This is a genomic window from Desulfobacterales bacterium (assembly GCA_030066985.1).
In the GTDB taxonomy this organism is placed as follows: domain Bacteria; phylum Desulfobacterota; class Desulfobacteria; order Desulfobacterales; family JAHEIW01; genus JAHEIW01.
On the sequence record JASJAN010000019.1, the window covers coordinates 1 to 57,671 of the forward strand.

At 46.4% G+C, this 57,671-nt stretch carries 51 protein-coding genes, 2 tRNA genes and 1 pseudogene (1 of these 54 running past the window's edge); 21 read left to right on the plus strand and 33 right to left on the minus strand.

Annotation, left to right across the window (positions count from 1 at the left end; genetic code table 11):
- On the minus strand, window positions 1-607 hold a 607-nt coding region (locus QNJ26_10550; protein MDJ0985976.1), incomplete at its 3' end, for an FAD-dependent oxidoreductase.
- A 114-nt stretch (window positions 608-721) separates the two neighbouring features.
- Between QNJ26_10550 and QNJ26_10555 the strand changes: the two genes are divergently transcribed.
- Window positions 722-1,840, plus strand: a complete 1,119-nt coding sequence (locus QNJ26_10555) for a site-specific DNA-methyltransferase (protein ID MDJ0985977.1) — start codon at window positions 722-724, stop codon at window positions 1,838-1,840.
- On the opposite strand, the gene QNJ26_10560 is transcribed toward QNJ26_10555, so the two are convergent.
- The 7 genes from QNJ26_10560 to QNJ26_10590 all read right to left on the minus strand — a co-directional run bounded on the left by QNJ26_10560 (window position 1,814) and on the right by QNJ26_10590 (window position 8,808).
- On the minus strand, window positions 1,814-2,728 hold the full coding sequence (locus QNJ26_10560) for a M55 family metallopeptidase (protein MDJ0985978.1): 915 nt from the start codon (window positions 2,726-2,728) through the stop codon (window positions 1,814-1,816). The genes QNJ26_10555 and QNJ26_10560 overlap by 27 nt on opposite strands.
- A 60-nt stretch (window positions 2,729-2,788) precedes the next feature.
- Window positions 2,789-4,048: a M48 family metallopeptidase gene (locus tag QNJ26_10565; protein MDJ0985979.1), complete on the minus strand. Its 1,260-nt coding sequence runs from the start codon at window positions 4,046-4,048 to the stop codon at window positions 2,789-2,791.
- Window positions 4,049-4,112: 64 nt separating this feature from the next.
- A complete protein-coding gene (locus QNJ26_10570; GenBank protein MDJ0985980.1) occupies window positions 4,113-4,667 on the minus strand; it encodes a DsbA family protein in 555 nt (184 codons plus the stop codon).
- Window positions 4,668-5,048: 381 nt separating this feature from the next.
- Window positions 5,049-5,675: a PilZ domain-containing protein gene (locus tag QNJ26_10575; GenBank protein MDJ0985981.1), complete on the minus strand. Its 627-nt coding sequence runs from the start codon at window positions 5,673-5,675 to the stop codon at window positions 5,049-5,051.
- Window positions 5,676-5,736: 61 nt separating this feature from the next.
- Window positions 5,737-5,895 carry a ribbon-helix-helix domain-containing protein gene (locus tag QNJ26_10580; GenBank protein MDJ0985982.1) on the minus strand — a complete coding sequence of 53 codons (159 nt, stop codon included), beginning with the start codon at window positions 5,893-5,895 and terminating at the stop codon, window positions 5,737-5,739.
- A gap of 82 nt (window positions 5,896-5,977) precedes the next feature.
- On the minus strand, window positions 5,978-6,259 hold the full coding sequence (locus QNJ26_10585) for a hypothetical protein (GenBank protein MDJ0985983.1): 282 nt from the start codon (window positions 6,257-6,259) through the stop codon (window positions 5,978-5,980).
- A gap of 392 nt (window positions 6,260-6,651) precedes the next feature.
- Entirely contained in the window at window positions 6,652-8,808 is a 2,157-nt protein-coding gene (locus tag QNJ26_10590; GenBank protein MDJ0985984.1) for an alpha/beta fold hydrolase, read from the minus strand.
- Window positions 8,809-9,174: 366 nt separating this feature from the next.
- Between QNJ26_10590 and mtaB the strand changes: the two genes are divergently transcribed.
- The gene (mtaB, locus tag QNJ26_10595) at window positions 9,175-10,485 is read left to right on the plus strand and encodes a tRNA (N(6)-L-threonylcarbamoyladenosine(37)-C(2))-methylthiotransferase MtaB (protein ID MDJ0985985.1); all 1,311 of its coding nucleotides are present in this window, start codon (window positions 9,175-9,177) and stop codon (window positions 10,483-10,485) included.
- Between the two features lie 107 nt (window positions 10,486-10,592).
- Window positions 10,593-11,114 carry a peptidylprolyl isomerase gene (locus QNJ26_10600; protein MDJ0985986.1) on the plus strand — a complete coding sequence of 174 codons (522 nt, stop codon included), beginning with the start codon at window positions 10,593-10,595 and terminating at the stop codon, window positions 11,112-11,114.
- Window positions 11,115-11,183: 69 nt separating this feature from the next.
- On the opposite strand, the gene QNJ26_10605 is transcribed toward QNJ26_10600, so the two are convergent.
- A tRNA-Leu gene (locus tag QNJ26_10605) sits at window positions 11,184-11,270 on the minus strand.
- Window positions 11,271-11,397: 127 nt separating this feature from the next.
- Here QNJ26_10605 and QNJ26_10610 point away from each other — a divergent pair.
- From QNJ26_10610 to rpe, 7 genes are all read left to right on the plus strand, one after another.
- Window positions 11,398-12,342, plus strand: coding sequence for a bifunctional riboflavin kinase/FAD synthetase (locus QNJ26_10610; GenBank protein MDJ0985987.1), 945 nt, complete (start codon window positions 11,398-11,400; stop codon window positions 12,340-12,342).
- Between the two features lie 49 nt (window positions 12,343-12,391).
- On the plus strand, window positions 12,392-13,471 hold the full coding sequence (locus tag QNJ26_10615) for a lysylphosphatidylglycerol synthase transmembrane domain-containing protein (protein MDJ0985988.1): 1,080 nt from the start codon (window positions 12,392-12,394) through the stop codon (window positions 13,469-13,471).
- A gap of 131 nt (window positions 13,472-13,602) precedes the next feature.
- Window positions 13,603-14,112 carry a peptide deformylase gene (def, locus tag QNJ26_10620; GenBank protein MDJ0985989.1) on the plus strand — a complete coding sequence of 170 codons (510 nt, stop codon included), beginning with the start codon at window positions 13,603-13,605 and terminating at the stop codon, window positions 14,110-14,112.
- Window positions 14,109-15,050, plus strand: coding sequence for a methionyl-tRNA formyltransferase (gene fmt, locus QNJ26_10625; protein ID MDJ0985990.1), 942 nt, complete (start codon window positions 14,109-14,111; stop codon window positions 15,048-15,050). Before def ends, fmt begins: the two co-directional genes overlap by 4 nt.
- 156 nt (window positions 15,051-15,206) lie before the next feature.
- The gene (gene rsmB, locus QNJ26_10630) at window positions 15,207-16,562 is read left to right on the plus strand and encodes a 16S rRNA (cytosine(967)-C(5))-methyltransferase RsmB (protein MDJ0985991.1); all 1,356 of its coding nucleotides are present in this window, start codon (window positions 15,207-15,209) and stop codon (window positions 16,560-16,562) included.
- Window positions 16,559-17,530, plus strand: a complete 972-nt coding sequence (locus tag QNJ26_10635) for a PASTA domain-containing protein (protein MDJ0985992.1) — start codon at window positions 16,559-16,561, stop codon at window positions 17,528-17,530. Before rsmB ends, QNJ26_10635 begins: the two co-directional genes overlap by 4 nt.
- 164 nt (window positions 17,531-17,694) lie before the next feature.
- Window positions 17,695-18,354: a ribulose-phosphate 3-epimerase gene (rpe, locus tag QNJ26_10640; GenBank protein ID MDJ0985993.1), complete on the plus strand. Its 660-nt coding sequence runs from the start codon at window positions 17,695-17,697 to the stop codon at window positions 18,352-18,354.
- A gap of 78 nt (window positions 18,355-18,432) precedes the next feature.
- Here rpe and QNJ26_10645 read toward each other — a convergent pair whose 3' ends face one another.
- On the minus strand, window positions 18,433-18,681 hold the full coding sequence (locus QNJ26_10645; protein MDJ0985994.1) for a hypothetical protein: 249 nt from the start codon (window positions 18,679-18,681) through the stop codon (window positions 18,433-18,435).
- 199 nt (window positions 18,682-18,880) lie between these two features.
- Between QNJ26_10645 and QNJ26_10650 the strand changes: the two genes are divergently transcribed.
- Window positions 18,881-19,378, plus strand: coding sequence for a PilZ domain-containing protein (locus QNJ26_10650; GenBank protein MDJ0985995.1), 498 nt, complete (start codon window positions 18,881-18,883; stop codon window positions 19,376-19,378).
- A gap of 29 nt (window positions 19,379-19,407) precedes the next feature.
- Here QNJ26_10650 and QNJ26_10655 read toward each other — a convergent pair whose 3' ends face one another.
- Window positions 19,408-19,962 (minus strand): prepilin-type N-terminal cleavage/methylation domain-containing protein, encoded by a 555-nt coding sequence (locus QNJ26_10655; GenBank protein MDJ0985996.1) that lies wholly within the window; start codon window positions 19,960-19,962, stop codon window positions 19,408-19,410.
- 732 nt (window positions 19,963-20,694) lie between these two features.
- Here QNJ26_10655 and QNJ26_10660 point away from each other — a divergent pair.
- The 6 genes from QNJ26_10660 to QNJ26_10685 are packed head-to-tail and all read left to right on the plus strand — an operon-like array spanning window position 20,695 to window position 27,505.
- Window positions 20,695-21,246 (plus strand): winged helix-turn-helix domain-containing protein, encoded by a 552-nt coding sequence (locus tag QNJ26_10660; GenBank protein ID MDJ0985997.1) that lies wholly within the window; start codon window positions 20,695-20,697, stop codon window positions 21,244-21,246.
- Window positions 21,247-21,299: 53 nt separating this feature from the next.
- Window positions 21,300-22,727 carry a flippase gene (locus tag QNJ26_10665; protein ID MDJ0985998.1) on the plus strand — a complete coding sequence of 476 codons (1,428 nt, stop codon included), beginning with the start codon at window positions 21,300-21,302 and terminating at the stop codon, window positions 22,725-22,727.
- A 2-nt stretch (window positions 22,728-22,729) separates the two neighbouring features.
- Window positions 22,730-24,118 carry a radical SAM protein gene (locus QNJ26_10670; GenBank protein MDJ0985999.1) on the plus strand — a complete coding sequence of 463 codons (1,389 nt, stop codon included), beginning with the start codon at window positions 22,730-22,732 and terminating at the stop codon, window positions 24,116-24,118.
- Window positions 24,115-24,897: an SDR family oxidoreductase gene (locus QNJ26_10675; GenBank protein MDJ0986000.1), complete on the plus strand. Its 783-nt coding sequence runs from the start codon at window positions 24,115-24,117 to the stop codon at window positions 24,895-24,897. The genes QNJ26_10670 and QNJ26_10675 overlap by 4 nt, the downstream gene beginning before the upstream one ends.
- Window positions 24,894-26,333, plus strand: coding sequence for a radical SAM protein (locus QNJ26_10680; GenBank protein MDJ0986001.1), 1,440 nt, complete (start codon window positions 24,894-24,896; stop codon window positions 26,331-26,333). Before QNJ26_10675 ends, QNJ26_10680 begins: the two co-directional genes overlap by 4 nt.
- The gene (locus QNJ26_10685; protein ID MDJ0986002.1) at window positions 26,330-27,505 is read left to right on the plus strand and encodes a glycosyltransferase family 4 protein; all 1,176 of its coding nucleotides are present in this window, start codon (window positions 26,330-26,332) and stop codon (window positions 27,503-27,505) included. The genes QNJ26_10680 and QNJ26_10685 overlap by 4 nt, the downstream gene beginning before the upstream one ends.
- Window positions 27,506-27,523: 18 nt before the next feature.
- On the opposite strand, the gene QNJ26_10690 is transcribed toward QNJ26_10685, so the two are convergent.
- From QNJ26_10690 to larC, 14 genes and pseudogenes are all read right to left on the minus strand, one after another.
- On the minus strand, window positions 27,524-28,624 hold the full coding sequence (locus QNJ26_10690; GenBank protein MDJ0986003.1) for a glycosyltransferase family 1 protein: 1,101 nt from the start codon (window positions 28,622-28,624) through the stop codon (window positions 27,524-27,526).
- 88 nt (window positions 28,625-28,712) lie between these two features.
- Complete coding sequence (locus tag QNJ26_10695; protein ID MDJ0986004.1) at window positions 28,713-29,687, minus strand: GDP-mannose 4,6-dehydratase; 975 nt, start codon at window positions 29,685-29,687, stop codon at window positions 28,713-28,715.
- Between the two features lie 44 nt (window positions 29,688-29,731).
- Window positions 29,732-30,820 (minus strand): glycosyltransferase family 4 protein, encoded by a 1,089-nt coding sequence (locus tag QNJ26_10700; GenBank protein ID MDJ0986005.1) that lies wholly within the window; start codon window positions 30,818-30,820, stop codon window positions 29,732-29,734.
- A 98-nt stretch (window positions 30,821-30,918) separates the two neighbouring features.
- A complete protein-coding gene (locus tag QNJ26_10705; protein MDJ0986006.1) occupies window positions 30,919-31,974 on the minus strand; it encodes a glycosyltransferase family 4 protein in 1,056 nt (351 codons plus the stop codon).
- Window positions 31,975-32,092: 118 nt separating this feature from the next.
- Entirely contained in the window at window positions 32,093-32,989 is an 897-nt protein-coding gene (locus tag QNJ26_10710; GenBank protein ID MDJ0986007.1) for a glycosyltransferase family 2 protein, read from the minus strand.
- A gap of 284 nt (window positions 32,990-33,273) precedes the next feature.
- Window positions 33,274-35,043 carry a phospholipid carrier-dependent glycosyltransferase gene (locus QNJ26_10715; protein ID MDJ0986008.1) on the minus strand — a complete coding sequence of 590 codons (1,770 nt, stop codon included), beginning with the start codon at window positions 35,041-35,043 and terminating at the stop codon, window positions 33,274-33,276.
- A gap of 9 nt (window positions 35,044-35,052) precedes the next feature.
- A complete protein-coding gene (locus QNJ26_10720) occupies window positions 35,053-36,216 on the minus strand; it encodes a vitamin K epoxide reductase family protein (GenBank protein ID MDJ0986009.1) in 1,164 nt (387 codons plus the stop codon).
- Entirely contained in the window at window positions 36,213-38,306 is a 2,094-nt protein-coding gene (locus tag QNJ26_10725; GenBank protein ID MDJ0986010.1) for a tetratricopeptide repeat protein, read from the minus strand. Before QNJ26_10725 ends, QNJ26_10720 begins: the two co-directional genes overlap by 4 nt.
- A 390-nt stretch (window positions 38,307-38,696) precedes the next feature.
- Window positions 38,697-38,804: pseudogene (locus QNJ26_10730) on the minus strand (prepilin-type N-terminal cleavage/methylation domain-containing protein).
- 435 nt (window positions 38,805-39,239) lie between these two features.
- Window positions 39,240-40,634 carry a sigma-54 dependent transcriptional regulator gene (locus QNJ26_10735; GenBank protein MDJ0986011.1) on the minus strand — a complete coding sequence of 465 codons (1,395 nt, stop codon included), beginning with the start codon at window positions 40,632-40,634 and terminating at the stop codon, window positions 39,240-39,242.
- 49 nt (window positions 40,635-40,683) lie between these two features.
- On the minus strand, window positions 40,684-42,003 hold the full coding sequence (locus tag QNJ26_10740) for a dihydroorotase (GenBank protein ID MDJ0986012.1): 1,320 nt from the start codon (window positions 42,001-42,003) through the stop codon (window positions 40,684-40,686).
- Between the two features lie 49 nt (window positions 42,004-42,052).
- Window positions 42,053-42,697, minus strand: a complete 645-nt coding sequence (gene lepB / locus QNJ26_10745) for a signal peptidase I (GenBank protein ID MDJ0986013.1) — start codon at window positions 42,695-42,697, stop codon at window positions 42,053-42,055.
- A 64-nt stretch (window positions 42,698-42,761) separates the two neighbouring features.
- Window positions 42,762-43,211, minus strand: a complete 450-nt coding sequence (locus QNJ26_10750) for a phosphatidylglycerophosphatase A (protein ID MDJ0986014.1) — start codon at window positions 43,209-43,211, stop codon at window positions 42,762-42,764.
- A gap of 184 nt (window positions 43,212-43,395) precedes the next feature.
- Window positions 43,396-44,586: a nickel pincer cofactor biosynthesis protein LarC gene (gene larC, locus QNJ26_10755; GenBank protein ID MDJ0986015.1), complete on the minus strand. Its 1,191-nt coding sequence runs from the start codon at window positions 44,584-44,586 to the stop codon at window positions 43,396-43,398.
- A gap of 228 nt (window positions 44,587-44,814) precedes the next feature.
- Here larC and QNJ26_10760 point away from each other — a divergent pair.
- Window positions 44,815-44,912: transfer RNA gene (locus QNJ26_10760), tRNA-Sec, on the plus strand.
- 289 nt (window positions 44,913-45,201) lie between these two features.
- Here QNJ26_10760 and QNJ26_10765 read toward each other — a convergent pair.
- The 7 genes from QNJ26_10765 to rlmD all read right to left on the minus strand — a co-directional run bounded on the left by QNJ26_10765 (window position 45,202) and on the right by rlmD (window position 54,379).
- Entirely contained in the window at window positions 45,202-46,557 is a 1,356-nt protein-coding gene (locus QNJ26_10765; GenBank protein ID MDJ0986016.1) for a (Fe-S)-binding protein, read from the minus strand.
- A gap of 41 nt (window positions 46,558-46,598) precedes the next feature.
- On the minus strand, window positions 46,599-47,015 hold the full coding sequence (locus tag QNJ26_10770; protein MDJ0986017.1) for a cytochrome c3 family protein: 417 nt from the start codon (window positions 47,013-47,015) through the stop codon (window positions 46,599-46,601).
- Window positions 47,016-47,043: 28 nt separating this feature from the next.
- Complete coding sequence (locus QNJ26_10775) at window positions 47,044-47,697, minus strand: nitrate reductase (protein MDJ0986018.1); 654 nt, start codon at window positions 47,695-47,697, stop codon at window positions 47,044-47,046.
- A 388-nt stretch (window positions 47,698-48,085) separates the two neighbouring features.
- Entirely contained in the window at window positions 48,086-50,386 is a 2,301-nt protein-coding gene (locus QNJ26_10780) for a tetratricopeptide repeat protein (GenBank protein ID MDJ0986019.1), read from the minus strand.
- Window positions 50,387-50,449: 63 nt separating this feature from the next.
- Window positions 50,450-51,292 carry an FkbM family methyltransferase gene (locus QNJ26_10785; GenBank protein MDJ0986020.1) on the minus strand — a complete coding sequence of 281 codons (843 nt, stop codon included), beginning with the start codon at window positions 51,290-51,292 and terminating at the stop codon, window positions 50,450-50,452.
- Window positions 51,293-51,412: 120 nt separating this feature from the next.
- Window positions 51,413-52,813 carry a bifunctional class I SAM-dependent methyltransferase/glycosyltransferase family 2 protein gene (locus QNJ26_10790; protein MDJ0986021.1) on the minus strand — a complete coding sequence of 467 codons (1,401 nt, stop codon included), beginning with the start codon at window positions 52,811-52,813 and terminating at the stop codon, window positions 51,413-51,415.
- A 171-nt stretch (window positions 52,814-52,984) separates the two neighbouring features.
- A complete protein-coding gene (gene rlmD, locus QNJ26_10795) occupies window positions 52,985-54,379 on the minus strand; it encodes a 23S rRNA (uracil(1939)-C(5))-methyltransferase RlmD (GenBank protein MDJ0986022.1) in 1,395 nt (464 codons plus the stop codon).
- Between the two features lie 141 nt (window positions 54,380-54,520).
- On the opposite strand from rlmD, the gene QNJ26_10800 reads away from it, so the two are divergent.
- Complete coding sequence (locus tag QNJ26_10800) at window positions 54,521-55,255, plus strand: alpha/beta hydrolase (protein MDJ0986023.1); 735 nt, start codon at window positions 54,521-54,523, stop codon at window positions 55,253-55,255.
- Between the two features lie 31 nt (window positions 55,256-55,286).
- On the opposite strand, the gene QNJ26_10805 is transcribed toward QNJ26_10800, so the two are convergent.
- Entirely contained in the window at window positions 55,287-56,456 is a 1,170-nt protein-coding gene (locus QNJ26_10805) for an amidohydrolase family protein (GenBank protein ID MDJ0986024.1), read from the minus strand.
- A gap of 293 nt (window positions 56,457-56,749) precedes the next feature.
- On the opposite strand from QNJ26_10805, the gene QNJ26_10810 reads away from it, so the two are divergent.
- Together QNJ26_10810 and QNJ26_10815 are read left to right on the plus strand one after the other, a co-directional pair.
- Complete coding sequence (locus tag QNJ26_10810) at window positions 56,750-57,328, plus strand: 4Fe-4S dicluster domain-containing protein (protein MDJ0986025.1); 579 nt, start codon at window positions 56,750-56,752, stop codon at window positions 57,326-57,328.
- A 17-nt stretch (window positions 57,329-57,345) separates the two neighbouring features.
- Window positions 57,346-57,671 carry the 5' end (the start) of a heterodisulfide reductase-related iron-sulfur binding cluster gene (locus tag QNJ26_10815; protein ID MDJ0986026.1) on the plus strand. Its footprint extends 535 nt past the window's final position, so 326 of the gene's 861 nt are visible here — the first part of the coding sequence; the start codon lies at window positions 57,346-57,348; its stop codon lies off the right edge, out of view.

The following is a 57,671-nucleotide window of genomic DNA, read 5'->3' on the forward strand; positions in this document are numbered from 1 at the left end:
CCCGGATGCGGTCGGACTGGCCGTCGCGGTAACGCAGATGGACAACCACCGCACCGTTTGATAATTCCAAGTCAATCACCTCCGTTTCAGGCAAAAACTGGACGCCTCTATTGCTGGCAGAAGCATATACCTGATGTAGCAGAGCGGTGGGGTCGATGATGCCAGATGTGGGAACCAGCAACGCGGAATGGGCCTTAACATTGGGCTCCAGTTGTTTGATTTCAGCCGACTCGATTTTGCGTACATCTGGAACACCGTTGATCTGGGCTTGCCGCAGATATTGATCAAGAAGCTGGCTATCAGCCCGATCGTTGGCCACAATTAATTTCCCGGTTAGTTGACACGGCAAATGATATTTTTGAGCAAATTCATACCAGAGACGGTTTCCCTCGATACACAATTTGGCTTTAAGCGGACGTAAATCCTGTTCGTAATAAATACCCGCATGCAGCACGCCCGAGTTGCGTGAAGATTGATTTTCGCCTTTTGTAATACCCGTATTTTTTTCAAATACATAGATATCGGTCTGCTCTTTGGCCAGTTCAAGGGCCACGCTGCAGCCAATGATGCCGCCGCCTATTATTGCTATGTTTATTTTCTCGCTCATTTTTGCTCTAAACTGATTGGCGTTGGACCTGCCCAATGAATCTTTGATCAAAATATTTCATAGATTATCTTGATCTCAAGCACAAGAACCTTCTATATTCAAATTGGGCAGCAAATGAACCTGCTTGAAGTAGAAAGAGCAATGCACGATCCGTTTTCGGAAAATATCGGTTTTATGATTACACAACATCAAATTTATTTTCAAAATTCAAAAAAAATGCAAGCCATTCCAACTGGTACGGTGGACCTGGTGGTCACATCACCCCCCTACCCCATGATCGAAATGTGGGATTTCATGTTCGCCGCGCAAAATGTAGAAATTGATCACGCCCTCCAAGATGAAGACGGCCTTAAGGCATTTGAATTGATGCACCAAGAGCTGGATGTCGTCTGGCAAGAGGTTTGGCGCATATTAAAGCCCGGTGGTACGCTATGCGTCAATGTCGGAGATGCCGCCCGCACGATCAACCAGTGTTTCATGTTATATCCGAACCACGCCCGCATGTTCAGCCAGCTGTTGAAATTGGGCTTTCAGTCTCTGCCGGTGATTCTGTGGCGAAAGCAAACCAATGCACCCAATAAATTTATGGGTTCGGGTATGCTGCCGCCCGGAGCGTATGTCACCCTTGAGCATGAGTATATTTTAATTTTGCGCAAGGGTTCTAAGCGTGAATTTAAAACGGAAACCGAAAGACAAAACAGGCGCTCGAGCGCCTTTTTTTGGGAAGAACGCAATCAGTGGTTTTCAGACGTGTGGATGGATATCAAGGGTACTGCCCAGCATCTGGGTAACCGCGCAGCGCGTCGTCGTAGCGCTGCCTTTCCGTTTGAGGTTCCCTATCGTTTGATCAACATGTTTTCAGTTATAGGGGATCTGGTTGTCGATCCGTTTCTGGGAATTGGCACCACCATGTGGGCCGCAGCCACAGCCGCCCGCAACTGTGTTGGCTATGAAATTGAAAGCGCACTGTGGTCTGAGATCCTGCCAGTCATCGATCGTCTCGTGCCTTATGCCAATGCGCGCATCAACCAACGCATCAAAACGCATATGGTATATGCGGATCAAGCCCAGCGTTCAAAGAATCAGTTAAAATACACCAATCAGCCGTATCAATTCCCAGTCAAAACACGCCAGGAAACCGATATCTTCATTAATCCGCTGCTTTCCATCCAGATGAACGGCGACATGGGTTTTGATGTCACATACTCAAGTGATACTGCCCAATTGACGTAACCGCCGTCGGGCCCACATCATACCCAGACGCCCCCGCATATTAGAGACCATCAGCGCCAAAGGTAAAATCTTTTCCGTTAGCGGGCTTAGATAGCACAGCTTGATCAGCGCCAGATAGAGTTGATCCATCCGCTTTGTATGGATCTCAAGCTGTGCCCCGCTTTGCTTGAAATTCCAGCGACGGGCCAATCGGGAGGCCTCAGCTGCTCCGTTTCGCAGCGTCACAAGGGCACGAAATGGTCCAACCGGTCTATAGGGTTCGGTTTGAGAATTGGATAGGGTGCCCACTGCCGCTTGCGCCAATTCTGATCGCCAGGTCCGAGAATCAAATTTCTGCTGGCCGCTGGATTTGTCAATGGCAAAGCACGGCAGGTTATCAATAACTGCGGCAGCTTGTTCACAAGCAACCGGACAACCGGAGAAAAATACCGGACGAATACCCCAGGGTGCCAGCGAGGCGGCAAATAACTCAACTTCAGCCAGTAAGCGGCCGTTGACCTCCAGTCGCGCAATCCGCGAGGTCAATGTATGGGCCAAAAATCCATGCGACCCTGATGCGGCGTGCATTCCCAAAAGCATGACCGCCTGGGACTCGCCTGGATGGCCAATGCCCGGGACGGGTCCCCGACGGAAACCTGAAACGATCTTGGCTCTTGAATCAATGCGCTCAGTCAATAAATTATAGCCGGTGCGATGAAAGTCCTTTATGGTGACGCTTTCAACGCCGGCATCAAACAACGCGCTGACGACACTGCTAACATCCCGGCTTAAGCCCAGACAGGCCCGCGCCCAATCATCGGTCAAAAAAGAAGCGGCCCTGTAATTCCAGCAGGCGGAGCTTCCCTCCAGATCAGCTAAAATCAGGATGTGCGTTAAGTGCCGGTTCACTTTGAACACCTCATTGTCATCACGTTTTTGCTCTGAAAATCTGAAAGCGCAATTGCCATTTTAAAGGTTGTGTCCTTCAGGCGCCAGCGGCGCACTTGACAGGATTTGGATCCGTTGTAAAACGGGCGGGTGAGAATAGTTCAAAAACACATAAAACGGATGGGGTGTTAAATTCGACAGGTTGTGAACCGACAATTTCTTCAACGCGCTGATCATCGAAGCGGGATCCTGGGTGGTCGCAGCTGCAAATTGATCGGCAGCCACTTCGTTCTTGCGGGAGCGCACCTGCATCAGGAGCCCACCAAAGAGTTCAATTGGCGCATACAGCATGGCAAAAAAAAGCATCCCGGCGTAGACCGACTGTTGGGGCATGAAAAAGGCGTCGAAAAGGCCATGATAGGTAATAAATTGTGCCAACAAAAACAGCATGAATCCGGTTTGCAAGACGGCCAGGACAAAAGCCTGGCGAACATGTTTCTTTTTGTAGTGCCCCATTTCATGGGCCAAGATGGCAACCAGTTCCGCAACCGTGTGCTGTTGGATGAGGGTATCAAACAACACGATGCGCTTGTGCTTGCCAAAGCCGGTGAAAAAGGCATTTGACTTGGTGGATCTGCGGGAGCCGTCCATCTGATAGACATTTTCCAGCGGAAACTCGATGGCTTGGGCATAATCTAAGATTGCCGATTTCAGCTGCCCCTCCTCTAAGGGTGTAAACTTATTAAACAACGGCATAATCCAGACCGGGGCAATAAACTGGACCAGCAACATGTAGAGGGTAATCCCGACCCAGCAGATCCACCAGGCATGGGGACCGGCGTATTCAAAAAATGCCAAAATGGCTGCTAATAGCGGCGCTCCCAATAAAATGGTCAGCAACAAACCTTTGAGCAAATCCAGGATATAGGTGGTCGCTGTGGATTTATTAAAACCAAAGCGGGCTTCGATGCCAAAGGTTTTATAGATGCTAAACGGTAATGTTAGCGCGGCTTTAAACAACAACAAGACGCCAATAAACAGCAGACCGCTAAGGATAGGCCCCAGTTCCAACGCCCGTACCCAGCGGTCCAACCAGGGAAAGCCATGGGCAAACCAAAACACCAGCAAAGCAATCAGCTGTAAAGCCGATGCAATCCAGCCAAATTGTGTATGGGTTTTTAAATAGCGCTGGGATTGGCGATAACGCTGCGCATCATAGATGCCCTCAAAGCCCTTTGGCAGCTGATGACTTAGATGTCTGAGATTAAGACCATCGGCCAGCAGATGTAGAAAAAAATCAGCAGCCAAAGCAATGAGAATGACAAAGGCAATCCCGTTCATACAACATCTCTCAGCTTAATATGTTTTACGTTGTGCACCCTAAACGGGCAGCATGGGTTGCGGGCTATAAGATGGTCAGTTGCTGCTGCATGAATGATTTCAGAACATGATACGGTTGCGCCCCGACCAGCATTTGCCCTTTTAGCAAAAAGGAGGGCACGGCCTTTACACCCGATCGGAACGCCCGTGCCCAATCACGGTCGACTGCCGCTTTAAAATCATTGGCTTCGAGCACCTGTCGCGCAACTGTGTCATCAAGTCCAACTGACTTTGCGATGTTGGCCAATATATTCATATCATACACATTGTGTCCCTCTGCAAAATAAGCACGGAAAACAGCATCATGAAAAGTGTCGCCCTTTCCTTGCTGCTCTGCCCATTTGCCCAGCTCCTGGGCCCGTCGACTGTTATAAGTCATCTGCCGCTCCCCAAAGGGTAGACGCAAGTCCTGCGCCACTTGTTTAAGATGGGAAAGCAATTGGGGGATGTCGATATTGCGCCCGGCAAATAAATCCTTGAGTGATCTTCCCTGCGGAGGGGTTTCTGGATGAAGAGGGAAAGCCAGCCATTTTACGGTTATTTGAAGCTCTTGCTTTAATTGTGCAACACGCCCGGTGATGAAATAACACCAGGGTCAGATATAGTCTGAAAATATTTCCAGCACGGGCATAGATGGCATTCGGCCTCCTAATGGGCCAACAATTGCACCAGATGGCTATCAAATAAAATGGGTGGTCCCAAGGAACCACCCAGCAGAACGAGGAGATTGAAGGAGGTTCACAAACAACCACCTCAATAATAACATAAGTTACGCTTTGAATCTGTCAAGATTCAGATAGCAATTGGGTGGGTTTCAAAAAGAAGCGGCCCATGGGGAATGGGCCACTTGGGATAGAGGAAAGTGTTAAGGGTTAAGTTTATAGGTTAACCGATTAACGACTTTGCAGCCTGAGCTGCTATATATTATGCTAATACCACATTGTCATATGTCAAGCGGATTTCAAGCCTCTTTTTGACCCTGCCATATCTTTTTGACCAGTCGTTGAAATACCACCCCAAAACCACTGCGATTGGACCATATGACTCTGGCATAACGTTGAATAACATTGCCTTTTTTGTGATTGGGAATTGCCAGCTGAAGGGTTGTGCCGACATCTAATCCGTCTTTTTCATTGGTTTTTATAAATAAGCCCCCCAGACTGATATTTTTAACTTCACCGGGATAAATTTTGCGACCAACCGCATACTTGACGTATAAAGAACATGGTTTTCGGGGGTGTTTACGGGATTCAATTCCTCTTTCAATGGGTCGGTCCAGTGGATCGGTATCCAAAAACCGCACACCATAACCATAATAGAAAGAAGATTTTTTTAGCGGTCGGCGCCATTTTATAACAACTTGATATCGTTCATAAACGTCAGGATCAGGGGTGTAGGGAGAATTGGGAATGCCAATGTAGATATCAGACCCGGGTGCTAAGAAGTGATCGGTTTCAAAATAAAGCCCGAAATCGCTATAGTTGAACATTCGGGCCCCCTGTAGAACACCAAATTTGGCGTCTTCGAGAACAATCGGTGCCTGGTAATCAAAACGGGTGTGGTCTCTATTTTCAGGATTTGAATTCATCAAACCACCTCAGGGTGTCTCATAACACCATGAGATGATAAAAATCAAGTATTTATAACGCTTAATTTGCCGGTTGTTTGAATTTGTATTTTTCAAGAAGGTCCTGGATGGCCTCTTCGAGCAGATCGTTTTGGCGTTTTTCGAGTTGTGCGGCCAGGATCCTGATTTCTTTAATTAAATCAGCATCCAGGGTGGTATTATACATCTTTCGTTTTGCCATATGGATTATTTTCAATTCGATATTAGGGGTTAAAATTGGCCTTTAAGCAAATTTCCTGTTTAGGGACTCAGCTGCACGCCAATCACTGATTGCAGCGATAGGCTTTGGCAGCCGAACCCACCCGATAATCATACAGCCAGACAACATGCGTAGCGCCCAAGTTGGCGGCCCGTTGCAAAATTTCATCCTGATGCTCCGGAGGTCGGTAGTTATCCATAATTCTTCCAGGATCGGTGTTTTCCGAAAGGGTTGCAACGTATGTACACTCCTGCACCATGGGTTCTTCTGCTACTTTAACTGCTGGAATCGTTTTCATGCAGGCAACCATGAACACCATGCCAATGACCCAAAGTCCATTTCTCATAGATATGACGAATCCTTGTAAAAGGATAATGAAGGTTTGAATTGCGTTCATTATCAAACGCTCAATATGTTAATTATTGTAATATAAATAACAGTTTATGTCAAAATTTCCATGTATTTTAACCATAAAAAATAACGATATTCTATGTAATAATAAATGGTTAAATAGATTTTAAGAAATAATATCCTCAACGCGCCCATCAATCAAAATCGGTCATTTAATCCGTGGGCGGCGTGTCAACGACTGCTTTGCCGAACTGCGATCAGCAAGTCCTTGCAAAAATAGCTGAGGGATTTGACAGCATTTGTGCGAGGGGGGTGACAAAGGTGATTTAAATTGGGAAACAGCGGTGATCAAACTATAGTGTTATACTTTATTATTTTTATTATATTTTATTTAAATCGTTTAATAAAATTACCTATAGATTCATGAACTTTTTGGGCACCGTCACCCATTAGAATACCATGCCGATCAAAATTAAACAGAAGATATTCTTTGTCTTTTGACCCAATCAAATTAAAAATCTCACGGGATCCTTTGGGCTCCACAACGGGGTCACCGCTGGATTGAACCACCAGGGTCGGCACTTTAATAGTGGCTAATCTGGGCTCCAAATCATCCATGAGCCGATCGATTTCCACCACACCTGAAATCGGATTGCGCACATAGTTAATGTGAATATTTTCCGGCTTATTTTCTACAAATTCCTTTTTTGCACCTGTTTGACGAGCTCTGTGCATGAGACGATTCCACATATCAACTGCCGGGGCAAACCGGGCCGAAAAATCTTTAAGACGCAGGGGCGCAGCCACCGCAAAAACACCGGCCACGCCATCGACCCGATCGGCAAGATCCAAGGCCAGACCGGCGCCGGTTGAAAACCCGCCGGCTACCACACGTTCACAAATATTACTGATAATCGCATAGCCACGGTCAACAGAATCTCGCCAATCTTTATAGGAGCGCATCGCCAGGTCTTCCGGGGATGTCCCATGTCCTTTTAGACGCGGTGCATATACCCAAAAACCCAGCCGACCTAAATATTCAGCCAGTTCTCTGACCTCTAATGGCGCTGCCATATAGCCGTGGGAGAGAATGATGCCCAGCTTCTTGGAGCGGCCCTTAATCAAATAGGGCATGCCCACTGAAGCGGGCTTAGACTCACCTTCGATCTTAAAGGTGGCATAATCCTTTTCATATTCCACAATAGATGCATCCATCAGGTAGTTGGCCACTTTGCGGCGAATCCAAAACCGAGGCTGAACCGCCAAACGGTTGACGACGCGCTGCAGCTCGGTGATGGGTTCCACCGCATTGGCCATCACATCAATCGGATTATCAATCCGGGCCCGATGAAAATCATAAGCAGAAGAAAATTTTGAGGAGTCTTTGACAAGCCCTTTGCCTTGCCGCAACAGGATGCCGGTATCCAGCGCCACCGTCAAAAAATCCTGGAACTTGTGATAATGGTCGTCGGTTAGCAAATGCACCTGATCATCATCTAAGCTGCGATGCAGAGAAATATTGTTGTTTTGCGGAATTTGGGTGCTGGCCAAAAAAACACGTCTACGCAGGTCTTTTTCATCAATCGATTTGGTGCGCATCGCCCGCAGCATAGATGCAAACAGATGGTCATGATTGACGGTCGTCAAATTATAAATGGCGGCCATATACCGTTCCATCAATCTGAGGGCTTCGATTCGCAGCCGGGTTCGTGAAGGGATGGCATCATCAAAATTAAACCGTCTTTTGGTAGAAATATCCATGTCAATCGGGGAACATTGAAGACACTCGAATATCTCGATGGGTTCGCCGAAACGGATATCTATATCCACTCCTGAAAGCAGCATGGATCCCTCGGTCATCAGCTCTTCGATCAGACGCTCCGGCAAATCGTCGACCAGACGCATGGCCAGATTGCTCAGAATGTTTTCGCGCGCCCGGATCGGATAATAGGTCAGATTAACCGGAATAATATGGGTATCCCCAAAAATAACCGGATCCATGTCTTTGATTTGAAATTGATCTGCCAGACGCTGAACTTCTTCGGCGTCTTCGCCCTGCAATCTTCTCAGACGCTGACGGTAAAACTCGGTTCTCAACGCTACGGTGGCGGCGCCCGTATGCGGCTGACGCTTGCCCCCTGCCGCAGATATCATGAAACGCCCTTTTTCGATGAGTTTTTTATTTTTAACCATGCGGCCTTCAGGAAAAATTATCCAATTCGCCTCACCGGTCAACAGGGTTTTAACGATCAGGCGATCCCGATCCGGATTTTTGGTGGAAACAGCGCCGACTTTTTCCAAATAGGCCCCAAAGGCGCCTTTAAACAGCTCATACGATGCCAGAGACCAGACCGGAACATGGGTCAGACGAAAAATCACATAGGGCATCAAAAAGGTCTCGAGTCGCGTAAAATGATTGATGACGAATATATTGGATCCGGCGGGAATATTATCTTCGCCATGATAGGAAATTTGAGCCTTTGACAGGTTGGTAATCGTTCTGATAGCCAATCCTGTGGTTCGATATGCAAATCGATTCAGCATTGCCTAACCTTTATCGAAACTGAGCCTCAATGCGCTGTGCGCGCGTAAGAATCTTGCTGGTTTCGGGTGATGTTTTAAGATGCTCTTTAAAACGGTCGGCTGTTGTCCTCATCGTGTCCCTGAGGTGGGTCATTTGGGAATATCTCTTTATTCTGATAATATGAGATAATCAATCGAAAATCAATAAATTGAAAGCAAAACCCCTGTACGGATGTGGTTTTTGCAAAATAACCTGGCCGCCAAGGCACACCAGCAACATCTGCACAAGCATAAGTTGACAGTTGCGCGAAATAGCAATAATTTAAAAAGCCGCATTGAGGGCTGAGTTTGGCTACCGATGCGAAATCAACGACCAAGCAGACAATAATGCCAAAATTTAAAGTCAACACCCTGGGTTGCAGAGTGAATCAGTCCGAATCCGATGTGATTGCAGCCCAACTGCAAGCCAAAGACTGGATAGCGGTTAATGACTGTGAAGCTTCGGAGATGGTGGTCATCAACACCTGTACCGTAACCCAGAAAGCCGCCATGCAATCCCGCCAGGCAGTGCGTCATGCTATCCGCAGTAATCCAAATGCCTGCATCGTGGTTACCGGTTGCTACGCACAGACCGAACCAAAAGCCCTCGAAAAAATCAGTGGTGTTGACTACATTGTCGGCAACACCGACAAACACCGCCTTGGCGAACTGATCGACGTTAAACAGGCGCAGACAAAGGAAAACCCCCTTACCATCTGCAATGAAAAGTGCCAATCGCAGGCGCTCACACTGCCTTCTGCTGCCATCAGCGGTGGCCGTACACGACCGGTTTTTAAGGTACAGGATGGGTGCAATGCCGCTTGCACTTACTGTATCGTGCCGCAAGCCAGAGGTCCAAGCCGCAGCCTGCCACCAGATGATGTCCTGGAAGGGATTCGGGGCTTGTGCGAGACAGGTGTTGTTGAAATTGTTCTCAGCGGCGTTCATTTGGGTCAATACGGCCGAGATTTAAAACCCAAAACCCGTCTGAGCGAATTGCTGGCGCGTATCGAACGCCGTACCATCATCCCGCGCATAAGACTTAGTTCCATAGAGCCGCTTGAATTGAGCGATGAGCTGATTCAGCAAATAGCCGAATCAGAGCGGTTTTGCCGCCACTTTCACATCCCGCTGCAAAGCGGTGATGACCAAATTCTCAGAAAAATGAAACGACCTTATTCACCCGATGATTTCAAGCAAATCGTTGACAATATTCGCCGACGCATTCCGGAAGCCGCCATTGGTGTTGACATTCTGGTCGGTTTTCCCGGTGAATCCGACACCGCCTTCAACCATACCTACGCGTTCATTCAGGCGCTGCCGGTCTCCTATCTGCATGTCTTTCCGTTTTCGGCCCGACCGGGCACACCGGCGGCAAACTACACCGGCAAAGTGGCGCCCCAAATCATTAAACAAAGATCTGAACACATGCGTCGTCTTGGAAATGCCAAGCGCCTGCAGTTTAATCAACAGTTTATTGGACAGCAAAAACGAGTGCTGATCGAATCATCTCGCCACTCATCAACCGGTCTGTTAAGAGGCCTCACATCCAACTATATCACCGTACTAATTGATGCCGATGATTCTTTGATGAATCGACTAATGACGATCCGCATGACTGAACAGCTTGACGATGCCCTAATAGGTATTAGTGATTAAGGGCATAGGATCTTTGACTATCTCGAAATGAATGCTTCTAGTTCTTACGCAGCAGTCTTTAACTCGAAGCTTGTCAGAAACATCTTACACTAGAAAAGGAACCTATCATGAGCACAAAAATTGACTACCAAGAAGACATTGATCGACCGGTTGCCTTGTTTGAAACCAGTTTAGGCGACTTTGAGGCAGAACTTTACGCCAAGGAGTGCCCGCAAACCGTCTGGAATTTTATTAACCTGGCTGAAGGCCGCCAGGAGACCAGCCGTGGCGGAAATTTTTATGATGGCCTGACATTTCACCGCGTGATTGACGGATTCGTCATTCAAGGCGGGTGCCCGCAGGGAAACGGAACGGGCGGTCCAGGGTATCAATTTTCAGATGAATTTGATGCCGGATTACGGCATGCCGATGCAGGCATCCTTTCGATGGCCAACGCCGGGCCCAACACCAACGGCAGCCAATTTTTCATTACCCTGGCCCCCACACCGCACCTGGACGATCGACATGCGGTTTTCGGAAAAGTCGTCAAAGGGTTGGAGGTCGTTCAAAAAATTGGTGCCGTTAAAACCGGGCCGGGTGATACCCCTTTGGAGCCGGTGATCATCAACAGCATCAAAATTCGAAGATAATATTAAAAGGTCAAAACTTAGAGCAAAAAAAGCGCAATATTGAAATTGCGCTTTCTGTGTTTATCATTGTGGTGCCGAAGGGGAGACTCGAACTCCCACCCGGATACCCGGACTAGACCCTGAACCTAGCGCGTCTACCAATTCCGCCACTTCGGCAAGCACGGCATTCCCTGATGCCAAAAGGTGCTCAAGGGTTGCTTTAAATATCTTTTTTTACTATGCATGTCAAGGCGTTATTTCAGGCAACCGGTTAAAGACCAAGGGGGATAAGCTTAGACTTAAAATGAAGATTATCGATCGTCTTGAACGTATTCAACAACCATTTGTCAATGCGGTTATTACCATTGGAAACTTTGATGGTGTTCACATTGGCCACCAGGCACTTTTTCATGAGGTCATCGAAAAGGCAGATGCGCTAAAGGGTACTGCGATTGCCATGACCTTTGAACCGCATCCCATGCGGGTGTTAAAGAAAAACAACCACCCTCCCCTGATTACCCTCTATGAGCAAAAACAAGAACTCATCGAACGCTCCGGCATCGATGTGCTCATCTGTGTGCCCTTCACAAAAGAATTTGCTGAACTGTCAGCCGAAAAATTCATTAAAGAATTGCTCATCAAAAAAATCGGCATGAAGGCCATCATCGTGGGTGAAGATTACACGTTTGGCAAAAAACGTGAAGGCAACCTGGCCGTTCTAAAATCTTATGCCTCCCAACTGGACTATGAAGTAATTGTGGCCGAATGGATCAAGGCCACTAGAGATGTGCCGGACCGTATCAGTAGCACTCGTGTCAGAAAACTGGTGATGGCGGGTCAAATCAAATCGGCTCGCAAAATGCTGGGTCGTCATTATCAAATCAGGGGCATGGTGGTTAAAGGGCGTGATCGCGGCGGCAAACTGCTGGGCATCCCGACGGCCAATATCAACCTGCAAGACGAGCTGTGTCCCAAAACCGGTATATACGCCGTGACAGTTGAATACCAGAGCCAGATTTACAAAGGTGTGGCCAATATTGGCTACAGCCCCACTTTCAATGACAATGAATTTACTGTTGAGGTTCACATTCTGGATTTCAGCGATAATATTTATGGCCAGAAGATACGCGTCAATTTCATTGAGCGCATACGAGATGAAAAGAAATTTGGACATATTGACGAGCTCAAAAGCCAGATCCATCAAGATATTGAAGCCGCCCAGAAAATATTGGTCGTATATGACGAGTAAATGCTAACAGATTGAATACCGTGCGTCTCAGCAAAACCCTGTCTGCTTTATGAAAAATCATCTGCTTATCTCTCTGACAATCGGCATTGCGCTCTCAGTGGCGGCTCTTTACTTTACCTTTCGCAACGTCCCGCTGGGGGATCTCGTTGTTTATCTGGGATCGATAAATTATGTCTGGGTGATACCGGCCACATTTTTGGTACTCCTAAGCTTTTTTGTCCGCGCGCTGCGCTGGCAATTTATACTGGCATCGACTCATAAAATCGGCATATGGCCAGCATTTCATCCTATGATGATCGGTTTTATGATTAACTGCATCTTTCCGGGAAGACTCGGAGAGTTTGCACGTCCCGCTATTTTGCAAAAAAAAGAACAGGTGCCCTTCGGCACCGGGATTGCAACGGTTGCCGCCGAGCGCGTGTTTGACGTTGCCGCGCTGGTGACCTTTGCGGTCATCACCCTCACGGCTATTGATATCAATCCAGAAGTGCAAATTGTATTCGGGAATTTTCAGCTCAATCGCGCCACGCTGGAGATCCTTTTTAACCGTATCATTCTCATGGGCATCTTATTGATGATCGGCATGATCGCCGTGAGTATCCCGTCGATTCGTCGTGCCATCCATCAGTTGATCTTGGCCCTTCCGCTTCTGTTCATTTTTGCTTCTGAGACCACGAAAACAAAAATCCGCGTCAAAGCATGCGAACCGCTCACTCGCTTTGTTGACAATATTGCCAAAGGATTTACGTTAGTAAAACATCCCCAAAAAATCATCATTTGTTCAATCTATTCGCTTTTGGTGTGGATTATTGCGGCGTTTTCTTACTATGCCTTCAGCTTTGGTAGTCCGGGGGTTCAATTGACCTTTACAGAAATGTTTGCGGTCATGGTGATTATTTGCCTGTTTATCGCCCTTCCCTCGGTCCCTGGTTTTTGGGGGCTCTGGGAAGCCGGTGGCGTTTTCGCCATGTCCTTGTTCGGGACTTCGTCAGATGTTGCTGCCGGTTTTACTTTGGCCAATCACGCCGTACAGATGTTTCCGGTCATTGTTGTCGGTTTTGTTTCAGCCATCATTACCAGCGTCAATATCTGGCAGTTATCTTATGAAAAAAAATCCGCCAAAGCGTAAACGGGTTGAAAAATCGCTGATCTTTGTGAGATAATAAAAGCAATTCTCAGGCGCACTGCACGGTCGGCAATCCAAGCACCAAATTTTGCCGCCGGCTGAGGTTTGCCGAAAAATTCAGGTAACAATGTATCATGTCGACACTCAAAATTTTGACATATCCGGATAATACCCTTCGAAATCCAACCCGTGAATTGGACAACATTGACGGTGATGTTCAAAACATGATTGATCAAATGTCTGCCGCAATGTATGCAGCACCAGGCGTTGGGCTAGCGGCTATCCAGGTGGGTTGGGGCCGCAGCGTGCTCATTTATGACATCTCTCCGTCCGATGACGGAAGTGATTTACAGGTTCTCATCAACCCGCGCATCATCGATCAAGAGGGCGAAATTTTATCCGAAAATGAAGGCTGCCTGAGTGTCCCGGAATTTCGCGCAGACGTGAAACGGTATTCGTCCATCTTAGTTGAAGCCGTTGACCGCGAGGGCCGACCGCTGAAATTGGAAGCTGATGGAATGCTGGCCATTGTCTTGCAGCATGAAATCGACCATTTAAAAGGCAAGCTATTTATCGACCACATCAGCGCTTTGAAAAGACAAATATATACGCGCCGGATAAAAAAGAAACTGCGGTCGAAGTGAAAGACAAGTTCACTATCATCTTTATGGGCACTCCGGCCTTTGCCGTGCCTTCTCTTCAAATGCTCCACCAGGAAGGCTATCGTTTGGCGATGGTTGTCACCCAGCCTGATCGCCCCAAGGGTCGCGGCCGCAAACCGGCGGCGCCGCCGGTTAAGCAAACAGCATTGGCGCTAAACCTCAATTTGCTCCAACCGACCAAACCCCATACAGCTGAATTGATCGATCAGGTCCAGGGCATTCGGCCTGATCTGCTGATTGTGATCGCATACGGCCATATTCTTTCCGAACAAATCTTACAGCTACCCAAATTGGGTGCCATCAATGTGCATGCATCTTTGCTCCCAAAATTAAGAGGCCCAGCACCGATTCAATGGGCCATTATCAATGGCGAAACCCAGACCGGCATCACAACCATGTATATGGATGCGGGCATGGATACGGGCGACATCCTATTGTCGCGTTCAGAACCCATTTTGCCTGCAGATACTGCAGCCACCCTGCATGACCGTCTGGCGGTTATCGGCGCCGATTTGCTTTTGCAAACGTTAAAGGATCTGGCCGCTCAAAAAATCACGCCCAAGGGCCAGGATCACACCGGCGCTACCTATGCACCACTGTTAAAAAGACAAGATGGCCGTATCGACTGGAACAAATCGGCCAAAGCACTAGACGCATTTATCAGGGGCATGACGCCCTGGCCCGGGGCATTTACCTTTCACCATCAACAGCGCTTGAAGATCCTAAAAGCCGCACCGATTTTAGAGCCGGTTTCGGAATCCGCCGGCACTGTTCTTGAGTTCTTTCCCGGTGAATTGATGGTCGCCACCGGCAAAGGGGCACTATCGATATTAGAGATTCAAGGCCCCTCTGGCAAACGGTTGGCCATTGCCGATTTTTTAAGAGGTTATGCGTTGCCGCCGGGAACGGTTTTACAATAAACACTATGAACGATTAATCCTCTTAAAGATGTTTTCAGACTTGCCAAAAATACTTATGTCTTTTGAATATGGAATATTGGTGGGATGTCAAAAGGTTGTCATATCGTTACCTTTACGCCAGTACGCAAATACCCCATCACGCCATCAATAGAGAAAATGGTTGATGCTCGATATAGTGCCTTGAAGGTTCTCAATACTTTAGAGCGGGGAAAAAAAACGCTGGACCGCATTTTACATGAGCTGCCCCAGGATGAAGCCTATCTTTCCCGACGGGATCGGGCGCTGCTAAATGCCATGGTCTACGGTGTATTAAGATGGCGCGGCCGTCTGGATCATATCATCGCGTATTTTTCCAAAATGCCCATGCGTAAAATCCAGCCGGTGGTTTTGAATATCTTGCGACTGGGTCTTTTTCAGATACTCTTTCTGGATCGCGTGCCGGATTCAGCCGCAGTCCATACTGCTGTGGAACTAACCAAACAGACCCATAATTACAAAGCAGCCGGCTTCGTCAACGCACTGCTGCGCAAAGCCGCCGCTGAACACAATCGTGTGATGTTTGATTCTTTCGAACAAGACCCGCTGGCGTTTTTAACAACTCGACAATCCGTTCCACAATGGCTTGCCAAACGCTGGCTAAAGCGCTTATCAGCAAAAACCATTATGGCCCTCTCGGAATCTATAAACACCATTCCGCCCATTACCATCCGATCTAATACGCTCAAGATGTGTCGCCAGGATCTGATGCCGCATCTAGCTGGCGAGGTTGAGCACCTCGCAGCAACATCATACGCACCTGACGGAATTAACATACGAAATCCCAATCAAAGAATTCAACATCTGGCAGCCTTCAAAGAAGGCTGGTTTCAGGTACAGGATGAAGCCGCCCAGTTGGTGGCCCTACTGTTAAACCCCCAGCCGGGTGAATCTGTGTTGGACGCATGTGCCGGTTTGGGCGGCAAGACATCACATATAGCGCAATTGATGTTAAACCAGGGCACTATTTGTGCTATGGATAGCAATGCCGCAAAGCTCAAACAGCTTAATGATGAAATGCAGCGTCTGGGGATAATCATCGTGACGACCACCTGCCAAGATTTGTTGAATCCAGTTGAACCATTTCATCATAACCGCTACGACCGGGTTCTACTAGATGCGCCCTGTTCCGGCTTGGGTGTGGTGCGGCGTAATCCAGACATTAAATGGCATGCGTCATTGGCCCGTGTGGAGCGCCAGGCCAGCATTCAAAAACAAATTCTTAAAAATATGGCTATGCTGGTTAAACCCAAAGGCATCCTGGTATATGCGGTCTGCAGCACGGAATTTGAAGAGAACGAAGCGGTCATCGAGGATTTTTTGAAAAACCAACCGGATTTTGTTATAGATAAACGCTGGGGCGCACTGCCTGAAGACATACGCCCTGCCATCAAATCCAATACCGGGTTTACAACGCTTGCATTTATCGAGCAAATGGACGGATTTTATCTAGCCCGTCTCAAAAGAAAAAAGTGATTTCAAAGATAGCCAAAATCGTCGGTCTGGGCCTGGCGTTTATCTTTGTTGCCGGCATCAGCGCCTATTTAACCCTTACGCTAATTATCAAAAGCGAAGATACCGTTATTGTTCCAGATCTTGAAGGCAAAGATGTCGTTTACGCCCTGGAAATTCTGACCGAGCTTGAACTCAATACCAAAGTCAAAGGTTCAGAATATACCGGTGATATTCCGAAAAATCATGTGGTTTTCCAGGAACCAACACCAGGCGCCGAAATCAAAAAGGGCCGGGATGTCCGAATCATTCTGTCCAAAGGTTCCAAAACATTTGCCATGCCGTATTTACTGGGCCTTTCCATCCAACAGACCGATATTATTTTAGAGGAAAACGATATGTGTCGCGGGGAGCTTTCGCGCACCCATCACGTTAATATAGAAAAAGATGCCGTCATCGCGCAAGTCCCCGCATCCGGCATTGTGGTGTCCCGCAAAGCGTGTGCTGATCTTTTAGTGAGTCTGGGGCCACGACCCAAGGCCTTTAAAATGCCAAATCTGGCTGGTTTGACGCTTGAAGATGCGCTGCAGTCAATTGAAGACCTAAATCTAAAGGTCGGAGAGCTAAAGTCAGCCTACCAAGATCATAAACCGCGCAATACCATTGTCGAGCAGGAACCGGTATCCGGCCAACGGGTTGTCATCGGCAGCACGGTGCGCTTGCTGATCAACCGTGAGGCGCATAAAGAAAAATCCAGCCCTTCCTTAGGCCAGGCAAGCGGAAATCTTTTTAGCTACCGACTGGACAGCGGTTTTTTAAATCGACACATTCGTGTGAGTCTCAATACGGCAGGGTTTACCAACGACCTGTTTGATGATTTTGTCAAAGCAGGGGAAGAAATCTGGCTGTTGATTCCAACCGATCGTGAGGCCACCATATTTGTATATGAAAATGATCGCCTTATAAAGACCCAGGTTTTTAAAGCAAATTAGGGTTCAAGGGTTACCGTCTTTTCGCCTCTGGCTTCTTGCCGCTGGCGGCTGGCAAGTCGATCAAAAAGAGCCAGATACCAGAAGCAAGCGGCCAGAAGCTGCCATTTACGGATAAAGACAGCAACAAACCGTAAGTCAAGATTGAAACCTTGAGGGAGAAAAAAATGAAACTGATTGCGCCGTCAATTCTGTCAGCAGATTTTTCGAAACTCGGAGAAGAAATCAAAGCAGTTGAAGCCGCGGGTGCAGACTGGATTCACGCCGACGTCATGGACGGTCATTTCGTACCCAACATTACCATTGGTCCGCTGATCGTTGCAGCCGTCAAACGCGTCACCAGCCTTCCGATCGACGTGCATCTGATGATCGACAATCCTGACAATTATATCGCGGCATTTGCCGCCGCCGGCGCTGCTTATATATCCGTCCAGGTTGAAACCTGCACCCATCTTAACCGCACGGTTCAACTAATTAAAGATTCCGGCGCTCAGGCAGGTGTTGTGTTGAACCCATCCACCCCGGTAGCCAGCCTCGAATCCATACTTGAATACGTGGATTATGTCCTGATTATGAGCGTCAATCCCGGTTTTGGCGGCCAAACATTTATCCCCAACAGCATTGATAAAATCAAAGACTTGCACCAACAGATTCAGGAACGGGAACTCAGCATTTTAATAGAAGTCGACGGCGGGGTGAACGAAAAAACCATCGCTGCAGTTGCTGCCGCCGGTACCGATGTTTTTGTGGCCGGCTCGGCCATATTCGGTCAAAAAGATTACCAAAAAACCATCCAGCGCTTGCGCCAGAAGATGGAAGGCATTTAGCCATAAAAAAAGCAGGGCCACTGAAACTCGCCCTGCCTGGCCGACCCCCGGGGTCAGGCACATAACACCTGAATGACGTTATGATGCTTTTTTGCCCAAAAACACACTGCACCATTTGTATACCCGCGCCCAGCCGCGGCGGCGTTCTCCGGATTGGCGCCGCTCTTTACCATCGCGGCGTTCTCGACCGCCATCCGTAAAATAGTCCAGGTTATAACGCAAGCGTTTATCTTCGCCGGAACGGCGGTCAAATGCGGAACGTTTGACCGTTTCTTTGGCAGATTCCTTCTTAACGTTATATTCTTTTATGTAATCGATATCTACCATGGCGCATTCATCAGATTCGCTATCGGGGGGGAAATTTCAAATCCGCAATGGCCGTTTTGATCCCGTAAGCTACTATAAAATAAACAAATTATCTTGTCAAATCTTATTCGAAAAATAGCACTCGGATCATTCTAGTAGACAAATTGCACTGAACATTATACGCTGGTAGTCAGAAGTCAAATAACACCAGTTAATGCCTATGGACGCAAAGAGTTCAATCATACAGGGCTTGCCGTTTATATCGATCGTATTAGCCCTGCTGTTTTTCATTTTTTTGCGGGTGGTGTCGCGCTATAAAAAGCAAGTCTTGGGCGACGCCGACGGCAAAAACGTGCAACATCTACAATTTGAAGTCAAAGAGGTAACCGCACAAGCTGAAAGGGTTCAGCTCAAGCGTCCCGCCCTGATTGAAAAGCCTGCGGGCGTGATGAAAGTCGGCATAAAAGAGCTCACGACCAGCGGTGCCTTTGTCACCTGCCCCCAGCCATTGCCGGTTGGCGTGTCTTTTACGATCAAAATCTTACTGCACCACCGCCAAGCGCATCGCTTTCACGCTGAGGTCATCTGGAACAATCAGAATGTCATTGAGGAAGAAATCGTCGTGCGTGGCATGAAGGTAAGATTTTTGCAGTTGACGGAAACTGAGCGCAAAATGATTGATGACATCATTGCCCTGCGCCTGCAGGTCCATAGCTAGACGCAAGGTTTTATCATCCTCGTTTAGCGCTATGATTCCTCGAATATGTAAGTGTAGCGGCTATTGGGTGTTAGCCGGAATTCACCGGTGGACAGATCACCGTCATCGAGCAATCCGTCCAGAAATCGCAAATCCTTTTGAGAGGCGGTGGCCCCGTCTATAGAGATGCCGAAATATCCATTTCCATCCGGATAAGTAGGCCAATAGGTATCCGGTCCCTCCCAGTTATACCTGCCCCCTAAATATGTTGGCGTTGACCATTCATCAACCATAATATAGTCTTCCATATCTGTGATCGGAACCCCATCTAACTGGTCCGGCAGACCGTATGGGCCGTTGTCGGTGTGGCAATCATCCGGATACCATTCATTTTCGACCGCAAAAGCAATAAATCCTGTCTTAAAGTTTTTAAGATTAGCTGCAATTTCAGATATTGCGGCTTTTTTACGGTAGCGCATATAATTGGGGACAGCAATGGCCGCAAGAATGCCGATGATGGCAATCACGATCATCAGTTCCACCAGGGTAAATCCGCCGGAACCGTTTGTAACGGCCCCATCTGTATTGTTCGCAATGCGCTTCATAATCATAAATGTCTAATCGGGTAATGCCCGCAAACAGTCTTGCATGGCCAGACAAGCTGTCTGAAATTAATTTTGCAAATGCTATGCCATTTCTTAAATTATTTTATTATTATAATGAATTTAGTAACTTAGATGCTTGATAGATCGGTAGGCCAAGCTGTCAAAAACAAGATAATGCCCCCAAAATGACCCATTTTTGACAATATTGGGCGCTCCATCGGGGTTTATCGGGCTTATGATCTGATGTGTGGGCACGGCTCTCTGATATGATTTGGTGGGCTTGAAAGTTGAGCCTCCCCAAAGCAAGCTGCCGTTCACTTACAACGGTTTTTTGCAATCACAGCTCGGGCCGCAGATGATTATCTGCACCAGGGTTTTTTATCAGCAGGTTTTAGGTAATGATAACAATTGCTAACAGCTGAACATAATGAATATCCGATATGAAAGGTCTTTAGACGTTACCCGGCTTGCGACTATTTTGAAAGGCCACTTGCTCTGGATTCAATCCAACCAATTCTACGCAGCTTTTAAATCCAAAAACCGATATAGATTTTGATAAGACATGACCTGGGGCATGGGTATTTCCATTCTTTTGTGACGACACGAAATCATAACTTATTGATACTAAATGTTTTATTCATTAATTCGGCCACTTTTTATCCGATGAAATTTGACAAATCAATGTTATCTTTGGTATTATGAGTAATAATACTACTCAAAAAGAGGCATAATTTGGAAAATCTTTTGTCAGGACTGATCGCATCTAAAACGCGGGTTAAATTGCTGATGCGTTTCTTTTTTAATCCGCAAGCAAGATCCTATTTAAGGGAACTGGCCAAAGAATTCAATGTATCGACCAACGCCGTTCGAGAGGAGCTTAATCAACTTAAAAAAACCGACCTGCTCAAATCCGAAAAAAACGGCCGCCAGGTGGTCTACAAAGCCAACACCCGCCATGCGCTTTTTCCGGAGCTAAAATCGATGGTCAGCAAGGTGATGGGTATCGACCAGGTCATTGACAGCATTATCGAACGCCTGGGAAACCTTGAAAGCGCTTACCTGATCGATGACTATGCTGAAGGCAAAGATACCGGCATCATCGATATCATTCTGGTGGGTGATATCGATCATTACCATCTCAATGATCTCAGCCGAAAAACCGAACGCTATATCAAACGTAAAATTCGTTCATTGGTTTTACGTCCGGATGAATTCAAGGCCTTTCTACCCAGATTAGAAAACCGACCCAAGGTACTAATTTGGGAATCCTCAAATAGGCGGTAAGTTCGTTTTTATGTTTTTAGCGTGAGAATTCAAACACCTGTTTTATGGCAAATATGGCTATCGTACGAAAAATTGCAGAAAATACGCTTTGGTTATTCCTGGGCAGGGTTGTGATCGGAATTTTACACCTGGCTACAATGGTTCTGCTGGCCAGATATTTGGGTGTAGCAGATTACGGTAAATTCGTATTCGCAATGGCATTTCTGGCGTTTTTTAACGTCATAAGCATATTTGGTATCGATACAGTATTAATCCGAGAAATTTCTAGAAACAAAACAGCGGCCTCACGATTGATAGGTTGCGGTTTTTTTGTCAAAATTTTTTTTTCATTTTTTGCTATCACTTTAACCATTTTACTCACCTTTTTTTTAGACATACCGTCTGAATCATCAAAAGTTATCTTTATCCTTTCCATAACTATCTGGTTTAACATTTTCAGAACGCCTAAAGTCATTTTCGAAGCACACCTCAAATCAATTTATTTGGTGTTAATTGAATTAACGGGTAAGGTCCTGGCCCTGATTTTTATTTATATTGCAAGTGTATTTGGATTCAACTTATATTTTGTTGCTCTGACCCTGATTATTTCTGAAATTCCTCCTTTAATACTTTTCTTTAAAAAAGCAAAATGCTTCACTGCAATATCATTAATCTGGGATACACGAACAATTAGATATCTTCTAAAAGAATGCTGGCCACTGGCAATAATGGCATTGTTTGTGACACTTTATTACCGAGTAGATACGATAATGTTATCCTTTTTAAAAGGAGATGAAGCCGTCGGTTTCTATAATGGCGCGTATATCATTTTAAGCAGCCTGCTTTTATTACCTGATGCCTATGTCAGGTCCGTTTTTCCATTGATGAGTGACTTTTATCAAACAGGTATTGCATCACTAGCAAAAACGTTTATCCGTTCTTTCAAATACCTAATAACGGCAGCCATACTGATCGTTTGTGTGGGCTTTATGTTATCCAAAGAAATTATTCTATTTTTATACGGTGAAGCGTTTCTTCCATCAGCCCGTGCTTTGGAAATTTTAATTTTTGCAGGTGGAATTATATTCATAAGCACGCTTGTTTCCACCACGTTGACAGCAGTAAACAAACAAAAGATTAACATGTGGCTTTCTTTGGTAAATGTTGTGTGCAATATCATTCTAAACCTACTTCTAATCCCCATGTGGAGCTACATTGGCGCGAGCATCGCCACCGTAATCACTGAAAGTATCGGATGCATCTTTGCGTTCGCATTTAATATGAAAAATTTTAATATTTCTTTTCTTAAGTGGTCATATTTTCATCATCTCAAAATTTGCATCCCGATAGCACTATCGTTATTTTTAATAAAAGCGTTAAGCAGCCTCCACCTTCTATTGATTATTCCCCTTGTCACCCTGATATATTTTCTTGCTTTACTTATTCTTCAGTGGTTTGATGATGAAGACAAATCATTGATAAAACAGATGTTGAAAGGTTGATTATGAAAGTTTTACTTATAAATCCCCCAACTTTTCAAGAAGAAAAACCTTCAATCCCGCCGCTTGGTTTAGCATATATCGCCGGTGTTCTCCGTGAAAGGCATTTTGAGGTTGACATTATTGACTTCGACTTAGAGAGGGACAAGTTTCGAAACCTTGCAAAAATAATAGATGATTTCTGCCCGGACATATTGGGAATCGCAGCGCTGACTCTTCAGGTTGACAACGCATACACAATAGCAAAGATTGTAAAGCAAAAATCTCCTGAAATTCTTGTTGTCGTTGGCGGTCCCCACCCCTCCTCGTTGCCGGAAAGAACTTTGAGAGAAGCAAAAGGCAATATCGATATTGTCGTAATCGGCGAAGGAGAATATACTTTTCTTGAAATTGTAAAAGGGAAAAACCTAGAAGATATCGAAGGTATATTTTACCAAAAGAACAACCGCATTTTTAAAAATGCACTTCGCCCACCCATTGCCAATTTAGACGAATTGCCGATGCCGGCAAGAGACCTTTTGCCTATACATAAATACAGAGGATGGGGCCCCTTAAAGAAGACACCCACCACGCACTTGATTGCCTCACGAGGGTGTCCTTTTGACTGTATATTTTGTTCGGAAAAATCTGTTTTCGGCAATCGTCACCGCAAAAGAGGTCCCCAAAAAATAGTCGATGAAATTGAATATCTAGTAAACACATATGGTATGCGGGAATTGGCGTTTTATGATGACCTTTTCACTTTAAATAAAACGCAGGTTTTAAATATCTGCAAGGAAATCCAGAATCGAAAACTCAAGATCGATTGGAAAACCCTCAGTCGGGTCAACACCGTTGATGCTGAGATGCTGACATCCATGAAAGCATCCGGTTGTTGGCTGATTTCCTACGGCTTTGAGTCCGGATCACAAGAAATTTTGAACAATATTCGGAAGAAGCAAACTATCGAACAATGCCTACAAGCAGCTGAACTGACCAGAAAAGCAGGTATTAAATTTTTTGGCTTCTTTATGCTTGGAAATGTCGGGGAAACCGAAAAGACCATCTGCCAGACAATTCAGCTGGCACAAAAATTACGACCGGATTACTTTCAGTTTACCATTGTACGACCCGACCCGGGTTCATATCTCTATAATTTATACCGAAATGATATTGAAAATGCGAAAATATCCTGGAAAGAATATTATGCATTTCCAAAAAAAGAAAACAAAATGCCGGTTGTTGGAACCGAACTTTCAACAGTGAAACTGTTTCAGTATAAAGATGCCGCATATATGTATATGAGTAAAAAAGCGCTGTTGAAAAATTTAATTAAAGGCTTCATCGCAACAGATGTATATCGGATTAAAAAAGCATTTGCAATTTTAATGAAGCCCCAGAGGTGTTCGCTATGAAGAGCCAATTAAAAGGAAAAACCGTTTTAATTACTGGCATTTCGCGTGGAATCGGTCGTGAGCTGGCGTATAAATTCGCCTCTAAGGGAGCACACATTATAGGAGCGGCGCGTAATAAAGCTCAGGTTGATCTGCTTATTAAAGAATTAACGGATAAATTTGAAATAAAAGGCCTGTCCATTGAAGGCAATGTATCAAGACCAAACGAAGTAGACGATATTGTCAAAAAAGCGATCAACACGTTTTCCAGGATTGATATATTGATCAACAATGCCGGTGTTGGCAGTTTTAATTTTGTTACCAATTTTGAGAATGATTCATGGAATGAAATGATTGCAGTCAATCTGACCGGAACCTATTTATGTGTTAAAGCCGCCCTGCCGTTTATGTTGAAGCAGAAAAATGGTGCTATTATTAATATTTCATCGATATGCGGTATAGAGGCTTACGCTGAATGTGCCGGTTATTGTGCTTCAAAGTACGGCATTGTTGGGTTCAGCGAGGCGCTTGCGAAGGAAGTTACAAGTGAAAATGTTATTATCTATGTTTTATGTCCCGATATAGTTGACACCGGTTTTGCGAATAATAGAAACGCCAATCTAACAGATAAGGAAAAGATGCTCTCCACCGGCGAGATTGCAACCGTGGCCACTGATTTACTTGAACAGAAGTCAAAATCACAAATTTGTTTGATTAAAATACATTTGCTAACAAGGATCTTTCGCAAATTCGGTATTGAAAAAAGAAAAGTAAAAGTAAAAAGGATTCGATATATATGATTGTATTGATTAATCCGCCCAATCCACCTGGTAAGATTTCAAACAAAGACATGATGGGGGGATTGGGCCAGCTCTATGATAAAGGCGGGGCGCTTGTTCCTCCGATGGACTTGCCTTACACAGCCGCCGGTCTTTTGCAACGAAATATTCCAGTCAATGTCATTGACTGTCTGGGGCTGCGATATGATATCAAAAAGTTGTTAGAGGAAATAAAAGCCATAAAAAACATCAAGCTGATAGCGATACGCACCTCTTTACCCACTTATGCTTTTGATCTGCAAACTGCTTCTCTCTTAAAAGAAGTTATTCAGGTTCCACTTGTATTTTTCGGGCCCTATGTATCTCTAATTCCCGCGGAAACTTTAAGACAGCACCCCGTTGATATTGTGATAACTGGAGAGCCTGAAAACACATTTGTCGAATTATGTCTAAAGGGTATCAAAGAAACAAATGGCATTTGGTATAAAAGTGTTGACGGGGAAATAATAAAAAATAAACCCGCTGAGAAGCAATACAATCTCGATGACCTTCCTTTTCCGGCATGGAAACTCATGCCATACAGAAATTATCGTCTGCCCGGAAGGCAATTTCAAAAGAACGAACCGTTTCTACCTATATTAACTTCACGTGGCTGCCCGTTTGGCTGCGAATATTGCCCATATCCGGTTTTGCAGGGAAAAAAATGGCGCTCCCGCTCTGCAGAAAATATTTACGGTGAATTAGAATACATTGTTGAAGAACTCGGCATAAAAAACCTGCTTTTTAGAGATCCGGAATTCACTTTAAATCGGTCAAGAATCATAGAGCTTAGCAGAAAAATTAGAAAAAACAATTTGGTTTTTTCCTGGCGATGTGAAACCAGAATCGACACCTTGGATGAAAATCTCATTGACGAGATGACAAGTGCTGGTTGCATCGGTATAAACTTTGGTATCGAAACCAGCGATCCTGAAATTGCAATGAGAGTAAACCGTAAAGTTTGTGATGAAGAGCGAATGAAACAGTTAATTCAATATTGCCAAAGTAAAAATATCAGTGTGTTTTGTTTTTTCATCATAGGATTGCCCGGTCAAACTAAAAAAGAAATTTTCAACCTTATCGATCTTGCTAGTAAATTAGATCCGGATGAAATACAAGTCACATATGCAACACCATACCCAGGCACAAAATTATCAGCCTGGGCAGAGACTAATGGCTACATTGTTGATCGCAATTTTGAAAATTATACCGGCTACCATCCAGTCATGCGAAATGAGTATTTTACAGCCGTTCAATTAAAACGCTTTTTTCGTTTTGCCCAGCATTGCTTTCATATGCGCCAACGATTAAAAAGCCATAGAATTAGCAATGGCGGCTTTTTTCAACCCGTGACGGAAGGTGCCAAAGAACACATTCTGAAATTGGAAAGATTGTTTTTATTGAGTCTAGGAAAATGAGAATTTTACAGATTTGTGACTATTACGAACCTCATGGAGGGACGGAGCATTATGTATTGAATATTTCCAATGCGCTGGAAAATCTGGGCCATAGGCTTATCATCGCATATGGCATACAAAGCAACAAAACCTTAAAACATGAAAATAGACATGAGTATTTTCTACCGGCGTTGATGAATCCAGAAGGATTAATTGACGAAAATTCGGATAGGGCATTAAATACGATTATTTCAAAACATCATCCCGACGTCGCTTATTTTCATAATATTCCAAATTATGCGTTAATTAAAACATGCTCAGAGCGTCTTGCAACAGCAAGGTATATACACGATCACAGGTTCTTTTGCCCCAAAGGGGACAAAATGTTTATCATCGGTGGCAATACATGTGATTTTCCAATGAGCATCAGTTGCTATTTTAATACCTTTTGGCGGGGATGTCTTCACCCGTTTCCAAACATATCTTTGCCTTTGATCAAAAATAAAGTGCGCGCCTTTAAAGCGCTCAAGAATATCCAGTTAGTTGTCGCCAGCCAATATATGAAAAAATGTTTGATTTACAATGATTTCTCACCCTCCGCCATAGAGGTGATCCCTTATTTTTGCAGCTATGACAGAAAAACAGCTGTTGAATTTAACGATTTTGTATTTTTTGCCGGGAGACTGATCAAACAAAAAGGAGTAAGGTATTTAATCAATTCAATTCCACGTTGGCCAGAGCAGCTGAACCTCAAAATAGCCGGTGACGGTCCTCTCGAGAAAAGATTGAAGTCTTTAGCACAAAAGCTCGGGGTTTCCCATAGGATTGAATTTTTAGGAAGTCTACCCAACAGTGATATAAAAAAGTATTATGAAACGTGCTTATTAACCGCTGTACCCTCAATTTGGGATGAACCTTTCGGCATAGTAGGATTGGAGGCAATGTATTGCCAAAAGCCAATTGTGGCTTTCAACGTTGGCGGTATTACGGATTGGCTTATAGATGGACTGAATGGGTTTCTGGTGAAAAGAAAAGATGTACGAAAGTTAGCTGACAAGATAAGTTATTTGTTTTACCATAAGGAAATTGCCGAAAAAATGGGAAAAGCCGGGAGTAAGATTTATCAGGATCAGTATGAAAAAGACCATCATCTTTCTCGATTAATAGAGGTCTTTGAAAAAATCAGCGCATGAACAAAACGAAAACATATCTTATATCGAATTATAAATATCTATCATCTTTTTAGCCGATTCCCGCCAGCTGAATCTTCTAATATTTTTTGATCCCAACTTAATATTATTGGTTCTAGCATTTGTATCTTTTAATATGGCTATGCATTTAGCAGCAATATCTTTGATATCATCAGGATCAAACATCATTTCCGGATAGCGCATCACTTCGGGTAGAGAGGAAGTCTTGGACGTGAGCACCGGGCAGTCGCATCGCATGGCTTCCAGCGGCGGAATGCCGAATCCTTCCATAAAGCTGGGATAGACGAACAAACTGGCATTGCAATAAAAACAGCCCAAATCAGAGTCCGGTACAAAGCCCATCATATGAATAGATGACCGGCAATGAGATTTTTCGATATACTTTAGAGTGGGCTGATAGTCCCAGCCTTTTTTGCCAACGACGATCAGATCTTCTCTGATATTATGGCGATCTTTTAAATTTTCGAAAGCTTTGACCAGATTCAGTAAGTTCTTCCGTGGTTCAATTGTGCTGACGAATAAAACATAATCATTGACAATATTATACTTTTCGCGGAGCAAATCTTTACCGGCCTTTGATTTGGAATCCGAATGTATGTGCCCGGGACCACAATAAAGCACATTCACCTTGTCTGCATCGATGTTAAAGGTGTTTATAATTTCCTGTTTCGAAAATTCCGATATCGTAATAATTGCATCGGCCTTTTTAATCGACATTCTATTGAAATAGCGCGCAAGGAAAATTTTTATATTACGGTTGAACGGATAGGCTTTGTACATGAATAAATCATAAACCGTAATCACACGTTTGGATTTTAATTTGTAGAAAAAGCCGCCAGGGGCAAACCGATGAATGATATCGAATTTTTGCGGATTTCTAAACAAATACCAGCTATCTGAGAACATGATCGGAAAAGTGCGGTAGTATTTATACAAAATTTCATTTTTCGAATAGATTGGATCCGGATTTTTTTCATAATGCAGCAGAGTGTAGGTATTATTCGTATCGATATTGAGAATGTTTTTAACGAGATTATAGGTGTAAGTACCAACACCGGCAGGGCTTCTTTCTATCGGATAGGTGATCAACCCAATGTTCATAAACATCACTCAAGAATCAGTAGTGGCATCAAAAAAGAGGTGTTATCTTCGCTGGAAACATTACGAATGAAAAAGCCACGGATCAGCTTTATACTCTTGTGTACCATTTCAGGTCCTCTTCTACCATTTCCTTGACCAGATCTTCAAAAGATATGTTGGGCTGCCACTTTAAATTCTGATGCGCTTTGGACGCATCCCCCTGCAGAACATGAACTTCAGAGGGTCGATACAGCTCTTGGTCGATGGTCAGGTATTCACGATAATCCAGGTCGACATAACCGAAAGCGGTATCAAGAAATTCCTTGACCGTGCGGGTCTGCCCGGTGGCAATCACATAATCGTTCGGTTGGTCCTGCTGAAGCATCATCCACATGGCCCTTACATAATCCTGGGCATGGCCCCAATCCCGCTTGGCGTCGATGTTTCCTAAACGTATCTCCTTTTCCAGCCCTAGTTTAATCTTTGCCGCCGAAGACGAGATTTTGCGAGTCACAAATTCAGCTCCCCGGCGCGGTGATTCGTGGTTGAACAAAATCCCGGACAAGGCAAACAACTCATATGCCTCGCGGTAATTTCGGGTGAGCTCAAAGCCTGCCATCTTGGAAATACCGTAGGGCGAACGGGGATGAAACGGGGTTTCCTCGTTTTGCGGGGTCGTTTTAACATGTCCAAACATCTCACTGGAAGCCGCAAAGTAGAAACGACATCGGGGCGCTTGTCTTTTAATCGCTGACAGCACATAGTGGGTGCCGTTTAGGTTGGTATCGATGGTCGAAAATTCATCTTCAAACGAATAGGACACATAACTCTGGGCAGCCAGATGATAGCATTCATGGGGTTTGAGATCGGCAATAATATTAAAAATCGAGGCATAGCTTTCCATAGAAGCGCTGTGAACGTGAATTTTATCCAAGATATGCCGAATGCGCCACATCCTGGCCCGCGGGTCTTCCAGCGCCACTCTTCTGATAATTCCATGAACCTCATAACCTTTTTCAAGTAAAAATTCTGCCAGATAACTGCCATCTTGACCAGTAATGCCGGTAATCAGTGCTTTTTTCACTTCGTCCTCACTTTTTCTTTGTAAGTATCAGGTTGCGCAGCAATTCACCCACTGGTAGCAAACACTGCCTCGCGCAGTTTTTCAACCTGGGTGTCTAAATTATAATTAATTTTAACGGCGGCCCTGCCCTTTTGGCTGAATTCACGCTGTTTGTGCTTATCCTGCAACAACGCCACTATCTTTTGCCCCAGGGCAGCTTGGTCGCCGTAATCGACCAGATAACCGCAATTACTGGTTTGTACAATGTGCCTCAGTGAATCCACCCGGGTACAGATGACACTGGTTCCGGCTGCCATCGCTTCCACTGCCGTCAGACCGAATCCTTCAAAAACAGACGGAACCACGATGCATTGTACTTTATTGTACCACATATTGAGTTGATCATCTGGAATAAATCCCAAAAATTGCACATTTTTAGACAAGCCCTGAGCGTTGACAAACTGCTCGAGCTCGACAAGGTCTTTGCCCCTACCACCGAGGTACAATTTCACCGCCGGTATGTGTTCGACAACATGGGGCAACGATCTCAAGAGAAAATCGGCGCCTTTGCGCTTATCGACCCGACCGACAAAAAGAAGACTGTTGGGTATTTTTTCCGTTTCCGCCAGCGGAGAAAAACGCTGCATGTCCACCCCCGGATGAATCACGACCAGCTTTTCCGCTGTGATGCCATATTTTTCAACCAGCATCTGACGGCTGTCGTCTGAAATGCAAATAATTTTATCTGCCAGGCGATAGGTGCGTCGCTCAAATGGCAAAAACACTCTCTTCCAGAATTGCGATACGATATAATGCGATTGTTGCCACCAGGTATGATAGCAGGTCGCAATGATCGGAACACCGACGTTTTTTAACAAGAACAGTCCGCCGGGTCCACATTGGATATGCATCCGGGAAAGATGGTATTGGCAAATCAGCTGGGTGATATTGCGATGCAGCCAAAAAGAAGTGCTTAGATTTCTTAATTTCTGATGCAACGGTGGATGCACCCGAATATGATTGGGGATGTCATTGATGCAGGGTGAAAAAATAACCAGATCGGATTCCGGGATCCGCTGTGTGAACTCATAGACATAGCGCCCAATACCGCCAATATTCGGATAAAAATCATCACTAAACAAGCCCAAAGTCATCGTTATCGCACTCTCATTGTCCCTTGACGGGACTTTAAAGGTCGTCAAGGAGTGGTATAATCCTCAAACATGACATCCGGACAATGCGGAGTTGGCCATTAGGTTAAAGCCTCAGCATAGCGTTGATAGATGCGGGACCAACTAAAGGTCACCTTGACAATCGATTGGATTGCTGCGCTGTTTAGGTTAATATTCTTAATGGCATTCACAAAACCGGCAGTATCTTTTTCTGGAACCAGCAGACCGGTCTTGCCATCCAAGACTGCGTCACGAATCCCCTGCGTATCGGTGGCAATTACCGGTAAACCACAGCTGCCGGCTTCAAGTGCCACGATCCCGAAACCTTCCATGTCACCGGATAGGCTGATATTGGGCATCACAAAAATATCGGATCCATTCAGAATACGATCCCTTTCCCGTCGGGAAAGAGCGCCCAATAAAAAGACACGTTCTTGTAAATGATGCCTGACAATCACGGTTTTGATGCGATCATACTCTGGCCCCTGACCCACTACCAAAAAATAATAGGTGTTATCCAAATGCGGCATGACGTGTGCAACGAACCAAGCCACGCCTTTGCGCTTCACCAGACGACCGACGGTCACTAGAATGGTTTTGTCCAAAACCGCTGCCCCAATGCGCTCGGCAATCTCTGCTTTAAGATCATTTTTGGAATGGGATAGCTTGATTTCTTCCGGGTGAATGCCATTGGGAATAACAATGCACTTGTCTAAAGGTATTTTCCTTTTGATGCATTCTGCACGGGTGGCACTGCTAACGCATATTATTCGATCTAATCGGGCCACACACCACGGGATCACCCATTGAAACAATGGATTGCGATAGGTAATGTCGAGTCCATGAATACTGATGGATACTGGCTTACGGGTTATACACTTCAGCAAAACCCCGATTGGCGCTAAAACTCCGTCACATAGGTGGATATGGTAGATGCTATACCGCCAGACGATATAAAGCGCCCGCAACAAACTATAGGGCAAGAACCAGACCAGATGGATATTGGATTGGGTCAGAGCGATTTTGTTAACCGAATGATACTTTTTAAATTCATTGATCAGATGGTAGCTATAGATTTCCAGACCGCCGATTTTAGGTGGATAATTTCGGGTTATAAACAGAAATCGTTCTTTCATAAGTTTCTAAAACGGTTGTTGCCCTTATGGTAGTTTTGATGCCGGATAGTTCAACTGGGTATGCTTGCGTTTGATGCCGACAACATAAGCGCATGTCAACGTAACCGTGATGTTGCCTCTATCGATCTGATTTTCGCCGCTTCATAGGAATTTTGCGTTCACGTCTTTCAAATCTGAGCTGACAAATTTGCTCGGATATCAAACTCATCATAAAAATGATGATGGCTGAAACATATAAAAGGGCGCTCATATTAGTAAATCGTCCTTCGGTGATAAATGAATACAGATACCGCAGACTGCCCAGCATAAACATGATAATACTCACAGGCAGAAACACCCGCATGGGTGAGTAAAGGGTGCAGATCCGAATAATCATCATAAAAAAGCGGATACCGTCCTGAACCAATCGAATATTGCTGTTGCCCTTGCGCCGGGGCCGGGCAGTGATAGGGATATATTTCACGCTTCTGCCGGTTCTTAATACACCTAAGGTAATGGTGGTTGGGTAAGAGTAGGTATTGGGGAGCAAATAGACAAAGCTGCGCGCTACATCGGCTTTAACAGCCCGAAATCCGGATGTCAGATCCTGAATCTGGAACTTTGATACATATGAACCGAGCCAGTTGTAAATTTTATTGCCGATGCTGCGCCCTATGGAAGCTTGACTTCCTTTGGCACGGGCGCCGACCACCATATCGAATTCGGGCATATGCGCCAGCATCCGACCCATATCTTCGGGGTCATGCTGTCCATCTGCATCCATAAAAACAAGAATCTCACCGGTGGCGGCGCGGATACCGCTTTTAATGGCAGCGCCGTTGCCGATGTTGTAGGGATGACTATATACCCGTGCGCCGGCATCAGCCGCAACTTCAGCGGTGTTATCATCAGACCCGTCATCAATCACCACAACTTCAAACTCAGGATATCGCTGCAAAATGCGATGAATCAGGTCTGCAATCGTTTGTGATTCATTAAAGGCCGGAATTACAACTGAAACTTTAGTATCTGTCATTTTATGTTTGATGGTTTGAGTTGGTATGGCATTGATCGTCATTCAGAAAAAGGTTGATTCAGCACATGGTAGTTTGCGGATGTCCTTAATTATATTATAAATTCAATGTATTTACAAGGGTCTGGCAGAAGATTTACAGCGCCCCCTGATGCCTGGCAGATGGTCTCCGATTGGTATTCCAGATAGCAGCATCACCAAACCCGGAATAAAAAAACATCTGCTTTAGGCCGCACATTGGGCAAAGGCGGCACTATCCGGCATACGCCCCATTTTGGGGGAGATGTTCAGTGCAGATCTGTGATTTCCAAAACGTGATAAACATCTGCTGAAAAAAGCTTACGGGTTCTGGTCGCAAGAAAAGTGTTAAACATTTGTCGCTGGTCAGCGGTCAAATAATTAAAAGTGAACATTTTAAATAAATCTGCGCGGATCAATAGGTGTGAAAAATCGTGCGATTGCAGGGTGTCTGCCAGCGCATTTGCGGAAGTGGCGGTCGCAATGGCTCTTTTAAAGAAATTGTCGTCACAAACCATCTCTCGGTCGCTGTAATAAATGCGATTTCCCAGATAGAGCGCCAACAGCTTGGTTGTTGGCGGAAGTTGCTGGTTGATAAATTGGATGGCCGGGTACTCTTCGCGATACCGGGTAATATAATCGTCTCGTCCAATTTGCCCGGTTAAATAAGGGATCGCTTTGACATACCCAAACTGTTTGATCAGATATTGCCCATTTAGTGACAACAAACCCACTACGGCTACCGCCAGCAAGACAACTCCCATCCGATACCTGCCAACTGGACATTTTTTTTGGATCGTGCAGATGGTCTGATACAGGCCGATCACAGACAATATAACAAGGGGGGGAATAATGGGCGCAATGTAGCGTATTCGCATATCAATTTGCAAAAATGTGTACAAAAGGAACAAAACGGAAAAACCGATTAAAACAAAATTTTCTCTTTTTTGTCGATATGCAAGCCCTTTAAATCCGACAAAAGCCAAAAAGGGGAATAGAAACAAATACGGATTCAAACGGCCGTCGAAAAATTTCGGATTATCATCCTGGCCCTGAAAAAAAATTCTGACCGGGGTTGTTACCATTTCTAAAAATGTTTCGTTGAGCGCTCTTTTACGCAATGCAAAGTGTCCGAGATCGCCATCACCTGCTATCACATTCGTGTTGACGCTTGGCGCCGCAGCAGGATCCGGCTCATGATCGGCCAACTGAATGGCATGAAACACCTTTTGGTACAGCGGGTAGATGGGATTTCCGGTCCAACGCAGATTTCGAATCATCCAGGGCGAAAATACCAGCAAAGACACCATGATAAAAATCGCTGCGGCCTGGATGCTCCTCAAAGATATAAAGATGGCTGTGTTTTTCTGCCGAAGGCCATTGGCCGCTAAATCCTCTTTAGGCGCACCGTTATTTAGCTGAGTCCTTATGTACAGAATCGGAATGAAACAGGTTAGCAAAAAAAAAGAGATCAAGCCGTTGTATTTGGTGCCGAGAGCCAGACCACAAAACAGACCGGCGATACCCAAATAGCGAATTTGAAAACCGTTAGCCGCCCATTTCATGATATAAAATAGGGCCGCAGTTGTAAAAAAGACCAGTCCCAAATCAACATAAACGGTGATAGACAGCTTTATAATCACAGGCAATGATAAAAACATCAGGGCCCCTAAGAGGCCATAGGAGACGCGGGTCGTGCGCTCCTTCAGGAAGATAAATATCAGCCATGCGGTCAACAACGCAAAAGCAAAATGGATGTATTTGGGTATAATATCGTTTTCGAAGTAAAGCGGGATAAGGTATAGCAAATCCAGATTCATCGGATAATATGAAAACACCACCGTTGGTATTTCAGTCATACCCCCGGACTTCAGATAGAGTTTCGGCACCGCCAGATGATGTGTGAGCGCGTCCCTGCTTACGGGTGGAACTGCAGCCATCAGCAACACGCTAACGATTAAAACCAGCAGCGTCCCAGCAATGAGGTATTCAAACCGAAAGTTGGTGATCATCTGTTTCTTTATATCTTCGAATGTCATCTTGGGATATTACTCTAAATAGGGTTGAATGATATCGGCCGGTATCTTGCCGGCATAAACGTTGCCATTGATAACGAAACTAGGGGTTCCCAGAATTCTGAGCTTCATGCCCTGCCAGATATCTTGTGAGAGTTTTTTTTGTAGAACAGGATCGTTAATGGCACGCACCAAATCAGCAGTTTCCAGACCAGTTTTTTGGGCAACCCAGCGCAGATCCAATTTTTTTTGGCGCCCCGCTTTTTCAAACAACAGATCATTTACTTGCCAGAATTTGCCTTTGGAGGCCGCATAGATGGCAATCAGCGCCATTTTCCCCGAACCGACATGAAACGGCTTTTTAACGATATAGTTAACCTCATGATCCATGGGATAATGGCGGTGAATAATTTTTAATTTACCCGCTCCGTTGCTCACTATCTTTCGAAAAAAAGCGTGCATTTTGCGGCATTGAAAACACTGATAATCACTGAACATCTCTATTTCGATTTCAGCGTTTTCAGCGCCAAACCATGGATGCCCATCTACTGTAATTCCGTTAGGCAACGCACGCGACAGGGGTTCGGGATTCAACTGCCAGTAACGCGGCATGCCGATCAGCATAACCAACACAACCACTGAAAATATAGCCACTACCGGCAAAATGGCTCTTTTGTGCTGCCACAGCAGTTTTAGATCATCTGTGAACTGTTCGATCAAACTGCCGGAAGCAAACCGTCGACGAATCAGCCAGGCATACCATAGCAGAAATAAATTGACGAAATACGTCACGATGCACAGGATGCAATAGCTGCCAATCAGGTAGCTGGAAACAGCCGCTAGTCCAATGCTCAGCGTGGTGAACACGGCTGAAATCAAAAATATCAGAGACCACATGCGAGCATCCCTGCCCTTTTGCTGCCAAGCTAAGGGCAGCAAAAACATCAGCAGGACATATCCAATGATTCCCCAGACAGGGACCGGGATAATAAAAATTGAGTATGGAGACTGGGAGACCGTGTCACAGTTGATCGCATTGGAGATGGCACAAAAGCTTTGATACTGCAAATCGGTGTAGTTTTTGTAATGCGAGTAGGCCAGATAAAACGATACAATAAACCCTGTTACAGCCAGGAGCAGTACCGGGAGAAAATAAGCGCCAAACGAAAGCGGCTTAATGGGTCTTTTTGATTTCATTCGCCAATGCGGTCCGATTTGCTACGGTATTGCGCTCGAAGGCTTTCAATCAGAAGCGCGTCCTTTTGTGGCACAACGACTTCATCCTTGTAGATTTTTTGAGAGAAGATTTTACGCAGCCACGCAATCATTTTATCAATAGGCACCTTTGAAAGCAACTCTTCCATGGTTGCATTGCTAGCCACAGCGTCTCCGGTATCCACCTGGCTTTTTACCCACCACAGCAGGGCAATCCGCGACCTTGCTGTTCGTCTGAGTGCTTCGGTGAAAAACAGGTTGGCTTTGTGATAATTACCCATCGAATAATAACTGGCACCAATATTGATCAGAAATTGCCCGTGCAAGGGTGCCAATTGTAAGCACTGTCTGAAGAGCAAAAGCGCTTCGCGCGGCCGATTCTGCTTCCAGAAGATAACCCCTTTTAAATTCAAGGCTTGTATATTTTGCGGATACTCAACAAGAATGGAATTCAATAAAGACAAGGCTTCATCCAGTCGGTCTAACTTTATCAGTGCCAGCGATAGACGATGGCGCGGATTAATACCGCGCGGAGCGCTTTTATATGATTTTTGCCAAAAGTACGCGGCCTTTTCAAGATCACCCCGAAAATGATGAACAGCTGCGATATTATTCCATATCATGGGTTCCTGTTGTTTATTGGTTTTTTCACGTTCCAGCGCTCGCTGATACAAGACCAGCGCCGTATCCCAGTCGCCAACATGCTGATAATGTGACCAGGCCAGATTGTGGTATGGACGACTAGAATTAGGTGCCTTACTCATCGCGTCCTCCCACAGATACTTTGGCGAGCTCCAGTCGATATTACGAACGTAAGTCCCGGTCCCTATCCCCATTATTAGCAGCGGAATAAATGCCATCAAACCATAATAGACAACCACATTTTTCTGATGGTAAAGATCAATTAATCGCCTCAATCCAACGGCCATTGGCCAGAAAAGAAACAAGGACGGCAAATAGTTACGATGTTCGAAAATGAGTTCAAGGGGTATGATACTGGATTCAATCACATGATTGAGAAAAAAGAACAAAACGGCAAATGACAGAATCGGCCATTTCTTGATCCGAAAAACGGCCAAAGCAATGATGGCCAAAACCATAATGATGCTTGGCAGCGTCGTCCAGGGATGAAAAAGCGATGTGGAAATGTCAATGTCATGAACAAGCGATAGGCGATGAGGTGCCGGATAAAAGATGAGCGTCAAATAAAACAGAATAATCCTGGGCTGTGTTAAAAGCCGTTCGAGGGGTGAAAACAATCGTTTTTCATAGTTAAGCAACGCTATTGGATCACCGCTGTAAAAAAGAACTGTACCACCGATTACGATCGCGATACCCAGTGCAAGCGATATCCCTATAAATGCCAGGCGCACCTTTCTGCAGTCCAGATCCCGGAAAAAGACAGCCTCAATCAGCAGCAGCGAGAACGGCAGTATGGCCGCATTTTCTTTGGTAAAAAACGCCGCCAAAAAGCTCAAACTGCAGGTTGTAAATAAAAGCGCCTGCTTCAATGTAAAATTCTGCGATAGTCTGGCTTTGACGTAAAAGAAGATACTCAGGACATAGAACATACCGCACATGGATGCCATCCGCTGAACGATATATGTAACGGCCTGGGTCTGAATGGGATTGACCGCCCATAGGATTGCGGCCAGCAGACTAATAAAAAACACCTGACGCCGGTCGTATTTACCATCCAGGCACGGTGTACTACTCAGTGCCCGGAGGGTCATAAAAAGAAAAAATGCGCTCAATATATGGATCACCAAATTGATAGCGTGATACCCGAATGTATGATCTTTGCTCAGATACCAGTTTAGCGCAAAAGAGGAAAGCGCGAGTGGGCGGTTTAGATGGCCGTCTTGCAGATATGAAATAAACGGTTGCGCTACTGTTGATAAACGCGGGTATTGGGCGTGGACTTTAGGGTTGGTGATGATACTGGCATAATCATCAAAATGCCACGGCACGTCGAAGCTGTTACTATAGGCCAAAAACAATATAAGACCCAGCAACACAAAGGCGCGCCAGCCCGGTATATTGGCGGAAGGTGACTTATCCTTAGGGTTCATGAATTGGGTGATTGTCTATTAATAAAGAATAAAGGGGGGAACCAAACGGTTCCCCCCTTTGTATTTCAATCGATCGCTAGCAGATTATGATCCCCAGCCGCCGGAGTTTCCGGTATCTGTACCAAAGTAAACATAATAAACTTCGTTATCTTTGACGACATGCGGACAGCGTCCTGCGTCATCGCCGACCGTAACGATGGCGCCGTTACCGGTTGTGGTCAGAGTGGTATTATTCGGATTATTCAAAATAAGCTCTTCTGCCTGCGTTAACTGAGCCAGAGTGGGTATGGCGGTGTGATCCGGATCCGCAAAATAACTGGATAGTGCGGCTATAACGTTTTGGGCATCTGTTTCTGATTTGGCGCAATAGGCCTTGTCACGGTAGCGAATAAAATTTGGAATGGCTATGGCCGCTAAAATTCCGATGATGGCAATAACGATCATCAACTCGATCAGGGTAAAACCTTTTGAATTTTTGTTGCTAAGTCTTTGTAACATTGTTTAACCTCCCATGGTTTAATGATTTTTGATATTGTATTTTATGCGTTCTTGAATTCCCTATATTGGTTTTAGAATCGCGCTTGCCGTTCCGAACCCACCTCCTTTTCAAATGATCAAATATGTTTGCCGTTAAGCAAAGCAAAACCTATGCCATGAGCAAATAAATTCGAAAAAAATTTATATCTAACTGATATTAATTGATATATTTTTTTACCAGGCCAATTTCATAGATGGCTTCACCTGTCAAATTTTGCGCATTTACAATAAACCGGCAGCCTGTTGACAAATTTTGTCAGATGCCAGTGGTTTGATAACCGGCAAGATGTCATCTGCTATGCTGTATATCGACCAATTTTAAAATTTCTAAAGCAAAATGTTGATATGACAGGAAAATGGCAGTTGGTTGGGGTGCGAAGAAAGGTAAAATCCGGATCAGGTATCGATACCCAGCTTATCTAGTCGGTAGCGCAGCGACCGAAAACTAATGCCCAGCAATTCAGAGGCTTTGTTCTTGTTGCCATTGCTGCAATCCAGGGCTTTTTTTAGATATCCGCGCTCAATTTCTTCCAGGATGCCGTCCAGTGAGACACCACGAGACACCTCATCCAGGTCAAAGCGGCGATCTTTAAAGCCTTCGATCCAGCGGCGTTTGTGCAGCGATAAGGCCAGGCTGTCGGGCAGGATAATATTGGTGGTGGATAGCGCCACACTGCGTTCTAAAAGGTTTTCAAGTTCACGTATATTACCCGGAAAATCATATTTTTTAAGCAAATCAAGCGCATAGGAAGAAAACTTCGTAATTTCTTTCTCCATTTCGGTGGAATATTTTTCCAAAAAGTGTTGCGCCAAGGCCCGCAGGTCCGCTTTGCGCTCCCTAAGTGGTGGCACTTTGATTTCGATCACATTCAGACGATAAAACAGATCTTCGCGGAAATTGCCGGCAATGACCTCCTCCTCCAGCGCTTTGTTTGTGGCGGAAACAATCCGGATATCAACTGAAATGTCGTCGTTGCCGCCCACCGGTTTAAAGACCTTCTCCTGGACGGCTCTGAGCAGCTTGACCTGAATCGGCAAACTCAATTCGCCGATTTCATCCAAAAATACAGTACCTTTATGCGCGGTCTCAAAAAGCCCGATTTTATCGCTGGTGGCACCGGTGAAAGCGCCCTTTTTATGTCCAAACAGCTCGCTTTCCATGAGGGTCTCCGGTATACCGCCGCAATTAATGACCATAAACGGTTTGCTGCTGCGCTCACTTTCCTGATGTATCGCCTTGGCAATGACCTCCTTGCCGGTGCCGCTTTCCCCGGTAATCAGAACGTTGGTTTTGGTTTTGGAAACCTGTTGTATCAATTTATAAATATGGCGCATGGCCGGGCTGTTACCAACGATCATGCCGAAATGCAGGTTTTTTTTCAGCTCGTCATCGATCTGCTTTTTTTCATGTTCGATAGACCGCAATTCAAGCGCTTTGGCAATGGTTGCCAGTAATTCATCTTTATCAAAGGGTTTGGGGACATAGTCGTAGGCGCCCTCATTCATTGCCTCCACTGCTGTTTCGGTGGTGGTATAAGCGGAGATCAGAATCACCACATTGTCCGGATTTTGCTTTTTAGAGGCCCGTAGGACATCCAGACCGGTAATATCGCCGAGTCGAATATCACATAGCAACAGGTCAAAATGATTTTTTTCCAGCACGCTGATCGCCTCTCGACCGGTCTCGGCACAGGTAACGGCATACCCTTCATTGGTCAACATGTATTCCAGCAGCTCACGCATGCTGAGTTCATCATCGACGACTAAAATTTTAGGAGCGCTTTGGGTCATTGTTTTTTCCCCGGGTTAGAGCATATTTACAGTATATTCGGTCAATTCTTCAGGAATCTTTACATTCTTCTGCTGCGTTAAAGACAATTTTTCCGCTCACCATCGTCAGACACGGCCTGCCTTTCAACCGCCACCCATCAAACGGACAATTGCGGCTCAGTGATTTAAAATGATTAACATCAACGTCATAAACAACATTCGGGTCAATAATGGTAATATCCGCGCTGGCACCCGGTTTCAGACCGCACTCGATTCCTAATATACGCGCCGGCTGGGTAGACATTTTGGCAATCAGCTCGCTTAAAGAGATGACGCCTTCATGAACCAGTGATAGGCTCAGAGATACAGCCGATTCAAGACCGATAATGCCATTGGCCGCCTGGCTGAAGGCAACCGCTTTTTCGCGATCTGAATGCGGGGCGTGATCAGTGGCAATCACATCAATGGTGCCGTCCGCCAGGCCTTGCCGGATAGCTGTCCGATCTTTTTCCGAACGCAGGGGCGGATTCATTTTAGCATGGGTGCCGCTGTCTTTGACGGCCGCATCGGTCAGCAGAAAATAATGCGGGGCGGTTTCAGCCGTAACCGCTAAATTCTTAGATTTTGCCGCCCGCAGTGCCTCAACCGATTCGGCGGTGCTCACATGGGCAATATGCACCGGTGCGCCGGTGGCTTCACTCACGGCAATGTCGCGGGCGACCATGGCACTTTCGCTGGTGTTGGATATGCCGGCCAGCTGCAACTCTGCCGCCACCGAACCCGCATTCATGACGCCCCCGGCCACCAGATTCAAATCCTCGCAATGGGAAATCACTGGCAGATGAAGTCTTTTCGCAGCGGCCAGTGCTTTGTACATTAAAGCGTCATCCATTACCGGGTTGCCGTCATCGGATACCGCCACCACGCCGCAGGTCTTTAAGTGCTCAAAGTTACACAGTTGCCGGCCTTCAAGTCCAAGGCTGATTGCCCCCACCGGATAGACCCGCGCGGCGTTTGCCCGTGCGGCTTTTCTCAAAATCAATTCCGTTACCTGGCAATTGTCATTAACCGGCTCGGTATTGGGCATGGCACAAACAGCCGTAAAACCGCCCCAGGCAGCCGCCCGTGCACCGCTTTCAATGGTTTCTTTGTGCTCATGACCGGGCTCTCTTAGATGGACGTGCATGTCAATCAAACCCGGGCAAACAATTTTGCCGGTGGCATCGATCGTTTGCGATACCGGATCTGTCACTTGCGATTCCGGTTTGTCGTCTTTTGCTGTGTCCAGCGCAATCACATCAACGATTTTATCGTCTTCAACGATGATATCAGCGATCAGATCGATGCGGCCGGGATCGATGATCCTGCCGCCTTGAATCCGGGTTAACATGGCGGGTTTCTCCGTATGCTCAAATATCTGAAAAGCATTGGGGCGGTGCTTATTTAAGCAAATCGCCCAGTCGGCCCCAGCGAACGCCGAAATTTTCCTTGTCCCATGACCAGTAAATGATAAAGGCTTTGCCGTTGAGCGCTTTATAGTCCACAAATCCCCAAAAACGGCTATCATAGCTTTCATCGCGGTTATCGCCCATCACAAAAAGAGCGCTTTGCGGCACCGTGACCGGACCAAAATTATCGCGCGGTTTTGGGTGAGCCGGCAATATGCGAGGATCCGTATACACACCGTATGCATGATTGACCGGCTCTCCATTGACATACAGCTGCTTATCTCGGATCTCGATCACGTCCCCTGGAATGCCGATCACCCGCTTGATAAAATCCTTGTTGGGATCCACCGGATACTTAAAGACAACAATGTCGCCCCGCTTGGGGTTTTTGATGGGTATAATGTTTTTGCGTAAATACGGAATTTTTACACCGTAGATAAATTTATTGACCAGGATATGATCACCGATCTGGAGGGTTTGTTTCATCGAGCCGGAAGGAATTTTAAAAGCCTGCACCATAAACGTGCGAATAAACAATGCAATGACGATGGCAACCAAAATGGCTTCAATGTTTTCACGCCAAACACTTTTTTTACGCGTTTCGTTTTCAGATTCAGTAAGCTGTTCTGATTTCACTGTTGATGCCAACCCTTTCTGAGCTTGGATACAGATGTCATCGTGCCGCTACAATGCCGATCACCTAAAACACAAGCCGTAAGATCAGATGCGCATACAGACCTGCGATAACATCGTCTATAACAATACCGCTTCCGCCGCTCACTTTTCTTTCCAGCAGCCGAATCGGAAACGGTTTAAAAATGTCAAAACCTCTAAAAAGGATAAACCCCAGAACGGCGCTATATACATTAAAGGGTAATCCCACAAATACCACCAGAAACCCCGCAATTTCGTCAATAACGATCTGGCCCGGATCTTTTTGTTGGATGATTTTCTCGGCCGCAGAAGCCAGCCCGATGGCGCACCCGATAAACAGCGCGACACAAACAACTGCCAGCCCGAAAGGCAAACGGGAGATCAGCAAACACAGGGGCAATCCGATTAATGTTCCGAATGTACCGGGTGCAAATGGCACACGCCCAATATAAAAACCCGTCGCCAGAGACAAAACCGCATGTTCGCGAAATTTCATGGCCCGTGTCTATAATTCGATCGGCTGTTTGTCAACCGGCAATACGCCAAATAGGCAGCAAATAATGGCGGTTGTCGATTGATATCGATCAACCACCACCGCACGATGTTGACACTCTGGCTGTTTATTGAGCTGACATTTGAATCGGCAACAACAGAGTCCTGTATCGATCGCCAGCTCTGCCTTATATATCGCTGGTTTGAATTGAACTCGCTTCCTGGGTGAGGGCCTCATAAACCGCCCGCAGGGGCAGACTGCGTTCGAGTGCGATCTGACGGCAAATTTCATATTCGGGTACCAGGCGCTCAACGCCGTCGGCGCCTTTAATTTGTTTCATCTGGATTTCACCAAATGAGGTGCGCACAGTCACCTGCTTTCTGGCAAGTCGTTTGCGCGCCACTTTATGATAGCGCACGCCCAGCGATGTGGTCTCGGTCAGCAAGCGCTGCATGAGCCGATCTTTGACCGCTTCTTCACACAGCACCTGTATCAAAGTGCCGGGGCGATCTTTTTTCATATGTATCGGTAACCAATAAACGTCAAGGGCACCGTCAGCAAAAAAACGCTCCATGATAAACCCAAACAGCTCCGGATTCATATCATCAATACTGGCTTCCAAAACGAAGATGTGATCGGTTTGTAACGCGTCGATCGCATCGGCCGGCGACCCGGTGAGAATACGCAATACATTGGGCCGGTCAGGCAATTGCCTTTGACCGGCACCGTACCCAATATTTTTCACACGTAAGGGCGGTAGCGGACCAAAAGCTTGGGCTAAACTCGTGATAAGCGCAGCGCCGGTTGGCGTGACCAGTTCAACAGCCACGTCTGTGCCGTAGACCGGGACATCTTTCAATATCTCTATGGTTGCCGGCGCTGGAACCGGGAGTCGGCCATGCTGGCAATCGACAAATCCGGTACCCATTGGGATCATCGAAGAATTTACCTGGCTGATGTTCAGTTTTTCGAGACAAAGCGCTGTACCGACGATATCGACAATCGCATCAACGGCGCCGACTTCATGAAAATGAACTTCTTGCACAGAGCAGTCATGAATATGGGCTTCAGCTTGCGCCAGACGCTTAAATATTGCCAGGCTCTTGGCTTTAACGCCATCTGACAAGGGGCCGTTTTCAATTAAGGTCTTTATGGCCTTATAATCCCTTGATGGACCCGATTTTTGGCGATCTACGCTAACCCTTGTGGCGCGAATTCCATTGCGCATCACCGACGTTATTCTTAAATCAAATCCGGACAGCGGCAGACGCGACAACTCATGTTGCAGCCAATCCACTGGCGCGCCCAGGTCAAGTAAAGCGCCCAGCGTCATGTCACCGCTAATGCCAGAGAAACAGTCAAAATAAGCGTGCATCATGTCACAGCTTTCTGCAGTAAATGATCTCCAAACGGGTTCTGAAAAAATATATTTTACCACGAAGAACACAAAGGACACAAAGTAAAGCTTTCATTAATATTTTTAACCTTCTGCTATCTTCGTGTTTTTCGTGGTGGTTTAACGATGAAACGGATCCATTTATTGCCAGACTAAAATATTGACAAAAACGATGATGAATATAATATACATACGGTATCAAGTCGATTCGGAAGTGCGCAGCTGTCTGGTGAAGCTCCCGGACTTCAAATCCGGTGTGGGGCGCTAAAACCGTCCCGGGTGGGTTCGATTCCCATGCACTTCCGCCATTTTTTCGAATGTTTTCAATTTGTTTCATATCTTCCAGACCGCAATCTGCAAGTCCAAGACTACTCCAAAAGTCCTCATAAATCAAGCATAAGAGCTGATATCGGTTAAGTTAGGTGGATGCTGAATAAGCGGAAATATTAGCGCGAAGGCGATCACTAGAATACCACTGGGCTGGGGCCCCACGATTTGTTGTGAATCAGAATTGCAGGACTAAGATGGGACATCTATCTGTAGCCGGTATCTGAGCATCCAGTTTCTACCAGAGCGTCAGGTCAAATTCGTTTTCGCTCACATGATGAGTGCTTCAGAAACCAGTTCCACAATGCTCTTTACTTCAATACCCAATTTATAAGCTTTGCTCAAATCACGAATCTGAGTCATGCAGTTGAAGCAATTTGTAGCAACAATTTTTGCGCCGGTTTGACGAATCTGATCGGCTTTCTTCCTGCCCGCCGCGACCCTTAGTTTGCCGAAATCACCGGTGGATGCCAACCCCCCCCCGCCGCCACAGCAGAAGTTGCGGGCCCGATTCGGCTGCATCTCTACAAATTCGGAAGTCAGCGTTTTCAGTACATTTCGGGGGGCTTCGATGACCCCGCCGCGCCGGGCGATGTTGCAAGGGTCGTGATACGTGATCGGGCCCTCATATTTATTTTTTTCAAGTGGTATGCGATCCTGGCGGATGTAGCCGTCGATAAGTTCAACGATGGATCGGACCGGCGGGAAATCAAATCGTTTTCCCAGATATTTTTCAACTTCCCAGCGCATCACGCGATATCCATGACCGCAGGGGGCCAGACCAATACTTTTCGCTTGCAATTTTTCCCGGGCATCCAGCATTCTGCGCGCGATGCGCATCATGTTATCTTTGCTGCCCTGATAATAGGCATAATTGACCGTGTCGAAATCATATGACGAGATCGTGTAATTTTCCCCTGCGGCATGCAGAATTTTGATGGCATACATTAACAAAAACGGCAGATCCCTGGCCTCAAGTGGGTGTGGGATATAAAGCACGTCTGCATTTTGCTTATCAATGGGAATTGTAAAATCGTCCTCTCCGATGTCGTCAGCCAATTCTTCTGCAATCCATTCAATGTTTTCGACAAAATCTTCGGTGGTCAGGCCCAGATAGTTGCCGACCTTGAAAGCAGTTTCAACTGGGTGCACCAGCCCGGAAGGCAGGCGTCCGATGCTGCACAACATGGCCCGGGCCAGTGACAGAACTTCTCCTGTATTTATTCCCATTGGACAGGTTAAGGCGCATTTGCCGCACAACGTACAATCTTCAAAGGCAGCCTTGTAAAGCGCCGCCATCATCTGTTCATCGAGTGAATCTTTGGGCCTGAAAAACGGCAGACGGGACTTGAGCGGATGGAAATGTGATTGTAGCAGCTGGGATAATTTTTCAATTTTTTTTACAGGGATGACATCGCTGTCACCCATAGAGCAAAAGTAGTGACAGGATTCCGCACACAAACCGCAGTTGACACAACTGTTAAGCATGGCCTTAATCTTGCGACTGAGATGGTCTTTTACTACCTGTCGCATGTGCGCCATCTGTTGAGCCGGTTCGGCTGCCGGTCTGCCCGGAGAATCAGCCGTCTGATCACGATCTTCAATTTGGGACCTGTTTTGTTCCATTTTTACCTTAGGCTTAATAACCCATGACCAACAAAATCTAATCAGGTTTTCCGATGGCAGCCGCCACACGTGGTCGGCCCGCTTTTAAGATTGCCGGATTTAATTTGATTGCGATGACAGGGGGTACAGCTTCCGTGAAAGGCCTCCCTTAGAGCGGGGGTATTATCTTTTTTTTGTAAAACGTGGCATTCTTTGCAACTGCGCTCGTCGCCTTCTATATATTCAAGCTGACCGGTTTTAGCGCCCGGGGTGTGATGGCAGGCCCCGCAACCGGTTTCGTCCAGGCTGATGGTATGGTTTTCATGCGAAAAACTGACCTGGGGTCGTCTCAGCTTCCCAAATACATCTTCGTGTGCCAGAATGTATTCTTCTTCCTGGGCTGTCGACGCCTGCCACCCTACAGCGCCGACCAGAAGCATAGCGATTAAAGGAGCTAAGATCCAAAGCTTAATTCGCATGATTTCCCCGTTCTAAAAACGTCATGTCCTACCACTCTCGGGCCCTGAGAACCTTGCCGAACTCAGCCCCCATATAAGCCCTTGAAAACATGAAAAATAACATATGCCCCAATTTCGAAAACGGTATGGCGATCAGCAACAGCTCACCGGCCAATACATGCGCGATCAAAAGGGGCCGGTAGGGACCCCACTGATGGGTGCATAAAAATCCGGTCAGAAACGTCAGCAGAATCATGATCAGCAGCAGGACATCCGCCAGGCGAGTGCTCTTTTTGACCTCTGGCACCACCGAGCGACGAACCAAAAAATAAACACAGGCCAGCATAACCCAGATCGCCATGATATCTGCCAGTAGATCCGGCAGACTCCACCATAGAATCTGCCAGGATTCATACCACAAGACGCTGTGGGCCAGCAAAAAGAGCGGCAAGATGATGACGCACAAATGAAAACTGATGGTCGCAAAGGCAAAAAACGGTTGGCGGCGCATATAGGTCGATCCAAACGGAATCAGGCCATGCAGAACTGAGCGCAGGGCGTCCTTAAAACTCGTTACAGGGTAAAGCGCAGGCTCCTTTTTGCCCGTCAACATGGTAGACATTAAACGGGCCAGACAGCCTGCAATGAATATAACCAAGGCCACCCAGGCAAACGGACCACGCACCAGTTCGTAGACATCCATTTTGACCTCTGCATATAGTAGTTCATACCCAAAAGCTATCGCCGCTGTTGGCAACAAATAACTGCCATCCGGAAATAATCTGGGTCGAAGAGATGGTTTGTTGCAGACTTTTGTTCAATTGTCAATAGCGTGAAATTCTAATCGGATATGGTCGGAAAAGGATTTTGATAAAGACAAAAGCGCAAGGAAGTATGGAAAGGCTGGAACAACCCCCCGGCGCCTCACGGTCGCCGGCTTCCTTGCGCCGCTTGAAGAGAAAGGATGTCACAAAGGGGCAACATCGTTCAATCATACAAGAACTATGTTTCCTAATGATTATTGAACCAAATGAAAACGAAAGGTTACATGTATTACGGGGTTCAGGGGTATATGGTTAAACCGCCAACGATTAAGATTTTGGCAAGACAAGCGCTTTGAAAGCTGCGTTTTCCCTGATATTGTCAAAATTGCTATCCCCCTGCAACCGATCCCAGTCATGGTAACCTCTGGCGATCGCTCTTTTAAGCCATTCAATGGATTCAGCGGCCTTATTTTGACGGGCATATATACCGGCAATATAGATATAGGGCTCCGTATCATTGGGTTGCTGCCCGATCATTTTCCGAAACAATTCAACCGCCTGATCATAATTTCCGGTCATGGCCTGGCCGATGGCTAATTTTTTCATGACCGGCCGGGATTTGGGGCGTATTATGAACGCTTTTTGATAGTTCTCCAAAGCCTGATTTAAGGCGCCCTGGTCCTTGTAAAGATCTCCGAGTTGCAAGTAAAGATCAGCATTATCGGGATTGCGCTTAATTTTACCGTTAAGTTGTGCCAGCCTTTGCCGGTAAGCGGTTTGGGCAGTTTGCAGCTTCTTCAGATTTTCGCGTGCAGCGTCGAAATCGGGGTTAATCTCCAGTGCTTTGTGAAAATAAGCTGCGGCTGCTTTTAATTTGCCTTCGATCATCAGCAAAAGCCCCAAATTATTGTGGGCTTCCGGCAAATATGGATTCAACCGCAACGCCTGTAGGTAGTATCGGACGGCCATTTTTATTTTTCCCTGTTGGCGATAAACTGCACCGAGATTGACATAGACGTCGCCATAGTTCGGTTCAAGACGCACGGCAGTATGAAGATGGTGAAGGGCTTCTTTGATGTGTCCTTGTTCAAGCAGCGCGACCGCCAGACCATTATGCGTTTCAGCCTCTAAAGGGTTTAGCTTGAGAGACACACGGTAGCGATCAACAGCCTCGTTGACCCGGCCCAGGTTCACGAGCGTTTGCCCGATGTTATTGTGTACTTTTGTCATAAGGGGATTTAACTTCAATGCGGCTTTGAAATGGTGCAGGGCAGCTTTGAAGTCACCTTCCCATAACAAGGCACTACCTAAATTATTGTGGGCAATGTCACTTCCCCCCGTAACGTCCAGCGCATGTTTAAAAAGGAGTCGGCTGTTTTGCCAATGCTGCAGCTGCCCGCGCACCAAAAAAACACAACAGACCACAGCCGAAACGCCCAATACGGTCACCAGAACCTGCATTTTGGGGCGCCATTTTGTGATCATCTCCGCTGGTGCCCAGACCATGATGATCAAGATACCGATCATCGGTATATACACCCATCGATCTGCCATGGCAGGCCACACGCCTGCTTGAACGATCCCAATCACCGGAACCAAAGTGCCCAAATACCATAACCAACCAGTTGCCAGATACGGTTTACGATTTGACCTGAGTAAAAAGAGCGTCGTTATAACGAACAGTAGGACACCTGATCCAACCACCAGCCACAGCGGCAAGGTTTTGGGGAAAGGATAAAAAATTGCCAGGTTATGGGGCCAAAATATTTTGGACAGATAGCTGAGATATGACACCAGGGCGTTGCCGATACGCAATATCAACGGTACCGTATCCGTTGCCACCATCATGTCAATATCTTGTGTTGATAAAATCGACACCCAGATCGATGCGCCGGAAAGCATCAGCAAAGGCAGTTTCTCCACGATCAATCTTAAACCACCGCTCTGTCGTGCCGGAATAAATACCGTATCTTGCCAGATGGCTGAATGTTGCCACCCATGTTTATCGTCTAAACGCTTCAACGGCCAATAGTCCAGCAGTAAAAGCACAAACGGCAAAGTGACCAACATGGGTTTGGTCATCAAGCCGCAGGCAAAAGCAAGCAGCATCAATCCATATCGCTTAACCGTGGGGCGTTCGGCATAGCACATATACAACAACATCGTTAACACCCAAAAAAAGGTGCTCAACAAATTCTTGCGCTCCGCCATCCAGGCAACCGAGTCAACGTTGAGCGGATGCACGGCAAACAGGGCTGCGATAAACGCACATCGATATAGACGCCCGGTGGCACGATAAAGGACCCCAAAAAGCAACAACGCATTAACCAGGTGAATCCATAGGTTGGTCAGATGGTGGGCGGCGGCGTTAAGCCCGAATAGCTCAACGTCCAGCATATGCGAAAGCCAGGTGAGTGGATGCCAGTAGCTTTTACCATTGAAATCAAATGCCCAGATTAATCCGTCTGCTGTCAAACCGGCTTTGACCTTTTGGTTGCCCGTAATATACAGATCATCATCGAAATTGATAAACTCATGATGGTGCACCGGCCAGTAGGCGAGCAGTGTAATGGCCACCAGTATGAGACAGACGGTTACCTTTTTATTCTGTAAAATTTTAAGATTCATGTGGTTGGGAAAAGCTGTTGTGACAGGTTTGAAGGATCCTACAATTATACCACCAATGACAAACTACCTCAAATTTTTAAAGGATTCAGGTGGGATGGCCATTATATCGGTGGTCGCTCTCAGCGGAATTTGACGGGTGAAATTTTTCAGGGTTATCCGGGTACCATTTTTGGCATTTAACAAGCTGTATTCGAAATTTTGGAAGAAATGGTAAAATTGCTCAAATTCAAGCTGCTGTTCCTCTAATACGTATCGACCGATTTCAAAAACAACATGGGGACGGTATTGTTCGATGGTATCAAACGCGCCTTTGAGCACTTTGTACTCATGACCGTCTGTGTCGATTTTAATCAAATCGACTCTTTGGATGCCGTTTTCTCGGCAAAAATGATCTAACGTAATCGCCGGAACCGAATCGGCCGGTTTGATAGTGCCGCCATGTAAAGGATGCGCATGAGCGGCGCTTCCATCGACCTTCCAGCTTGCGTAGGCAGTCAAATCATGCTTGTGTCTGCTATGATCGGCTAAGAAGCGCTTGATCGGTGTTATTCGAAAAGCCAATTGGGGATTTAACGACATATTTTTCAAAAACTTGGCATAGCCATATTCCGTGGGTTCAAAGGCATACACATGACCTTTCGGTGCCAAGGCGGCATAGGCGAATGCCATACTGCCGATATTGGCACCGACATCCACAATGACCGCGTCTGCCGGTAGTGAAAAATATTGGTTACCGGTAACATAATTTTGGAAATTGCCAAATATGAACAGAGAAAGATCGATCCCTTCGCTTAGATCAACTTCATAAAACACACCCTTTCTTTTTACGATACGCTTATTCTGCCCCAAAAGTGACTGACAAGCAAAATGCAATATCCGGGCAAGACCCAATTTGATTCGGGTCATTGGTATTTTCATCATGAGCGGTGTTTTAAGTTCAGCCATCATTTTACCATTTAACGTGTGCTCATTTTATGATCAAAGAATTGATTCCCCCGGTGGCAGCCAAAATGCCGACAGCCGCCGCTAGATAAATTTGATCCGCCTGGCGGCAAATAACACCATTTTTATGAGCATCCAACCGTGCCGCCAGCGATCAATGTTTGTCGTACCGTAAGTTCGGGAGCGATAACGGATCGGAATTTCCGCAATCTTGAAGTTCAGCTTGGCCGCTCCAAACAGCAGATCAAAATCGCCAAAGGGGTCAAAGGTGCCAAAATAATCACGATTGGCAGCTATGGTTTCATAATCCCGTTTCCACAAAACTTTGGTGCCGCAAAGCGTGTCTTTAATCGGCTGTCCCAGCAGCCAGGAAAAGGCCAGACTGAAAAACTTGTTGCCGAGGATATTAAAAAACCGCATGGATTGATCCTCGAGCGGGTAAACCAGGCGCACACCATTGATGAACTCACCTCTGCCGCCGACAATGGCATTATAAAAACGCGACAGGTCTTCGGGCGGCACCGTTAAATCAGCATCTAAAATCATGAGAATGTCGCCTTTGGCGGCTTCAAATCCCAGCCGGACCGCATCCCCTTTGCCCTTACCGGTCTGCTGAAAAAATTGGCACTTTCTGTCCGGAAAATGCGTCATCATTTCTTCGATGGTTTCAGTGGTATTGTCAGTGGAATGGCCTTCGACAAAAACGACTTCTGTGCCCCCGCCCAGTTCAGGTACCCGCTGCATGATCTGTTCGATATTACCGGCCTCATTGCGGGCCGGTACAATCACCGATACCGAAGGTGTTTTGTTTTGCGGGTATTTGTCCCTGGCAGGATCTGGTCGTGCGATAACGATATTGGTTAAAACAAGCCAGTGAAATGGCACAATATGCGCCAGATAGCGGTTGAAAAATGACGATATAAACGGAATTTGCAGCGGCAACAAGATCATCGGGCGGTTTTGCAGCACCTCAAAACCGGATAATTTCATAAGATTGTGTATGTCCTGGGGGGCAAACCAATTTTGTTCCAGAACCTCAAACCCGAGTCCCAGCCATTTTACCGCCGACAGCGGCAGGCGCCACAAATTGTTATAGAAATTTAGGAATACCCGGGTTCCGGCATGCGTCAAATTGCGCAAGCCTTCCAACACCCGCTGCACATCCCAAAGATCATTGACCAGATCAGAGAGGATTATAACATCGAATTTATCTGTAAAGGCGATGTCATGGGCATCCGCCTGCACAAAGACAAGCTCCGGATGCTTTTTAGCGGCAACCCCCAACATCTCTTGTGAAAAATCAACGCCCACGCCAAGACTCGGCTTGAGGCATGCCAGCAGATCCCCGTGACCGCAGCCCAATTCCAGTACATTCAAGTCCGGCGGAACGAAAAATCGATAATAATGCTGCATGAGTTGATGATAGAATGCACCCGCCCGTTTGGGTCGCAGCTTTCTGGGTGATACCCTATCCCAGTGGATCATTCGCGCTTTCTGATAACGTATTTTTAGGTCAACCGTATCCTGCCGATTCATCTGTTAAGTGAGTCCAATCAACCAAATAAGTTTAATTTTTATAGAAGATGCCGGTATGTGAATTGTAGCACGCCGGAATGAAGAGTCAAATAAGATCCTGTTTAACCAGGAGACAATTCTTCAGGGTGTTGCCTTTTCGAGCCTTGCAACAGACTCGATGTGGTAGGTGTGCGGAAACAAATCCACCGGCTGAACTTCCTTGACCCGATAGGTTTCCTGCAGCAGATTCAGATCACGGGCGAGCGTTGACGGATTGCAGGACACGTACACAATACGCTCGGGCAATAGCGCCAGCACCTGTTTGACAACATCTTTGTGCATCCCGGCCCGGGGCGGATCAATGATCAAAACCTGCGGTCGTTGTTCCAGGGCCGGCAAAGTGTTGCGGATGTCACCGGCAACAAAACGGCAGTTATCGATTTGATTGATACGACAGTTTCTATGCGCATCGGCAATGGCACTGGGGCCAATCTCCAAACCAATCACCTCCCGGGCCGCCTCGGATAGCAAAATTGGTATGGTACCGGTGCCGCTGTAGAGATCGACAACCGTCTCTGACCCTGTTAGCTGGGCATAGCGTTTGACCGTATCATACAGCTTTGCAGCACCGCGTGTGTTGGTTTGAAAAAATGAATTGGCGGATATCTCAAATGCAAAGGAACCGATCGTATCGCTGAGGGTTGAACCACCGGCCAGGGTGCGCTCAAATTCCCCGGTGGTCACACCCGCTTTGCGGGAGGTCACATTTTGGATCACCGTGCTGACCTGGGGATATTCATGCATGAGCGCATCTGCGAGCGGTTGCACTGCCGGCAAATTATCCGAGGCAGTAACGATATTGACCATCCAGCGATCCAGGGCCACCGAATGGCGCAGCATCAAAAAGCGCCAGAAGCCTTCATGGCTGCGCAGGCCATAGGCCGGCAGACCGGAATCCAGCATGTATTGTCGCACATCAGCGAGCAGGTGATTGCCCAAGTCGGGCTGCAACAGGCATTTTTTGGTATCAAATACTTTAAAAAACGTTCCGGGCACATGCAGGCCGATGCCAAAATCTTTTTCAATGCCCTCCTGCTGCATCTCAATGGGTGTCAACCAGCGACGATCTGTACAGGTAAACTCCATCTTGTTGCGATACCCAAATTTTAGGGGTGATGACATCGTGGCATGAACGGGCACATCTTTAATTTGCCCGATATGTTCAAGAGACTCGCAAACGTGCTGTCGCTTGTATTCCAATTGAATGTTGTAATCTAAAAATTGCCACTTGCACCCGCCGCAAAAACCGCTGTATACACAAGGCGGTGGGATGCGATTGGCAGAGGCCGTCAACAGTTCAAGCACACGCGCTTCAGCATGGTTTTTTCTCTTGCGCACAATGCGAATGGAAACCCGATCGCCGGGAACGGCCTGGTCCACAAAGACAGTCAGTCCATCAATGCGCACCAGTCCTTTGCCGCCATAGGCAATGCCGCTGATGTCAACTTCAAGTGTTTGTCCTTTTTTTATTTTCATTTGAATTATGAACTGGTGATGATTGCAAACCCAGAGATTAAATATTTAACTTTCTTATTTATGGATTTATATTTATTTTACTGTAATAATTTTTAATTCTGATTTTTACTAATCATGTAGTGCCACATTATACGATTACTCATGAGCCCTTCAGAGCATACGGCATCTATTAAAGAAATTCAATTTTCATCGCAAGAATTTCAACTAAACGGTTATTTGCATCTGCCGTCGGCCCCCTCCCCTCCGGTCATTCTTGGCTCCCACGGGCTTTTTAGCGATAAAGATTCACCCAAGCAAATTGCCCTGGCGCAGCGCTGCAATCAACTGCATATGGCCTATTTTCGCTTTGATCACCGGGGTTGCGGTGACAGCAAAGCCCCCTTTGAAAAGGTCACATCGCTGCAAGCGCGCTGTGCCGATCTGAAGGCCGCAGCTAAAATGCTAACATCCAGAAGTGATCTGGGGAATCAGATCGGACTTTTCGGCAGCAGCATGGGCGGCAGTGTTTGCCTGGCAGTTGCCCGTAAACTGTCTCCGCTTGCGGTGGTCACCTGGGCAGCTCCGCTGCGCAGCACCGATCTGGTCTCGCAGACAACACCTCCCGACAGCGGTTCGCCCGCCCCGTTTGAAAAGCAGCCGTTTGACCTCTCAGATCAAATTGTCGGTCTGCAAAATATACTTATTTTACATGGCGATGCAGACGATATTGTTCCGTTGTCCCATGCTCGCCAGATTTACGACCGCGTCAGCGAGCCTAAAAAGCTGCACGTGTTTGCCCGTAGCGATCATCGCATGAGCCACCCGCCTGATCAGCAACGGTTTATAAATGCAGCAACCATTTGGTTTCAATCCTACCTAAAGCCGCAAAGCTTATAAAGCTTTATATAAGACATCCAACCTAAGCACTTCAAATTATTTGATTTGCGTCAAAATAATACAACATTATTTTTTCCAGGCTATGCGGCAATTGCAATGGGTCGCCTTTGACCGCAACAAAATTCGCTGGCAGGTCTCTTTTGATCTGACCTGCCCCGGGCAAACCCATTAGGCGCGCGCCATTTCGGGTGGCACATGCAACCACCTTTTCGATGGGAAGCCCGGCATCCTTAAATAACCGCATCTCATTGATAAGCGCCTGTGCATGTGGTACCCCAGCGCTGCCGGCATCGGTTCCCAGGGCGATACGAACGCCCCGTTCATGAGCAAATTGAATCTGGCGAATTTGGTGATCTAAATTTTGCTGGACCACATCCACCGCCTGTCCGTGTAGGACCATCTGATCTTTAAGGGCTTGCATGGTGTAAGCCGTCGGCACCCATGTCGTGCGGCTATCGGCCATTTGCCGCAGATTCTCCGTGCCCATGAAATACCCATGTTCAATGGAGTCGCAACCCGCATTCAGCGCTACTTTAACCGCCCTTTTCCCGTTGGCGTGCACCATAGTTTTAAAACCGCGCTGCCGCGCTGCCTTCACGGCAGCCGTCATTTCAGCCAGATTAAACTGTGGTGTGGTTTCTTTATGATAGACGGTTAAGCTGTTTAAGCCGGAATTTACGATTTTAATGTGATCGCCTTCGCCAGGTGCCGCAAGGATGATGTCGGCCAGATTCTGCTGCGGCGCTAATGCCCGACCAATAAGCTGACCGTAGCGGCCGGGCTTGTTCCAGGCCATGCCAGCCAACTTTAATTGAATCGGAAGCCCTTTGATATCTTGATGATTCCTGCAGCGCAGCACGCTCTTTTGCGCATCCCCGCCATCGCGCACAGCCATAATCCCTCTGGCAACATACTGATTTAACTCGTATTTAACTTGCCTGAAAATTCGATGGGATTCGCCGGAGGTATCGATATCTGTTGGGTCTTGTCGGGCAATTTCCGGCAGCGCCAGATGCACATGAGAATCAATAAGAGCGGGCATGAGCGTACAAGCGTCAGGATCCAGCAGTGATTGACCGGGTTTTACCGAATCCGGCCCGGCCTCAGTCGATTTGCGGATTGATCGGAGTATACCATTTTGCAAACGAATCCGCATAGCTGGTTGAGCCGGTGTGCCGCTGCCGTCTATCAACCAACCCACATGCAAGATGACCGTTTAATCAGACACGCTGCTTGCCCCCTTGACAGGCGCTAATACAATGTAGTATCTATTTCATACTAAATTGGTCGGATATAGGCCCTGAAAAATACAGACGAGAATCGATACGCATCCAATGTTGAAATGAACTTTGCAATTCGGGAGCTGTAAATTATATCGTCAAACAACATCTTCTTGATGACCGCTAAGCGCTCGCCAATTGATGTCTAACGCCCCAATTCAACCATTGAACATGTATCCCATCGATCCACCCGTCAAGATACCAAAGGAGATGTATGAAGCCCAAACCCAAGGCCCATGCTGCATCAGTTGTCAAATTAAATCAAACAGAACCCACCTTTGTGCGCGAAGTCATTAGCCGATCGGGTGTGGATATAAACCAGTGCTGGCACTGTCAAACCTGTGCCGGCGGATGCCCTTTTGTGCGGGCTATGGATTATCCGCCCAACCGTGTCATTCGACTGGTCCAGCTGGGTCTGCGAATGGAAGCACTGCAAAGTTCAGGTATCTGGATCTGTGTGGGATGCAATACGTGCTCGATTCAATGCCCTAACTGCATTGATATCCCGGCTGTCAATGATGCCCTGCGTCAGATGGCGATGGCAGAGGAGGTGGTCGTTGCCGAACCCAATATCCTGCATTTCCATCAGGCCGTCCTGCAATCCATCCAGCGCCACGGCCGCACCCATAAGCTGGAAGTGATGATGCGCTATAAGTTAAAAAAACACGACTGGTTCAGCGACATGTCTGTGGGCATCAAGATGTTTGCCAAGCGCAAACTTGAGCTGCTGCCGTCCAAAAGCAAAAATATGGCGGACATCAGAAGGCTTTTTGAACAAAAATCAACGACCTAAGGCAAAGCCAAAACCCTATGGAAAAAAAGAACCTTATTGATTTGACGTTCTATCCGGGCTGTTCTTTAAAAACAACATCCCAGGAAAACAATGCCTCTTTGATCTATCTTTTTGAGCATCTGGGGTATAACCTCATCGAGCTTGAAGACTGGAATTGCTGTGGCAGCTCTTCGGCCCACAGCATCGACAGCGAACTGGCCTTTGATCTGGCCAGCCGTAATTTTTCATTGGCACCTGTGGACCGCCCTCTCTTGGTGGCCTGCCCCAGCTGCCTTTTGCGCCTGCGCAGCGCTTACTTGCATCTTACGCAAGAAGCACCCGCTCGACACCATTATCAGAAAAT

Bases quoted from the DNA above. Each gene is read 5' to 3' on its own strand.
- QNJ26_10555 (MDJ0985977.1), top strand. From the start codon at position 722: ATGAACCTGCTTGAAGTAGAAAGAGCAATGCACGATCCGTTTTCGGAA.
- QNJ26_10565 (MDJ0985979.1), bottom strand. From the start codon at position 4,048: ATGAACGGGATTGCCTTTGTCATTCTCATTGCTTTGGCTGCTGATTTT.
- QNJ26_10575 (MDJ0985981.1), bottom strand. From the start codon at position 5,675: ATGAATTCAAATCCTGAAAATAGAGACCACACCCGTTTTGATTACCAG.
- QNJ26_10580 (MDJ0985982.1), bottom strand. From the start codon at position 5,895: ATGGCAAAACGAAAGATGTATAATACCACCCTGGATGCTGATTTAATT.
- QNJ26_10585 (MDJ0985983.1), bottom strand. From the start codon at position 6,259: ATGAGAAATGGACTTTGGGTCATTGGCATGGTGTTCATGGTTGCCTGC.
- QNJ26_10590 (MDJ0985984.1), bottom strand. From the start codon at position 8,808: ATGCTGAATCGATTTGCATATCGAACCACAGGATTGGCTATCAGAACG.
- mtaB (MDJ0985985.1), top strand. From the start codon at position 9,175: ATGCCAAAATTTAAAGTCAACACCCTGGGTTGCAGAGTGAATCAGTCC.
- QNJ26_10600 (MDJ0985986.1), top strand. From the start codon at position 10,593: ATGAGCACAAAAATTGACTACCAAGAAGACATTGATCGACCGGTTGCC.
- QNJ26_10610 (MDJ0985987.1), top strand. From the start codon at position 11,398: ATGAAGATTATCGATCGTCTTGAACGTATTCAACAACCATTTGTCAAT.
- QNJ26_10615 (MDJ0985988.1), top strand. From the start codon at position 12,392: ATGAAAAATCATCTGCTTATCTCTCTGACAATCGGCATTGCGCTCTCA.
- def (MDJ0985989.1), top strand. From the start codon at position 13,603: ATGTCGACACTCAAAATTTTGACATATCCGGATAATACCCTTCGAAAT.
- rsmB (MDJ0985991.1), top strand. From the start codon at position 15,207: ATGGTTGATGCTCGATATAGTGCCTTGAAGGTTCTCAATACTTTAGAG.
- rpe (MDJ0985993.1), top strand. From the start codon at position 17,695: ATGAAACTGATTGCGCCGTCAATTCTGTCAGCAGATTTTTCGAAACTC.
- QNJ26_10645 (MDJ0985994.1), bottom strand. From the start codon at position 18,681: ATGGTAGATATCGATTACATAAAAGAATATAACGTTAAGAAGGAATCT.
- QNJ26_10650 (MDJ0985995.1), top strand. From the start codon at position 18,881: ATGGACGCAAAGAGTTCAATCATACAGGGCTTGCCGTTTATATCGATC.
- QNJ26_10655 (MDJ0985996.1), bottom strand. From the start codon at position 19,962: ATGAAGCGCATTGCGAACAATACAGATGGGGCCGTTACAAACGGTTCC.
- QNJ26_10665 (MDJ0985998.1), top strand. From the start codon at position 21,300: ATGGCTATCGTACGAAAAATTGCAGAAAATACGCTTTGGTTATTCCTG.
- QNJ26_10670 (MDJ0985999.1), top strand. From the start codon at position 22,730: ATGAAAGTTTTACTTATAAATCCCCCAACTTTTCAAGAAGAAAAACCT.
- QNJ26_10675 (MDJ0986000.1), top strand. From the start codon at position 24,115: ATGAAGAGCCAATTAAAAGGAAAAACCGTTTTAATTACTGGCATTTCG.
- QNJ26_10680 (MDJ0986001.1), top strand. From the start codon at position 24,894: ATGATTGTATTGATTAATCCGCCCAATCCACCTGGTAAGATTTCAAAC.
- QNJ26_10685 (MDJ0986002.1), top strand. From the start codon at position 26,330: ATGAGAATTTTACAGATTTGTGACTATTACGAACCTCATGGAGGGACG.
- QNJ26_10690 (MDJ0986003.1), bottom strand. From the start codon at position 28,624: ATGAACATTGGGTTGATCACCTATCCGATAGAAAGAAGCCCTGCCGGT.
- QNJ26_10700 (MDJ0986005.1), bottom strand. From the start codon at position 30,820: ATGACTTTGGGCTTGTTTAGTGATGATTTTTATCCGAATATTGGCGGT.
- QNJ26_10705 (MDJ0986006.1), bottom strand. From the start codon at position 31,974: ATGAAAGAACGATTTCTGTTTATAACCCGAAATTATCCACCTAAAATC.
- QNJ26_10710 (MDJ0986007.1), bottom strand. From the start codon at position 32,989: ATGACAGATACTAAAGTTTCAGTTGTAATTCCGGCCTTTAATGAATCA.
- QNJ26_10715 (MDJ0986008.1), bottom strand. From the start codon at position 35,043: ATGACATTCGAAGATATAAAGAAACAGATGATCACCAACTTTCGGTTT.
- QNJ26_10720 (MDJ0986009.1), bottom strand. From the start codon at position 36,216: ATGAAATCAAAAAGACCCATTAAGCCGCTTTCGTTTGGCGCTTATTTT.
- QNJ26_10725 (MDJ0986010.1), bottom strand. From the start codon at position 38,306: ATGAACCCTAAGGATAAGTCACCTTCCGCCAATATACCGGGCTGGCGC.
- QNJ26_10735 (MDJ0986011.1), bottom strand. From the start codon at position 40,634: ATGACCCAAAGCGCTCCTAAAATTTTAGTCGTCGATGATGAACTCAGC.
- QNJ26_10740 (MDJ0986012.1), bottom strand. From the start codon at position 42,003: ATGTTAACCCGGATTCAAGGCGGCAGGATCATCGATCCCGGCCGCATC.
- QNJ26_10750 (MDJ0986014.1), bottom strand. From the start codon at position 43,211: ATGAAATTTCGCGAACATGCGGTTTTGTCTCTGGCGACGGGTTTTTAT.
- larC (MDJ0986015.1), bottom strand. From the start codon at position 44,586: ATGATGCACGCTTATTTTGACTGTTTCTCTGGCATTAGCGGTGACATG.
- QNJ26_10765 (MDJ0986016.1), bottom strand. From the start codon at position 46,557: ATGGAACAAAACAGGTCCCAAATTGAAGATCGTGATCAGACGGCTGAT.
- QNJ26_10770 (MDJ0986017.1), bottom strand. From the start codon at position 47,015: ATGCGAATTAAGCTTTGGATCTTAGCTCCTTTAATCGCTATGCTTCTG.
- QNJ26_10775 (MDJ0986018.1), bottom strand. From the start codon at position 47,697: ATGGATGTCTACGAACTGGTGCGTGGTCCGTTTGCCTGGGTGGCCTTG.
- QNJ26_10780 (MDJ0986019.1), bottom strand. From the start codon at position 50,386: ATGAATCTTAAAATTTTACAGAATAAAAAGGTAACCGTCTGTCTCATA.
- QNJ26_10785 (MDJ0986020.1), bottom strand. From the start codon at position 51,292: ATGACCCGAATCAAATTGGGTCTTGCCCGGATATTGCATTTTGCTTGT.
- QNJ26_10790 (MDJ0986021.1), bottom strand. From the start codon at position 52,813: ATGATCCACTGGGATAGGGTATCACCCAGAAAGCTGCGACCCAAACGG.
- rlmD (MDJ0986022.1), bottom strand. From the start codon at position 54,379: ATGAAAATAAAAAAAGGACAAACACTTGAAGTTGACATCAGCGGCATT.
- QNJ26_10800 (MDJ0986023.1), top strand. From the start codon at position 54,521: ATGAGCCCTTCAGAGCATACGGCATCTATTAAAGAAATTCAATTTTCA.
- QNJ26_10810 (MDJ0986025.1), top strand. From the start codon at position 56,750: ATGAAGCCCAAACCCAAGGCCCATGCTGCATCAGTTGTCAAATTAAAT.